At 64.5% G+C, this 56,535-nt stretch carries 55 protein-coding genes (2 of these 55 running past the window's edge); 13 read left to right on the top strand and 42 right to left on the bottom strand.

Annotation, left to right across the window (positions count from 1 at the left end):
* Positions 1-24: the end of a sulfite exporter TauE/SafE family protein gene (locus BP26_RS0100740; RefSeq protein WP_029918667.1), read on the top strand. Its footprint begins 744 nt before the window's first position; 24 of the gene's 768 nt are visible here — the last part of the coding sequence; its start codon lies off the left edge, out of view; the stop codon is at positions 22-24.
* On the opposite strand, the gene epmA is transcribed toward BP26_RS0100740, so the two are convergent.
* A complete protein-coding gene (epmA, locus tag BP26_RS0100735; protein WP_084182666.1) occupies positions 21-980 on the bottom strand; it encodes an EF-P lysine aminoacylase EpmA in 960 nt (319 codons plus the stop codon). The genes BP26_RS0100740 and epmA overlap by 4 nt on opposite strands.
* A 105-nt stretch (positions 981-1,085) precedes the next feature.
* Between epmA and BP26_RS30255 the strand changes: the two genes are divergently transcribed.
* The 6 genes from BP26_RS30255 (at position 1,086) to BP26_RS0100705 (ending at position 8,978) form a co-directional block, all read left to right on the top strand.
* Complete coding sequence (locus BP26_RS30255) at positions 1,086-1,556, top strand: hypothetical protein (protein WP_211254804.1); 471 nt, start codon at positions 1,086-1,088, stop codon at positions 1,554-1,556.
* A 95-nt stretch (positions 1,557-1,651) separates the two neighbouring features.
* Entirely contained in the window at positions 1,652-2,056 is a 405-nt protein-coding gene (dksA, locus tag BP26_RS0100725; protein ID WP_029918664.1) for an RNA polymerase-binding protein DksA, read from the top strand.
* 334 nt (positions 2,057-2,390) lie between these two features.
* Entirely contained in the window at positions 2,391-5,564 is a 3,174-nt protein-coding gene (locus tag BP26_RS0100720) for an efflux RND transporter permease subunit (protein WP_029918663.1), read from the top strand.
* Between the two features lie 19 nt (positions 5,565-5,583).
* The gene (locus BP26_RS0100715) at positions 5,584-6,789 is read left to right on the top strand and encodes an efflux RND transporter periplasmic adaptor subunit (protein ID WP_051747951.1); all 1,206 of its coding nucleotides are present in this window, start codon (positions 5,584-5,586) and stop codon (positions 6,787-6,789) included.
* Positions 6,786-8,273: an efflux transporter outer membrane subunit gene (locus BP26_RS0100710; RefSeq protein WP_029918661.1), complete on the top strand. Its 1,488-nt coding sequence runs from the start codon at positions 6,786-6,788 to the stop codon at positions 8,271-8,273. The genes BP26_RS0100715 and BP26_RS0100710 overlap by 4 nt, the downstream gene beginning before the upstream one ends.
* 27 nt (positions 8,274-8,300) lie before the next feature.
* Complete coding sequence (locus BP26_RS0100705) at positions 8,301-8,978, top strand: GntR family transcriptional regulator (protein ID WP_051747950.1); 678 nt, start codon at positions 8,301-8,303, stop codon at positions 8,976-8,978.
* Between the two features lie 26 nt (positions 8,979-9,004).
* Here BP26_RS0100705 and BP26_RS27205 read toward each other — a convergent pair whose 3' ends face one another.
* From BP26_RS27205 to BP26_RS0100535, 32 genes are all read right to left on the bottom strand, one after another.
* Positions 9,005-10,078, bottom strand: coding sequence for a 2OG-Fe(II) oxygenase (locus tag BP26_RS27205; protein ID WP_051747949.1), 1,074 nt, complete (start codon positions 10,076-10,078; stop codon positions 9,005-9,007).
* Between the two features lie 296 nt (positions 10,079-10,374).
* Positions 10,375-10,797: a nickel-responsive transcriptional regulator NikR gene (gene nikR, locus BP26_RS0100695; protein ID WP_029918658.1), complete on the bottom strand. Its 423-nt coding sequence runs from the start codon at positions 10,795-10,797 to the stop codon at positions 10,375-10,377.
* Between the two features lie 62 nt (positions 10,798-10,859).
* Positions 10,860-13,013, bottom strand: coding sequence for a TonB-dependent receptor (locus tag BP26_RS0100690; RefSeq protein ID WP_029918657.1), 2,154 nt, complete (start codon positions 13,011-13,013; stop codon positions 10,860-10,862).
* Positions 13,014-13,290: 277 nt separating this feature from the next.
* On the bottom strand, positions 13,291-14,454 hold the full coding sequence (locus BP26_RS0100685; RefSeq protein WP_051747946.1) for a HoxN/HupN/NixA family nickel/cobalt transporter: 1,164 nt from the start codon (positions 14,452-14,454) through the stop codon (positions 13,291-13,293).
* Complete coding sequence (locus tag BP26_RS0100680; RefSeq protein WP_051747945.1) at positions 14,454-14,861, bottom strand: hypothetical protein; 408 nt, start codon at positions 14,859-14,861, stop codon at positions 14,454-14,456. The genes BP26_RS0100685 and BP26_RS0100680 overlap by 1 nt, the downstream gene beginning before the upstream one ends.
* Before the next feature lie 96 nt (positions 14,862-14,957).
* The gene (locus BP26_RS0100675) at positions 14,958-15,515 is read right to left on the bottom strand and encodes a cupin domain-containing protein (protein WP_029918654.1); all 558 of its coding nucleotides are present in this window, start codon (positions 15,513-15,515) and stop codon (positions 14,958-14,960) included.
* 43 nt (positions 15,516-15,558) lie between these two features.
* A complete protein-coding gene (locus tag BP26_RS0100670; RefSeq protein ID WP_084182664.1) occupies positions 15,559-16,137 on the bottom strand; it encodes a cupin domain-containing protein in 579 nt (192 codons plus the stop codon).
* A gap of 85 nt (positions 16,138-16,222) precedes the next feature.
* On the bottom strand, positions 16,223-17,224 hold the full coding sequence (locus tag BP26_RS0100665) for a Bug family tripartite tricarboxylate transporter substrate binding protein (RefSeq protein ID WP_084182663.1): 1,002 nt from the start codon (positions 17,222-17,224) through the stop codon (positions 16,223-16,225).
* Positions 17,225-17,299: 75 nt separating this feature from the next.
* Complete coding sequence (locus BP26_RS0100660) at positions 17,300-17,803, bottom strand: tripartite tricarboxylate transporter TctB family protein (RefSeq protein WP_029918651.1); 504 nt, start codon at positions 17,801-17,803, stop codon at positions 17,300-17,302.
* Between the two features lie 13 nt (positions 17,804-17,816).
* Entirely contained in the window at positions 17,817-19,361 is a 1,545-nt protein-coding gene (locus tag BP26_RS0100655; RefSeq protein ID WP_029918650.1) for a tripartite tricarboxylate transporter permease, read from the bottom strand.
* A gap of 535 nt (positions 19,362-19,896) precedes the next feature.
* Positions 19,897-20,415 carry a chromate transporter gene (locus BP26_RS0100645; protein WP_029918648.1) on the bottom strand — a complete coding sequence of 173 codons (519 nt, stop codon included), beginning with the start codon at positions 20,413-20,415 and terminating at the stop codon, positions 19,897-19,899.
* A gap of 6 nt (positions 20,416-20,421) precedes the next feature.
* Positions 20,422-21,024, bottom strand: a complete 603-nt coding sequence (locus BP26_RS0100640) for a chromate transporter (RefSeq protein WP_084182662.1) — start codon at positions 21,022-21,024, stop codon at positions 20,422-20,424.
* A 158-nt stretch (positions 21,025-21,182) separates the two neighbouring features.
* Positions 21,183-21,722, bottom strand: a complete 540-nt coding sequence (locus tag BP26_RS0100635; protein WP_029918646.1) for a DUF4142 domain-containing protein — start codon at positions 21,720-21,722, stop codon at positions 21,183-21,185.
* A gap of 240 nt (positions 21,723-21,962) precedes the next feature.
* Complete coding sequence (locus BP26_RS0100630) at positions 21,963-23,006, bottom strand: CobW family GTP-binding protein (RefSeq protein ID WP_029918645.1); 1,044 nt, start codon at positions 23,004-23,006, stop codon at positions 21,963-21,965.
* Positions 23,007-23,031: 25 nt separating this feature from the next.
* On the bottom strand, positions 23,032-24,093 hold the full coding sequence (locus tag BP26_RS0100625; RefSeq protein ID WP_051748078.1) for a zinc-dependent alcohol dehydrogenase: 1,062 nt from the start codon (positions 24,091-24,093) through the stop codon (positions 23,032-23,034).
* A gap of 89 nt (positions 24,094-24,182) precedes the next feature.
* Positions 24,183-25,046: an HpcH/HpaI aldolase family protein gene (locus BP26_RS0100620; RefSeq protein ID WP_029918643.1), complete on the bottom strand. Its 864-nt coding sequence runs from the start codon at positions 25,044-25,046 to the stop codon at positions 24,183-24,185.
* Between the two features lie 35 nt (positions 25,047-25,081).
* Positions 25,082-25,630 carry a chromate transporter gene (locus BP26_RS0100615; protein ID WP_029918642.1) on the bottom strand — a complete coding sequence of 183 codons (549 nt, stop codon included), beginning with the start codon at positions 25,628-25,630 and terminating at the stop codon, positions 25,082-25,084.
* Positions 25,620-26,243, bottom strand: a complete 624-nt coding sequence (locus BP26_RS0100610; protein ID WP_051747941.1) for a chromate transporter — start codon at positions 26,241-26,243, stop codon at positions 25,620-25,622. Before BP26_RS0100610 ends, BP26_RS0100615 begins: the two co-directional genes overlap by 11 nt.
* Before the next feature lie 113 nt (positions 26,244-26,356).
* Positions 26,357-27,484, bottom strand: a complete 1,128-nt coding sequence (locus BP26_RS0100605) for a cupin domain-containing protein (RefSeq protein ID WP_029918640.1) — start codon at positions 27,482-27,484, stop codon at positions 26,357-26,359.
* Between the two features lie 19 nt (positions 27,485-27,503).
* A complete protein-coding gene (locus tag BP26_RS0100600) occupies positions 27,504-29,264 on the bottom strand; it encodes an ethanolamine ammonia-lyase reactivating factor EutA (RefSeq protein WP_029918639.1) in 1,761 nt (586 codons plus the stop codon).
* A gap of 379 nt (positions 29,265-29,643) precedes the next feature.
* The gene (locus BP26_RS0100595) at positions 29,644-30,672 is read right to left on the bottom strand and encodes an amidohydrolase family protein (RefSeq protein WP_029918638.1); all 1,029 of its coding nucleotides are present in this window, start codon (positions 30,670-30,672) and stop codon (positions 29,644-29,646) included.
* Positions 30,669-31,550, bottom strand: coding sequence for an alpha/beta fold hydrolase (locus tag BP26_RS0100590; RefSeq protein ID WP_029918637.1), 882 nt, complete (start codon positions 31,548-31,550; stop codon positions 30,669-30,671). Before BP26_RS0100590 ends, BP26_RS0100595 begins: the two co-directional genes overlap by 4 nt.
* A 10-nt stretch (positions 31,551-31,560) precedes the next feature.
* A complete protein-coding gene (locus tag BP26_RS0100585) occupies positions 31,561-32,403 on the bottom strand; it encodes a 3-methyl-2-oxobutanoate hydroxymethyltransferase (RefSeq protein WP_029918636.1) in 843 nt (280 codons plus the stop codon).
* Positions 32,404-32,431: 28 nt separating this feature from the next.
* Positions 32,432-33,379, bottom strand: coding sequence for a substrate-binding domain-containing protein (locus BP26_RS0100580; RefSeq protein WP_036515748.1), 948 nt, complete (start codon positions 33,377-33,379; stop codon positions 32,432-32,434).
* A 47-nt stretch (positions 33,380-33,426) separates the two neighbouring features.
* Positions 33,427-33,675 (bottom strand): hypothetical protein, encoded by a 249-nt coding sequence (locus BP26_RS0100575; RefSeq protein ID WP_211254786.1) that lies wholly within the window; start codon positions 33,673-33,675, stop codon positions 33,427-33,429.
* Positions 33,676-33,818: 143 nt separating this feature from the next.
* Complete coding sequence (locus tag BP26_RS0100570; protein WP_029918633.1) at positions 33,819-35,105, bottom strand: aromatic ring-hydroxylating dioxygenase subunit alpha; 1,287 nt, start codon at positions 35,103-35,105, stop codon at positions 33,819-33,821.
* A 15-nt stretch (positions 35,106-35,120) separates the two neighbouring features.
* Positions 35,121-36,113: an ABC transporter substrate-binding protein gene (locus BP26_RS0100565; RefSeq protein ID WP_029918632.1), complete on the bottom strand. Its 993-nt coding sequence runs from the start codon at positions 36,111-36,113 to the stop codon at positions 35,121-35,123.
* 16 nt (positions 36,114-36,129) lie between these two features.
* Complete coding sequence (locus tag BP26_RS0100560; RefSeq protein WP_051747939.1) at positions 36,130-37,398, bottom strand: NAD(P)/FAD-dependent oxidoreductase; 1,269 nt, start codon at positions 37,396-37,398, stop codon at positions 36,130-36,132.
* Between the two features lie 49 nt (positions 37,399-37,447).
* Positions 37,448-37,804, bottom strand: coding sequence for a non-heme iron oxygenase ferredoxin subunit (locus BP26_RS0100555; RefSeq protein WP_211254785.1), 357 nt, complete (start codon positions 37,802-37,804; stop codon positions 37,448-37,450).
* Positions 37,805-37,892: 88 nt separating this feature from the next.
* A complete protein-coding gene (locus BP26_RS26300) occupies positions 37,893-39,356 on the bottom strand; it encodes a sigma-54 interaction domain-containing protein (RefSeq protein WP_051747937.1) in 1,464 nt (487 codons plus the stop codon).
* A gap of 585 nt (positions 39,357-39,941) precedes the next feature.
* A complete protein-coding gene (locus BP26_RS0100540) occupies positions 39,942-40,739 on the bottom strand; it encodes an IclR family transcriptional regulator (protein ID WP_029918628.1) in 798 nt (265 codons plus the stop codon).
* A 298-nt stretch (positions 40,740-41,037) separates the two neighbouring features.
* Complete coding sequence (locus BP26_RS0100535; protein WP_169740617.1) at positions 41,038-42,606, bottom strand: OprO/OprP family phosphate-selective porin; 1,569 nt, start codon at positions 42,604-42,606, stop codon at positions 41,038-41,040.
* A gap of 151 nt (positions 42,607-42,757) precedes the next feature.
* Between BP26_RS0100535 and BP26_RS0100530 the strand changes: the two genes are divergently transcribed.
* On the top strand, positions 42,758-43,246 hold the full coding sequence (locus BP26_RS0100530; RefSeq protein WP_051747936.1) for a helix-turn-helix domain-containing protein: 489 nt from the start codon (positions 42,758-42,760) through the stop codon (positions 43,244-43,246).
* 128 nt (positions 43,247-43,374) lie between these two features.
* Here BP26_RS0100530 and pcaC read toward each other — a convergent pair whose 3' ends face one another.
* Genes pcaC through pcaH form a run of 5 tightly spaced genes read right to left on the bottom strand, consistent with a single transcriptional unit; the run spans position 43,375 to position 47,258 of the window.
* Entirely contained in the window at positions 43,375-43,779 is a 405-nt protein-coding gene (pcaC, locus tag BP26_RS0100525; protein ID WP_029918625.1) for a 4-carboxymuconolactone decarboxylase, read from the bottom strand.
* Between the two features lie 19 nt (positions 43,780-43,798).
* Positions 43,799-44,596 (bottom strand): 3-oxoadipate enol-lactonase, encoded by a 798-nt coding sequence (gene pcaD / locus BP26_RS0100520; protein ID WP_029918624.1) that lies wholly within the window; start codon positions 44,594-44,596, stop codon positions 43,799-43,801.
* Positions 44,597-44,601: 5 nt separating this feature from the next.
* Complete coding sequence (locus BP26_RS0100515) at positions 44,602-45,942, bottom strand: 3-carboxy-cis,cis-muconate cycloisomerase (RefSeq protein ID WP_029918623.1); 1,341 nt, start codon at positions 45,940-45,942, stop codon at positions 44,602-44,604.
* Positions 45,943-45,988: 46 nt separating this feature from the next.
* Positions 45,989-46,552: a protocatechuate 3,4-dioxygenase subunit alpha gene (gene pcaG / locus BP26_RS0100510; RefSeq protein ID WP_029918622.1), complete on the bottom strand. Its 564-nt coding sequence runs from the start codon at positions 46,550-46,552 to the stop codon at positions 45,989-45,991.
* A 1-nt stretch (position 46,553) separates the two neighbouring features.
* A complete protein-coding gene (gene pcaH, locus BP26_RS0100505; protein ID WP_245611661.1) occupies positions 46,554-47,258 on the bottom strand; it encodes a protocatechuate 3,4-dioxygenase subunit beta in 705 nt (234 codons plus the stop codon).
* 162 nt (positions 47,259-47,420) lie between these two features.
* Between pcaH and BP26_RS29120 the strand changes: the two genes are divergently transcribed.
* Positions 47,421-47,765, top strand: coding sequence for a hypothetical protein (locus BP26_RS29120; RefSeq protein WP_157572289.1), 345 nt, complete (start codon positions 47,421-47,423; stop codon positions 47,763-47,765).
* Positions 47,766-47,781: 16 nt separating this feature from the next.
* Here the strand turns inward: BP26_RS29120 and BP26_RS0100500 are convergent, their stop codons facing one another.
* The gene (locus tag BP26_RS0100500; RefSeq protein ID WP_157572288.1) at positions 47,782-49,290 is read right to left on the bottom strand and encodes a porin; all 1,509 of its coding nucleotides are present in this window, start codon (positions 49,288-49,290) and stop codon (positions 47,782-47,784) included.
* Between the two features lie 909 nt (positions 49,291-50,199).
* Here BP26_RS0100500 and BP26_RS0100495 point away from each other — a divergent pair.
* Together BP26_RS0100495 and BP26_RS29115 are read left to right on the top strand one after the other, a co-directional pair.
* Complete coding sequence (locus BP26_RS0100495) at positions 50,200-51,798, top strand: amidase (RefSeq protein ID WP_036515744.1); 1,599 nt, start codon at positions 50,200-50,202, stop codon at positions 51,796-51,798.
* Between the two features lie 53 nt (positions 51,799-51,851).
* Positions 51,852-51,992 (top strand): hypothetical protein, encoded by a 141-nt coding sequence (locus tag BP26_RS29115; protein WP_157572287.1) that lies wholly within the window; start codon positions 51,852-51,854, stop codon positions 51,990-51,992.
* A gap of 616 nt (positions 51,993-52,608) precedes the next feature.
* Here the strand turns inward: BP26_RS29115 and BP26_RS29110 are convergent.
* The gene (locus BP26_RS29110; RefSeq protein ID WP_051747934.1) at positions 52,609-53,205 is read right to left on the bottom strand and encodes a TetR/AcrR family transcriptional regulator; all 597 of its coding nucleotides are present in this window, start codon (positions 53,203-53,205) and stop codon (positions 52,609-52,611) included.
* Between the two features lie 100 nt (positions 53,206-53,305).
* Between BP26_RS29110 and BP26_RS0100475 the strand changes: the two genes are divergently transcribed.
* Positions 53,306-54,463 (top strand): epoxide hydrolase family protein, encoded by a 1,158-nt coding sequence (locus BP26_RS0100475; RefSeq protein WP_029918615.1) that lies wholly within the window; start codon positions 53,306-53,308, stop codon positions 54,461-54,463.
* Positions 54,464-54,528: 65 nt separating this feature from the next.
* Entirely contained in the window at positions 54,529-54,732 is a 204-nt protein-coding gene (locus BP26_RS30985; protein WP_084182659.1) for a helix-turn-helix domain-containing protein, read from the top strand.
* 90 nt (positions 54,733-54,822) lie between these two features.
* On the opposite strand, the gene BP26_RS0100470 is transcribed toward BP26_RS30985, so the two are convergent.
* Positions 54,823-55,239 (bottom strand): hypothetical protein, encoded by a 417-nt coding sequence (locus BP26_RS0100470; RefSeq protein ID WP_029918614.1) that lies wholly within the window; start codon positions 55,237-55,239, stop codon positions 54,823-54,825.
* Between the two features lie 81 nt (positions 55,240-55,320).
* Positions 55,321-56,535, bottom strand: the final stretch of a protein-coding gene (locus tag BP26_RS0100465; protein ID WP_029918613.1) for an efflux RND transporter permease subunit. 1,842 nt of this gene lie beyond the right edge of the window; 1,215 of the gene's 3,057 nt are visible here — the last part of the coding sequence; its start codon lies off the right edge, out of view — the gene reads right to left on this strand; its stop codon occupies positions 55,321-55,323.

The following is a 56,535-nucleotide window of genomic DNA, read 5'->3' as shown; positions in this document are numbered from 1 at the left end:
TACGACATTTTCAGCCGAGGCTAGGCGCGGCCATCATCGAAAGCCAGCACTGCAGCAAGCTCCTGAAGGCCCAGCATCAGCATCAGCAGGCGGTCCAGCCCCAGGGCCACGCCGGCGCAGGGCGGCATGCCGGCCTCCAGCGCGGCGATGAGGCGGGCATCGTAGGGCGGCGCCTCACGGCCTTGTTCACTGCGCCGCTGGCGATCCTGTTCGAAGCGTCGCCGCTGTTCGGCGGCATCGGTCAGTTCATGGAAGCCGTTGGCCAGCTCGACCCCCTTCCAGAACAGCTCGAAGCGTTCCGCCACCGGCGGGTCATCGGCCCGCACCCGGGCCAGTGCCGCCTGGGAAGCCGGAAAGTCATAGAGGAAGACTGGCGCCTCGAGCCCGAGCCGCGGTCCCACCTCGGCCGACATGAGCAGATCCAGGAAGACGTCGCGGCTGGTTTCGGCCGCAAGGTCGGCCGACAGGTTCAAGCGTTGGATACAGGTTTGCCGCAGTTGCTCGAATCCGGCCTCGAAAGGGTCGAGGGCGGCGTGGCGCAGGAATGCTTCGCGATAGCTCAGCCGCTCCCACGGCAAACCTTCCAGCAGGCCGGCCGCGTGCAACAAGGACTCCACCTCGTCCATCAGGCGCAGATGGTCCCAGCCCGGCCGGTACCACTCCAGCATGCTGAATTCGGGATTGTGGTGACGCCCGGCCTCTTCGCGCCGGAACACGCGGGCGATCTGGTAGATCGGTCCGCTGCCCGCGGCGAGCAGGCGCTTCATGGCGAACTCCGGGGAGGTCTGCAGCCAGCGTTCCGCACCCCGGTTTTCGCGCGCGACGAAGCTGTCGATATTGGGATCGACGGTAGCCGCGGCGGACAGGATCGGGGTCTCCACCTCGAGTACTCCACGCGCCTCGAAGTAGCCGCGGATTGCCCCATAAAGTCGCGCCCGTGCACGCAAAACCGCCATATCCGCGCGAGGCTTCCAATCCATGTGTTTTTTCATTGACGTTGTGATAGGTGGGTGCTATAACGCCCCAACTTTATTGCTTTTGCGATAAACGACAACCTTAGCAAGTACATAAAGACGGAGACACCGGTGGCCATCAAAAAGGGCGCGAGCAAGGCGAAGCCGAAGAAGAAGCCTGTTGTTGCCAAAGCGGCGAAGAAGTCCGTTGCCAAGAAGGCGGCGAGCGCAGTCAAGAAGGTCCTCAAGAAGGCGAAGAGCGTGGTGAAGAAGGCCGCCAAGCCGGTCGCCAAGAAAGCCGCCGCGAAGAAGCCCGCCAAAAAGGTCGTCGCCAAGAAGGTGGCCGCAAAGAAGCCGGTTGCGAAAAAGGTCGTCGCCAAGAAGGCGGCACCCAAGCCGGTCGCCAAGAAAGTCGTCGCCAAGCCGGTCCAAAAAAAAAAGCCGAAGCGCCTAGCCCCGCGCCCGTCGCCAGCCCCCGCCCCGAAGCCGGCACCAGCGCCGGAACCGGTAGCAGCTCCGGCCCCGGTCATCGCACCGCCGGCCTCAACGGAAACACCGGAAGCCACGCCGGACCCGGTGCAGACCACGATTCCGAGCTTGTAAGAAAACCCGTCCCCCGACCGGCTCCCGCCAAGCATACCCACGCGGTCAAGCCGGTCGCGGTTCGCAGGGCCCACCCGTACAAGCCGGGTGAGGAATTGAGCGAAGACGACGTGCGCGCCATGTCGGATTCGGAGTACATGAACGACGCGCAGCTCGACTTCTTCCGCAACCTGCTGATGAAGATGCGCAACGAGGTTCTGGCGCGCGAGCTGGACGTGAAAGAGCGCCTGCACCAGCGCGAGATTTTCGCTGATCCCGCCGACCGCGCCACCGCCGAGGAAGAACACTGGCTCGACCTGCGCCTGCGCGAGCGCGAGTCCTACTTGTTACGCAAGATCGACGAGTCGCTGCGCCGCATCCGCGACAAGGAATACGGCTACTGCACCAAGACCGGCGAGCCCATCGGCATCCCCCGGCTCCTGGCCCGTCCGACCGCCACGGTCTGCGTCGACGTGAAAGGGCAGGACGAGAAGGTGGAGACGCATTTCCGCGATCGTTGAGTTCAGGCCTTTGCTACGGACAAACCCCGGCCCTGCCGGGGTTTTGTTTTGGACCGCGCCGCTTGCAGTCAGGGCTCCAGACGCCCGGAAAAGCGGCTTCAGCCCCTAAAAGTGGATAACTTTTCCTTTTTTGCCGTCTTTTCCCTGCCAGCGATCATCCTGGCAACAACCGACAATTTACCCTCCTTAACAGACAAGTCGTCTAATTTGGATTATCGATAATCTATAATGCCGCGCCTCCGGCACCCGAATCGCATGGTGCCTGCCCTGCCGGCCGCAGCGCCGGCCGCCCATGGCGGTTACAGCCGTCGCGGACTCAAATCTGGAGCACCGGATGTGGATTGTTAGAATCGCGCTGCAACGTCCGTACACCTTTATCGTGCTGGCCCTGCTGATTGTCCTTCTGGGCATCTTCACGATCCTGCGCACTGCCACCGATATCTTCCCCAACATCAGGATTCCGGTGGTCGCGGCAGTATGGAGCTACACCGGCCTGCCGCCGGATGAGATGTCCAGCCGCATCATCCTGTTCTCCGAGCGCACCGCGCAGACCGTCGTCAACGACGTCGAGCACACCGAGTCGCAGTCGCTCAACGGCATCGCGGTAGTGAAGTACTTCTTCCAGCCGACGGTCAACGAGGAGCTGTCCTACGCCCAGATCACCGGCGTCTCGCAGACCCAGTTGCGCTTCTCGCCGCCGGGTACCAATCCGCCGTTCATCCTGGCCTACAACGCTTCCAGCGTCCCGATCATCCAGCTGGCCCTGTCCAGCACCAAGCTGTCGGAATCGCAGCTGTTCGACCTGGGCAACACCGTGGTCCGCACCGCACTGTCGACGGTGCAGGGCGCTTCATTGCCGTTCCCCTACGGCGGCAAGCAGCGCCAGGTGCAGGTGGATCTGGATCCCAAGGCGCTGCGCGCCAGGGGTCTGTCCGGCACCGACGTCACCGCGGCCATCGGCGCGCAGAACCTGGTGCTGCCGGCCGGCACCGAGAAGATCGGCGGCCTCGAATACTTCGTCAAGCTCAATGCCAGCCCGACCAAGATCGAAGAGCTGAACGACGTGCCGATCCGTACCCGTGACGGTGGCGTGGTCTATGTGCGCGACGTCGCGCATGTGCGCGACGGCTATCCGCCGCAAACCAACATCGTCCGCCTCGAAGGCAAGCGCGCGGTGCTGATGAGCGTGCTCAAGACCGGCACCACCTCGACCCTGGATATCATCAACAGCATCAACCAGAAGCTGCCGCAGATCCGCGCCCAGCTGCCGCCGGAGCTGACCATCCAGGCCCTCGGCGACCAGTCGATCTTTGTGCGTGGCGCCATTTCCGGCGTGATCCGCGAAGCGGTGATCGCTGCGGCCCTGACCGGCCTGATGATCCTGCTGTTCCTGGGCAGCTGGCGCAGCACCCTGATCATCACCATCTCCATCCCGCTGTCGATCCTGGCCTCCATCATCTGCCTGTCGGCGCTGGGCGAGACCATCAACATCATGACCCTGGGCGGCCTGGCACTGGCGGTGGGTATCCTGGTCGACGACGCCACGGTGACCATCGAGAACATCAACTGGCATCTTGAACACGGCAAGGACGTGGAAACGGCGATCCTCGATGGCGCCGCGCAGATCGCCCTGCCCGCCCTGGTTTCGACCCTTGCCATCTGTATCGTGTTCATCCCGATGTTCCTGCTGGCCGGCATCGCCAAATTCCTGTTCGTACCGCTGGCCGAGGCGGTGGTATTCGCCATGCTGGCCTCGTACATCCTGTCGCGCACCCTGGTGCCGACCCTGTCGAAGTACTGGCTCAAGGCCCACGATCCGCAGGCACACGCCAAGGCGCGCGGTGTGCTGGCATGCTTCCAGGCCGGTTTCGAACGCCGCTTCGAGTCGTTGCGCGAGGGTTACCATGGCCTGCTGGAGCGGGCCCTGCATAGCGGCCTGCCCTTCGCCGCCGTGTTCCTGCTGGTGATGGCGTCGACCGCCGTCCTGGCCTTCCCCCTGGGCAAATACATGCCGGGGCTGGGACAGGACTTCTTCCCCACCGTCGACGCCGGCCAGATCAAGATGCACCTGCGGGCCCGCACCGGCACCCGCATCGAGGAAACCGCCTCACTGTGCGACGCTGTGGAAGCCACGATCCGGCAGATCATCCCGGCCGAGGAAGTGGCCAACATCGTCGACAACATCGGCCTGCCCTATAGCGGCATCAACCTCGCCTACAGCACGTCGGCGCCGGTCGGCCCCGGTGACGCCGACATTTTCATCACCCTGAAGGAAGGCCATCATCCCACCGCAGGCTACGTGGGCGACCTGCGCGCCAAGCTGGCCGCGGCGTTCCCGTCGACCTCGTTTGCCTTCCTGCCCGCCGACATCGTCAGCCAGATCCTCAATTTCGGACTGCCGAGCCCACTGGACATCCAGGTCAGCGGCTTCAACGTCAACGCCAACCGCGACTACGCCAATGCCCTGCTGAACAAGTTGCGCACCATTCCGGGCGCGGTGGACCTGCGCATCCAGCAGGCCTTCGACTATCCGCAGATCAACGTCGACGTCGACCGCAGCAAGGCGCAGCTGCTCGGGCTGACCCAGCAGAACGTGGCCAGCAACATCCTGGTGTCGCTGTCCGGCAGCTTCCAGACCTCGCCCTCGTTCTGGATCGATCCGAAAAGCGGCACCCAGTACAACGTCGCCACCCAGACGCCCCAGGCCCAGCTGGACTCGCTCAACGATCTGGCCACCACTCCCCTGACCACCGGCAATGCCACCGGCACCGGTACGCCGCAGTTGCTGGCCAACGTGGCCAACTTCCACCGCAGTGTCGGCCCCGCCGTGGTGAGCCACTACAACGCCACGCCGGTGCTGGACATCTACGGCACGGCGCAGAACATCGATTTGGGCTTCATTTCGGGCCAGGTCAACAAGATCGTGGCGGATTCGAAGAAGGACCTGCCCAAGGGCTCGCAGGTGGTGGTGCGCGGCCAGGTGGAGACCATGAATCAGTCCTTCAACGGCCTGCTGTGGGGCCTGCTCGGCGCGGTGGTGCTGGTGTACCTGCTGATCGTGGTCAACTTCCAGTCCTGGCTCGACCCCATCATCATCATCACCGCCCTGCCCGCGGCGCTGGCCGGCATCGTCTGGATGCTGTTCCTGACCCACACCACGGTCAGCGTGCCGGCACTCACGGGCGCCATCATGTGCATGGGCGTCGCCACCGCCAACAGCGTGCTGATCGTCAGCTTCGCCCGCGAGCGCATGAATGCCGGCGATGACGCTTTCCAGGCCGCTTCGCAGGCCGGTTTCACCCGCTTCCGCCCGGTGTTGATGACGGCGCTGGCGATGATCATCGGCATGATCCCGATGGCTCTCGGCCTGGGCGACGGCGGCGAGCAGAACGCCCCCCTCGGCCGCGCCGTGATCGGCGGCCTGATCTTCGCCACGGTCGCCACGCTGTTCTTCGTCCCCACCGTGTTCTCCATCATTCACGGCCGCAACCCGTCGCGCGCGCACTAACAAATACCGGAAACCTCCAATGTCCGAGCATTCGCCCTACATTTCCAAGAACGGCTCGCCGAGCAAGGTCGGCCGTTACGCGCTGATCGCCCTGATCATTGCCGTGCTGCTCGGCATCTGGGGCGTCTTCAGCCGGGTTCACTCGCGCGCTGCACTGGGCAAGGAAACCGCCGCAGCGTCGGTGCCCACAGTGGTCACGGTGAAGCCCAGCCGCAGCCCGGTGGGTGAAGACCTGGTATTGCCGGGCAGCGTACAGTCCTTCAACGAAGCTGCGATCTATGCGCGCACCAGCGGCTACCTCAAGACCTGGTACACCGATATCGGCGCCCCGGTAAAAAAAGGCCAGCTGCTGGCCGAGATCGATTCGCCGGAAGTGGATCAGCAGCTCAGTCAGGCACAGGCCGATCTCGCCACGGCGCGGGCCAATTACGAACTGTCGCAGTCCACCAACGAACGCTGGAAGGGCCTGCTGGCAACCGACTCGGTGTCCAAGCAGGATGCCGACGAGAAGGCCGGCGATGCGGCGGCGAAGAAGGCCGCATTGGACTCCTCCGCCGCCAACCTCGCCCGCCTGCGCGACCTGGAGTCCTTCAAGCGGGTGGTAGCGCCCTTTGATGGCACGGTGACGGCGCGCAACACCGACATTGGCGCGCTGATCAATGCCGGCCAGGCCAGCGGCGCACAGCTGTTCCGCGTCGCCGACACGCACAAGCTGCGCATTTATGTACAGGTGCCACAACCCTACGCCGCCGTCACCACGCCTGGCCTCGCCGCCGAGCTGCGTTTCGCCGAGCATCCCGGCAAAGGCTACCCGGCGCCGATCGTGCGCACCGCCAACGCCATCGATCCGGCCACCCGCACCCTGCAGGTCGAGCTCCAGGTCGATAACGACAAGGGCGAACTGTTCCCCGGCGCCTACGCCGAAGTGCACTTCAAGCTGCCGGCCGATGCGAAAGTCCTCCGTCTTCCGGCCAACACCGTGCTGTTCCGCACCGCCGGCCTGCAGGTCGCCGCCGTGGACGCCAACGGTAACGTTGCCTTGAAAAACGTGACGCAAGGCCGCGATTTCGGCAGCACCATCGAGATCATCAACGGCATCGATGCGAACGACAGCGTGATCCTCAATCCGCCGGATTCGCTCGCCGACGGCACCCAGGTACGCATCGCGGCGCCGCCGGAAGCACCTGCCGCCGGCCAGCAGCAGGACAAGGGCAAGCCGTCGTGAAGACCCAGGCATCCATCGCGGTCCTGGCCCTGGTGCTGGGCGGCTCGCTGGCCGCCTGCTCCTTCGCTCCGACCTACAAGACACCCGATACCGGCACGGCCCCCGCCAGTTACAAGGAGTCCGGCGACTGGAAGCAGGCGCAGCCGTCGGACGCGCAGTCGCGCGGCGCCTGGTGGACGCAGTTCAACGACCCGCAGCTGAATGCCTTGGAAGACCGGGTCAGCAGTGCCAACCAGGACCTCAAGGCCGCCGTTGCGCGGCTGCAGCAGGCCCGCGCCCAGGCCGGCATCGCCCGCGCCGACCTGTTCCCGACTCTCACCCTCGGCCCGTCGTTGACGCGTTCACGCACCTCGGTCAACGGCCCGCATTTTGCGCCAGGTGCCGAACCGACCGGGAATGACTTCCTGCTCGAAGCCGATCTGTCGTACGAACTCGATGTCTGGGGCCGTGTGCGCAACGCGCTGAGCGCCGCCAAGGCCGGCGCCCAGGCCAGTGCGGGGGATCTGGTCACGCTGGACCTGAGCACCCACGCCGAACTTGCGACGGATTACTTCTCGCTGCGCGGCGCCGACAACCAGCAGATGCTGCTGGACCAGACGGTGGTCGACTACACCAAGGCGCTGGCGCTGGAGCAGAACCTCTATAACGGCGGCGCCGCCGCGCTCAGCGATTTGGTGCAGGCCCAGGCCCAGCTCGAAACCGCCAAGACCCAGGCCGCCGATGTGCGCCTGCAGCGGGCACAACTGGAGCATGCCATCGCCGTGCTGATCGGCGAGCCCGCCTCCAGCTTCCATATCGACCCCACGCCCTTGCAAGCAGACCTGGGACCGCCGGCCATCGACCCCGGCCTGCCCTCCGCATTGCTGGAGCGGCGGCCCGACGTCGCCGCGGCGGAGCGCCGCGTCGCCGCCGCCAACGCCAATATCGGCGTGGCCCGTGCCGCCTACTTCCCGGTGTTCAGCCTGAACGCCTCGGCCGGATACGACAGCACGCACTCTTCCAACTGGATCCAGGCGCCGAGCAACATCTGGTCGATCGGTCCGTCAGCCGTGCTGACGCTGTTCGATGCCGGCCGCCACGCCTCCCAGTCCGCGGAAGCCCATGCGGCCTACGACGAGCAGGTCGCCGACTACCGCGGCAGCGTGCTGAACGCTTACCGCGAGGTGGAAGACAACATCGCCGCCTTGCACCACCTGGAACAGGAGAGCGCGAGTCAGGCCGCCGCGGTCACGGCGACACAAAAGGCGCTGCAGCAGGCGATCTACCGCTACAAGGGCGGAATCGTTACCTACCTGGAAGTGGTGACCACGGAAAACGCCGCCCTGCAGGCACAACTGTCCGCCGCCAACATCCAGGCTCGACGCCTCAACGCCGCCGTGCTGCTGGTGAAGGCGCTCGGCGGCGGCTGGCAGAGTCCCTTGTCGGCCGACGCGACTGTTCCGGCTGATACCGCGGCGCCCGCAACGCCCGCCGCGGCGAACTGAAGCGGCGCGCGGACGCCGGCGAAGCACATGGGCATCCATCGGACCTGCATGCGGGATCACATCCGCAACGCCATCGTCTCGCGCATCCTCGACGGTAGCACTCCGGCTGGCACGCGCCTGAAGGAGATGACGCTGGCGCGCGAGTTCAACGTCAGTCAGGCGCCGGTGCGCGAGGCCTTGCGCGAACTCGAAGCCGTGGGCCTGCTCGAATCGGAGCGCTATCGCGGCACCCGTGTGCGCAATATCGACATGGACGAATTGCGCGAGGCCTACGAACTGCGCGCAGCCATCGAGGAATCGGCCGCGCGGCTGGCCGTACCGTGCGCCAAGGCGGACCTGGACAAGCTCGAAGGCGACCTCAAGCTGATCCATCGGGCCCACCGCGAACACGACAGCGATGCCTTCATGGACGGCGCAGTGAATTTCCACCGCCATATCGTGCAGATGTCCGGCAACAAGCTTTACCTGCGCGCCTGGGAAAACATGGCCTGGGACATCCGCGCGCGCATCGCCGTGCAGCGCATCGGCCTGATCGGCGTATTCGCCGAGGAACGCAGGGCGATCATCGCCGCGCTGCGCAGCGGCGACGGCGAGAAAGCCGGGCAACTGCTGCGCCAGATCCTCGGGGAATTGCTCACACGACTGGCCAGCATGCAGCAGGCCGCGTGGGTCGACACGGGCGACTTGGCTCAGGCAGGCGCCTGAACTCCAAAGGTTCCGGAGATGGCCCCCTACATCGAGCCGGTAAAAGTGCGGTCATGTATCCACTGCGAAAAAACCCATTTTTCGCCTTTGGTCACTTCAAGCCCGCAATGCAAGGTGAGTTTGTCGGGCAAACCGCCATGATCCACATTCGAAAAATAGATGCCATCGCCCGCCTTGGCCTTCAGTCGCAATCCGACCTTCGGGAAATCGAGCTCTCCGCCTTCATAGTCGCCGTTCAGATACAACAAGAAGGTCGCAATCCGTTCACCTCCGTAGCCGCCGGCTCCCCCGATGTGATCGTAGTGTGCTTTCAATTGCTGGCCGACTGCGTAGTGGAGAATTTGCGGCGGCTCCATGGCGAATGTCGGCATCTTGAGCAGGCTCGCGATGCGTTGACGTAGCGCCGCCACGATGACATCGGCGCTCACGATGTCAAAAAAATAATCGCTATTGGTTCGCTCCGCGGTGAAATGGCTGCCTATACCGTTGTACATCATTGCGGGCCGCACCTTGCCCAGCGCCAGACCGATCAACCACCCACAGATCTGCAACGAAGCAAAGGACTGCGCCCGACGAATCCGCGGTGATTCGCACAATGGCTGGCGCGTCAGTGCGGGATCGATCCAGGCCTGGAGGTTCACCTCATCCCGCAGTGCGCGCCAATTGATTGACTGACGTGCAACTTCGGTGTTCCGCGCATCCGATGTCTCATCGGCGAGCAGAAGCAACTGGTCTTGTGCGCGCAACGAGCCCGCTTCCGCCCCTTGAACGAGAAAGTCCAGGGCCGCAGACCAGTCCTGCGGCATCCAGGCTCCGGCAGCGGCCAGGGTGGCCATTTGCGCCGCCGCTTCACCATGGTTGCGTTCAACGGCAGCCGCCAGCAGCCCGATTGCCTCCCCAGGATCGTGCGGAGCGTTCTGGCCGATCAGCAGACGCTTGGCCAGCAAGCACATTGCAGCCGCATCACCATTGCGCGCCATGCGCCGCAACGCAGTAATTGCTGCTTCAAATTGACCCTGTTCGTCCAGTTCGCGGACTTGCAGCAGCGATGCGGCATCGACGTCAGTGACGACAGCCTTGGTGTTCGTGGCAAGATGCATGACATAAAGGAAAATTCAAAGCACCATTGATCATGCCACGGCATTCTCTCGAGACTTCCCGATTTACGATACTTAACAGTATCGTTACGTTTATTAACGGTCGACGATTGATCCTAGAGAGCGGGTAATCGCAATTCCGGCATGCATGATCGACCGGGTAACGCGTGTTTCCCGCACTTTTCATTGCCAGTTCCGAATTGCGACCACGTGGATAGCCCCGAACGCGCTTCAGGGAGCCGGAGCGCCATTCAGATCCAGGGCTACGACCAAGCACCCGCAATATTCGTCAGTCAGTCTCATGAATGCCGAAGCTCGTATGGACCGGCCGGTACAACATGGACCTTCCCGTTGCGCACGCCCCGCTCCGCGATCAGCGCCTGTGCCTGCGCCGTCACTTCGGCACCGGCACCGCGCAGCAGCGTGACTTCCAGGCACTGGCTGTCGTCCAGGTGCACATGCAGGGTGGAAACGGTCAGGCCGTGGTGCTGATGCTGCTGGTGGGCCAGCCTTCGTCCCAGTTCGCGCTCATGATGGTCGTAGACGTAGACCACGCTCGCCACGCAGTACGGCATCTGCGCCTGTTCCATCGATTCCTCCGCCAGCTTCCCACGAACCAGGTCGCGCACCGCTTCGGAGCGGTTGTCATAGCCGTGGCGCTTGATCCAGGCGGTGAACTGGTCGGCGAGCTTGTCTTCAAGGGAGATGGTAAAGCGTTGCATGTCACGCACACTCCGGATTCATGGCTGGGCAATTTTCAACACGTTGCGGGCGAGCCCGCACCTCAGTAGTACCAAGCAACGTAGACGCGGACATTGGTCGGCTCGATGGGATGGAAATGGATGGAGTTCACGCCCTGCGCCGGATCCTGATTCGGCGCACCCGGCGGCGTCAGCCGCGAGGCGAAGTAGTAGTCGATGTCGTGATCCTTGCTGTTCAACGCATTGATCACCTGAATGCCGATCTTGATCTGCCGGTTGAAGCTGTAACCGCCGGTGAGATTCACCACCTTGGTGGCATGCGAGGAGACGCTGTTGTCCTCGATCAGGGGCCGTGGACCGAAGTAGCGGAAGCGCGCCGCCGCGAACCAGCCCAGCGGGCTTTCGTAGGTGCCCCCGAAGGCGAAGACACTGGTCGCCGCCTCGGGAATACGGAAGCCGACACTGCCGACATCCAGCACCTGCGGCACGCGGAAGCGCGAATGCGAATAGGCGTAGTCGGCGTCGATCACCAGGTGCTCCTGCGGCTTCCAATAAACCGCGCTCTCGGTACCGTAGCGGCGGGTGGCGTCGCCGGGCGAGGTGTCGCCGCCGTCGCCGTTGAAGGTCAGCTCGGAGTCGATATCGAGGATGAAGAAGCTCTGGCTGAATTGCACATGCGGAATGATGGTGGTGCGCAGCCCCAGGTCGGCACCGCGCGTGGCGACCAGGGCGCTTACCTTGTCGACGTGGGTGGTGGCGTCGCCGGGCGTCGCGCCCGGGTGACTGTCCGCATAGCGCGGGTCGAAGACCTCGGTTTCCGTGGTGCCGCGACCGTCGTTGCTGTGGAAGCCCTTGCCCAGGTTGAGGAAGAACTCGGTCTTGTGGAACGGACCGGCAACGAAGGTTAGTTTCGGTTCGGTGATGCCGGCCGATGCATGGCCGGAATTGGCCGGATCATTGACCAAGGCGCCGGAACTGGAATCCGCCGCGTCATCCGCCGTCACGCCGAAATCGTAATGGTCGTAGCGCAAGCCGGCGGTGGCGCGCAGCCAATGGGTCAGTTCGATGGACGTCTCGGCGAACACCGCCTGGCTCCACTCGCGCACATGGTCCTGGCTGACCGTACCGAAGCGCGTCCGCTCCTCGGTATCGTAGAGGCCGACCGTGCCGATATCGTCGTAACGGGTCTGCACACCCGCCTCGCTGAGGGTGCGGAAACCGAACAGGGCATACGGCTGCTTGTAGGCGATCTTGCCGCCATAGACGTTGCGCGCGTCGAATTGCTCGAACTGGTCGCCTCGCACAGGATCCAGCAGGTAGTAGCTGAAGTCCGAGAACAGATCGAGCTTGTAGCGCAGCGCATAAGCCGAGCCGGTCAACTCACCTGTCCCGAACCTCCGGTTAAAGCCGCCGGAGAAGCTGTAGCGGTGGGTCTTGCCGCCGTCCGAGCAGCCCCCGTCGAAACAGCCCAGGCGGTCGACCAAGCCTTCGTCCACCGCGCGCTGCGGAATCTGGTCGGTGGAATCGAACCTGGCGCTGTAGCCCATGGCGGTGAGATGGAAACTGCCGCTATCGCTCTGCTTGGAATAGCGCAGCGTCACGCTGCCATTGAAGAAATTGTCGTTCTTGATGTAGGCGCCGTCGTAGTGCTCGCCTTCCACGCCATAGAGGACGTTGCCGCCGAACAGCTGGTAGGAACCGGCCTCGAGGCCGCGCCCATAGCCGTACTCGCCGCCGGTAAATTGCACCAGGTTCTGCTCGAAACTGTCGCGCAGGTGGATATCCGCCGCGCCGGCGGCGGAGAAGTCGCCCCACTGCGGATAGTACGGCCCCTTGCGGTAGTCGATGGATTGCACCAGCTCCGGCACCAGGAAGTTGTTGTCGGAATAGCCCTGGCCGTGCGCATGGGTCGGCATGTTCACCGGCATGTCGTCGATCCAGGTGGCGAAGTCGGTGCCGTGATCGAGATTGAAGCCGCGCAGGAAGTACTGGTTGGCTTTGCCCTCGCCGCTGTGCTGGGTGATGATCAGCCCAGGCACCACCTCCAGCAGCTCACCGGGGCGCGACAGCGGCCGATTCTCGAACTGCCCGGCGTAGACCGTGCCCACTGTCGCCGAATCGACCTGGTCGCTGAGACGGTCGGCCGTCACCGTAACTTGGTCCAGCTGGGTCGCCGTACCGCCGGCAAGGGCCACCGGCGCCGCCAGCAAGGCACCTCCCGCCAGCAGACCCCGCACTCCCCTGCCTGGCCAAATCCCTCGCGAACACGGGCCCTTCCCATGTCCGCATGGCACCGCGCCCACAACCGCTCTTGGTCGTGGACGGGTTTCACTATCGTTCCACTGCCTCATCCCGAGAATCCAATATCTTCAAAACGTCTCGTGGGAGGTATTACGATTCAATAATTCGTAATACTGGAATGTAAAAAATTGAGCGGCAGCAGGGCGCAATACAGCCATCCCTTGTTTCAACTCGGCACGACATCGAAGCAGGGCTGTTTCCAGCCCGGTTCTGTCAGTGGAAATGCTTGTGCGAATGGCTGGCGCCGTACCCGTGCTCATGCGGATGCACATGCAGGGCCGGATCGCCGCCATAACGCTTTTCTACGCGTCCGAATTTCCACAGGGCCACGGAAACACCCCAGGCCAGCAGGAACAGGCCGACGATGGCGTAACCCAGTTCGCCGAAATCCAGGCCGCCGATGAAATCGAACACCGGCCCCTTCAGATCCAGCATGCCGATGAAGACCTGCAACAGCTCCACCGTGCCGATCAGCAGCGCCACCGCGATGGACAGGCTGGTGGTGGTGAGGTTGTAGAAGATCTTGCGCAGGGGATTGACGAAGGCCCAGTTGTAGGCCTTGACCATCAGCACGCCGTCGGTGGTGTCCATCAGGGACATGCCGGCGGCGAACAGTACCGGCAGCGACAGGGCCGCCGGCACCGGCAGGTTGCCGACCGAGGCGCCGGCGGTCATGCCGAGCAGGCCGACTTCGCTGGCGGTGTCGAAGCCCAGGCCGAACAGCAGGCCCAGCGGGTACATCTGCCAGCTGTGGTTGATGACCTTCTGCAGCCTGCCGCCGAACAGGCGATTGATCAGGCCGCGCTGGGACAGCAGCTCTTCCAGATGGGCATGGCTGTGCTTGCCGGTCTTGGCCTTCTGCCAGACCTTGAGGATGTCGAGCAGCAGCAGCAGGTTGAGGATGCCGATGATCCATAGGAAGGTGCCGGATACGCCGGCGCCGATGACGCCGCCGAGATTGCGCAGCTCCGGCAGGTCGCGCTTGACCGCGGCAGCGGCGAAGACGATGGCCGCCGACAGCAGCAGCACGATGGTCGAATGGCCCAGCGAGAAATAGAAGCCGACGCCGAGGGGGTTGCGCCCCTTCTGCATCAGGTAGCGCACCGTATCGTCCACCGCCGCGATATGGTCGGCGTCGAAGGCGTGACGCAGGCCGAACATGTAGGCCGCCAGGCCCAGGCCGACCAGGGCCGGGAATTGGGCGGAATAGTGCAGGAACACGCCCACACCCAGGAGGTGCAGGAAAGCCACGACACCGTAGAGCCGGATCAGCTCGCGCCATTCGTCGCGGCTGAAGCTCAGCCGCCGCACCGGCGCGGCCGGGGCGACATAGTCGAAGGAAGCCGGCAGGCCTCGGGTGGCGGGGCGCGCGCTCATCAGTGGTGATGACCGCCGTCGTGATCGTGCTCCGCATACCGGGCGTCATACCCTGCCATCAGGGCGGCGACCGAGGTGCGCAGCGGATCTTCGCGCAAGTCGAGCTGCCCGGCGAGGAAGCCGGCGACACGTGCCAGCACAATGGCCTGCGAGGCCAGCACGCGGTAGCGGTCGGACTCGGCCACACGGCGCCCGTCCTTGATGCAGGCGTTCAGGATGTCGCCGAACAGCCCGTCCATGTAGCCGTGCACGGCCGCATCCGGCACCGGGCTCTCCTGGTTGTCCAGGCGGTTACGCGAGCCGCCGCGGTGATCCACCATATCGTGCAGCGCCGAATGCGCCGCATGCAGGAAAGCCGCGTAAAGGCGCTCGGCCTCGGTATCCTCTTCTTCAAGATCGCCGCACATGATCTGCTCCGTTGCTTGTCATGGTGTTGCTTGCAGCCATTCTCAAAACGCTGCCGCTCCATCCGCCCCGGCAGGACCGGATGGAGCGGACGGCGATCAGTAGTCGCAGTTCTCGAGCTGCTCGAACCAGTCGAAGCCCATGGCCTTGACGATGCGGCTGTTCATCACCACGATGCGCGCCTCACCGGGGCCAGTGCTGAAATGCTGGTGCGCGCAGTACGGCGGGATGTAGACGAAATCGCCCACGGTCCACTCGAACTTCTTCGGCTCCTTCTCCCATTCGAATTCGATGGTGTCGGCGCAGTCGAATTTGACGTCCCAATGCAGGTCGTAGCCGCTGCCTTCCACCACGTAGAACACTTCCTCGGAAAGGTGGCGATGCTTGCCACTCTTCTTGCCGGAGGGGATGAAGTGCATGTAGATGTCGAGGCACATCTCCTTGGTGTTCATCTGCTCGTGGATGATGTGCTTGAGCAGGCCATCCGGCGAGCGCTCCAGCGGCATCTGCGACGACTTCACCACGTTCATGTAGCCGTCATATTCCTTGCGGAAGGCTTCCGACTGCTTCACCGCCTCGCTGTAGAAATTCACATACTCGACCTCGGCGTGGGCGCGATCGCGCTCCTTCGGGTCGATGATCCGCTCGATTCCCATAAATCCTCTCTCTTCTATCGATTTCAGCTGTAAGGGTTGTGCTTCACAGTTCCGGCGGCGGAGCGTAGTTCTCCTGGCCCGGGGAGGCTTCCGTCGGCGGGTAGCTCACCACCTTCTGGAAGATCATGTGCATGAACAGGAACAGCGGCTTGGCCTTCATGATCAGCACGATGCACTCGCCGTCCTTGTCATCGCTGAAGTGCTGGTGGACGCAGCCGTTCTCGACGATCAGCGCGTCACCGGCATCCCAGTCGTGGCGCTTGGTGTCGTGCACGTCGTGGCCCTTGCCCTTGAGGACGTAGAACACGGCGCTGTTCATGTGGCCGTGCTTCTGGCCGTAGCCGCCCGGGGCGTAGACGTCGATATGGCACTCGATCGATTGCGCCACCTTGACCGCCTGCGGATTGATGATCTTCTTGCCGAAGTTCTGCGGGCCGCCTTTCCACTTCCAGTCCTTGGTGTGGTACACGCGCGGCTGGTTGAACAGCTCTTCCTTCAGCTGGCCGTAGGTGCCCTCCAGGGCGCGCACGAAGACGCGCTTCTTGGTCCAGCGCTCCCACTCGGCCGGCGCGGCCGTCTCGCCGTGCGCGACGGGTGTATCGATCTGCTCTCCATTAGCCATTGCTGGCCTCCTTTGCTAGTTGCAATTCAACGATGGGATGCACGCGCGATACGGGGCGTAGCGGCGCACGATGGGGCTCCTGCATCTACTGACCAGCCCTGACGGCCTGGGTCAGCAGCTGGAGATTCTGGGGCGTCTGCTGCAATGCGTCGGCGATCACCTGCTGCACGTGTTCGCCGGTGGCCGGTGCGATCGGCGCGTCCATCTTCTTGGCGTCGGCCAGCAGCTGCGGATCGGCCATTGCCTTGGTGAAGACACTGCGCAGCAGCGCCAGGCGATCGGCCGGAATGCCCGGGGGACCGGCGGTCAGGCGCGCCACGTCGGATTCGGCGGCGATCATCTTCAGCAGCTGCCGCGCGTTGTCGTCCTTGGCGAACTGGTCCGCCTGCGGAATCTTGCTGCCGGCGGCGCCGCCGGCCTCCATGATGTAGACGCCGTTGCCGTCGTCGACGAACTGGGTGTAGGACGACTGCGAGCCGATGGTGCCCTGGGTCTCGCCGCGCAGCATGCTCATGGTGCCTTCGCTGCCGTTGTAGCCGGGGATCAGCTGCACGTTGAGGTGCAGGGCCGAGATGGCGAGACGGGTGTCGATATAACCGGCGGAGCCGACGCCGGCGGCGAACAGCTTGATCGGCGGCTTGCTGCTGTCCAGCAGCTCCTGCACCGTCTTCACGCCGGAACTCTTGCTCACCACCAGGACGCGGGTATCCGAGGCCGCCTTGCCGATCCAGCTCATCTTGGCCAGGTCGAAGCGCACGCCGGACTCCTTCAGCAGCTGCAGGTAGATCAGGCCGGTGTTGAAGGTGCCAATGGTCAGGCCGTCCGGCTTGGCCGCGTAGATGGTGTTGGCGCCGACCACATGACCCGCACCCGGAATATTGCGGATGATGATCTTGGAGTCGGGCATGTACTTGTTCATATAGCGCGCCACCAGGCGGCCATAGGTGTCGTAGCCGCCGCCCGGCGCGGTCGACACGACGTAGGTGATGGTCTTGCCCTTGTAGAACTCTTCCGCGGAATCCGCGGCCTGGGCCAGCGGCACGCTGGCGAACAGGAAGGCCGCGATGGTCATGGCGATTCTGGACATGTTGCTTCCTCTTGAAGGCGATACGTCGGGAAATCAGGGGTGCGGCCGAAACGAATGCGGGATATGAGGCACCTGCTAGCTGCCGCTGGTCCCTTCCAGCCAGTCCTTGATCAGCGGCGTCACCAGGCCCTCGAACAACGGCACGCCCAACGCGATCTGGAACAGGCCGTAGAGCAGGGCCAGGACCGATGCCGCCAGGATCAGGCTCAGCCACCAGGATTCGCGCGAGCGGAACTTGAGATAGCCGAACAGCATCAGCGGCGCGGCGATGACGAAGCCGAAGGCGACCACCGCGCCGACAAAGGACCACACCCACAGGTAGATCGGCACATCCTTGCGCAGATCGATCTGCTCCTCGTAGGCGCCGCGGCTGGCGCGCAGTTCGACGATCACCTGCAGCAGGCTCAGGGCCGCGCCGATGCCGCCGATGATCAACGGCATCGAGGCCGCCTCGGCCGGGTAATTCACCTGCGCCACGATGACGGCGGCGGAGAAGATCACCAGGAAGGTCAGTGACAGGGCGACCGTGCTGGTGAAGCGGACACGTCCCTGGGGGACGGGCTGGGGCTGGGAACTCATTCGATTCACCCGGTCAGATGGAGCCGCCCGTCGGCGTCGGGTGCGCGGCAGCAACGGCACCCGGCTTGCGGCGGTAGGTCTTTCTGAGATTGAAGAACAGCGTGACGGCGATGATCGACATCATCACCAGCGAGGTCGGCTGCACCAGGAAGGTGAGGCCGTGCAGCGCGAACGCCTTGTGGAAGGACAGTTCCGCGGTCGGCCCCAGCACCAGGCCGATGATGAAGCAGGGGCGCGGCCAGTGGTTGCGTCGCATGACGTAACCGATGGCGCCCATGCCGGCGAACACCAGCAGACTTTCCCAGTGATCCTTGGCCAGGTAAGTGCCGAGCAGGGCAAATACCAGCACCACCGGCACCAGCACATTGGCGCGGATGTGGGCGATGGAACTCATGTGCTTGCCTACCACCAGCAGCAGCACCGTGCATAACAGGTTGGAGATGGCGATGGCCCAGATCAGCGACCACACCAGCGGCAGGTCGTGCACGATCATCAGCGGGCCCGGCTTGATGCCGAGCATGATCAGCGCGCCCAGCATGATTGCCATGCCCGAGCCGGCGGGCACGCCGAAGAACAGCGTCGGCAGCAGGCCGCCGCCTTCCTTTGCGTTCATGCCGGTGGACGGCGCGATCACGCCCTCGATGGCGCCCTTGCCGAAGCGCTCGGGATCCTTCGACCGCGACACGGCGAAGGCGTAGCACATCCAGCCGGCCGCTTCGCCGCCGAGGCCCGGAATCATGCCGATGAAGGTGCCCATCACCGCGGTGGTAATGGTCAGGCCCCAGTGGCGGAAGTTTTCCTTCACGCCGTCCCACACCTCGGCGAAGGTGTACTTGGTGACTTCGGGGTTGATCTCCGGCACGCCCGCTTCGCGCTTACTCTTGCCGCGGCCCAGCTGCATCATTTCCGGCAAGGCATACAGGGCAAGCACGCCGCTGATGACGTCGAAGCCGTCCCACAGGAACAATTGGTTGAAGGTGTAGCGCTGCACGCCGGTCTGCGGATCCAGGCCGATCATGCCGATGAGCCAGCCGAAGCAGCCGACGATGAGACCCTGCACCAGCATCTTGCCGGCCAGCGCCGAGATCAGGGTGATGCCGATGATGGCCAGCCAGAAGAATTCGATCGGGCTGAACGACAGCACGAACGGCTCCACCACCGGCAGGATCAGCGCCAGGCAGACCACGCCGATCATGCCGCCGATGCCGGCCGCACTGAGCGCCGCACCGAGCGCGCGCCCGGCCTGGCCGTTGCGCACCAGTGGATAGCCGTCGGCGAGCAGCGGCGCCTCGGGCCCATTGGTCGGCACGCCGAAGAGGATGCTGGGGACGATGCCGCCGGTATGCACGATGGCATGCATCGACAGCAGGAACACCGCGCCGGGCAGCGGATCCATGCCGTAGACAAAAGGAATCAGCAATACGATGCCGAGCTTGCCGCCGAGGCCCGGCACGCAGCCGAAGAAGATGCCGAGCGGAATCGCCAGCAGCATCAGGCCGAGCAGCTTGGGGGTGAAGAGAAGACCGAGCAACGAGGAAAAGATGACGTGCAAATCCACTTCAGAGGCTCCCACCGGATAGTCGGAAATCGGCTGCGGCGCGGGTCATCGTTCCATCGATGGGGCTGGCAGCATCGCGGGGCTTCGAGGCCCGCGGCATTGCGGCCACGGAACGATATTGCCCGGACATGACCGGGGCGATCCGCCGCCGGAATAGGTACGTCTGCGTTTCCATGCTCCTCCACATTTTCAACGTGTGCTCCTCACGTTCATTTTTATTGTTCTTTTATACGGAACGTGTTTCCTGTATAGTGAACCGACTGTAGCGATGTTGATCGGACACGTCAAGCACGAATTTCTTGCTGCGAATGCACATTGGCACGGGCCTTGGCGCACCCCGCCAAAAGCCGGCATCCGGCCTTCACCGAACCGTCGCGGGGCTGTCATTTTCCGGGACGCCGCCCAGCGGATCGGGAGGGGCGAAGCCCCATGGATGCGCGACGGCATTGATGGGAAATCACCGCTGAGAACGTAGGGCAGCCTGACAATACGCCCCCGCGACATCATGCAGTTGACGTCGCCAGCGCGTTCCGCCCTACCCCGCGACCACGTAGGCCGCGCCGATCAGGGCCAGCAGCAGCAACGGGCTCACCCTGGCGCTCATCAGGGCCACAGCGCAGACCAGCGACGTCGCCGCCGCGACCAAGGGATGGTCGGCGCTGCGCAGCAGGGTCACCACGCTGGCCAGGGTCAATCCGACCGCCAGCGGCGCCAGTCCCTTGGTGATGGCTTGCTTCCAGCGCGATTCCGGCAGACGCCCCCAGACGGTGGTCACCAGGTAGACCAGCAGTCCCGAGGGCAGGAACATCGCCACCGACGCGACCAGAGCGCCCATCCAACCCGCCACGCGCCAGCCGATCAGGGTCACCAGCTGCATACCCGGCCCCGGCGCCGACCGTGCGATGGCGTAGAAATCCAGGAATTCCCGCGGCGTCACCCAGTTGTGGGCGGTGACCTGGCGCTGCATCTCGGCGATCACCGCGCTGCCGCCGCCGATGGAGATCAAAGACAAGGTTGCGAAAACGCGGGCGAGATCGGCCAGGTTGCGCAGCATGCGCCGCTATCTCCCCGCCCGGTGATAGGCCAGCAGGATGCTGAGCGGGCCGACCGACGCGATCGCATCCAGGATCGGCCAGCGCAGCCAGCCCACCATGGCAATCACCGCCAGAGCCAGCAGCCATTCGATCCAGCCGCCGAAGCTGCGGCGCGCCGAGCTGAGCCCCATCTGCAAGGTCAAGCCCACCGCGGCCGCGGAAACCCCCGCCAGCAGGTGCTGCACCAGCGGGCTCTTGCCCACATAGGAATAGGCCAGCCCCGCCAGCACGATGATCAGCATGGGCGGCAGCACGATGCCGGCACAGGCCGACAGCGCCCCCGCCGCGCCGCGCAGCTTGGTACCGCAAAAAATGGAGAGATTGACCGTGGTGGCGCCAGGCATGACCTGGCACATGGCGTAACCGGTGAGGAATTCGTCCTGCGCCAGCCAGCGCCGCCGCTCCACCAGTTCGCGCCGGATCCAGGCCGCGTTGCCGCCGCCGAAGCTCGACATGCCGATCCTGGCGAAGGATAGCGCCAGGGCCAGCAGGCCTGGAGGTTCCGCCCGGGCCTGGTCCGGCGTCATGGCCAAGCTGCGCTCGGACGGCTGCAAATCAATTCCTTGCATTCCGACCCGCCTGGAGCGGGCCCTGGCCTGTTGTTCATCGGGCAGCGGACTGAGCCCAGGCGAAGCAGCTCCCACACCACGCACCCGTACCAGCCAGTTCCCCTGCGCCGAAGCCCGGGCGGTGGCTGGCCGCCCGGTCTGGAGAAACCCGAAGCAGCCTAGTAGCCGGAAGACGGGCCGAGTCCACCACCCACCAGCACGTCGACACGCTCCGCGTTGTCGAGGTGATCGCGGATCACCGGCAGCGAAGCCTTGGCGTATTCCGAGATGCCCGCATCGGCGGACTTCGCCGCCGCGGTGAAGTTGCGGAAGGCATTGCGCTGGCTGTCGACCATGGTATCCATGAAGATACGGTCGAACTGGTCGTGGGCCACATCGGTCAAGGCGTGGATCTTGGCCAGGTCGGCATTCGACAGCGGCGCCGGGAAGCCAACCTTGTTCTGCTGGGCGACCACCTGCAGCAGCTTGTCGTTCTGCAGGCCATCCACCACCACGCGCTGGGCATAGGACTTGACGTCGTCCGACTTGGCACGCCGCATCGCCAGCTGCGCCATCGCTTCTTCCAGCGCGCGGTCGCTCGCCGTTTGCGCCGCGAAGGTCGCGGGGTCAGTCATCAGCGAAAAGCGGGTGGCGCCGCTGTGGGTTTGTTCGCAACCGGCCAGCATCAGCACCATAGCCGCCAGGATCACTTTCTTCACTTTATAGGTCTCCCCAGATTCTTCTATTGTTTAACCGCAATCCACGATCGCTCGTGTCGTCTGCAACAGCAACACGGCAGGTTCGAGCAAGTAACGTACCACGGGTACCAGGCTCCATTTTCCATACGCAGGGCACTGTTGATCGTGCAACCCTGCAACATCGTGCAAGCAATTTTTCAACCTTGCAATAAGCCCTCGCAACGGCTTACAGCAAGCTTCCATTGCGCCGGCAGCGCGCATTCAAGCCGCCTCGCAAGCCGCCAGCCCGCTCTGCAAGGCCTCCACATCGAGGTTCCTGCCGATGAACACCAGCCTGCTATGACGCGCCTCCTCCGGACGCCACTCGCGCTGGAAATCCCCTTCCAGCAGCATGTGCACGCTCTGGAAAACCAGGCGGCGGCTTTCACCCTTCACTTCGAAGATGCCCTTCGCGCGCAGAATGTCGCGCCCGCTGGCGGCCACCAGGGCATTGAGCCAATCCGACAGCTTCGCGCCGTCGAACGGCACCTCCGCACTCAGCGACACGCTCGAAATGCCGTCGTCGTGTACGTGATCATGATGGGCGTCGCCATCATGGCCCTGTTCGTGATCATGGTCATGGTCGCACTGCTCGTCGTGCACATGCCCCGCCCCGCCGTGGGCAGGCCCGAGAAAATCCGGCTCCAGCGACAGGATGTGCTGGAGGTCGAAGCCGCGGCGTTCCAGCAAGCGGTCCAGTGCCACCTCAGCCCGCTGCGCGCGATGGATCGGCGCCAGCGGATTCAGCTTCCGCAGCCGCGCCTCGATCGTCCGCAGTTCGTCCTCCGCGACCAGTTCCGTCTTGTTCAGGACGATCTGGTCGGCGAAGGCGATCTGCTCCACTGCCTCCGCGCTGTCCGCGAGGCGCAGACCAATGTGCTTCGCGTCGACCACGGTGGTGACCGAGTCGACGAAGGTCCTGGCCTGCAGGAAATGGTCGACGAAGAAGGTCTGCACCACCGGTCCGGGATCGGCGATGCCGGTGGTCTCGATGATGATGCCGTCGAAACTGCCGCCCGTCTCGAGCAACCGATGCAGGGTGCGGACCAGGTCGCCGCGCACTGTGCAGCAGATGCAGCCGTTGCTCATCTCGAACAGCTCTTCCTCGGTGCCGACGATCAGTTCGTTGTCGATACCGATCTCGCCGAACTCGTTGACGATCACCGCATAGCGCCGGCCATGGTCGCCCGAGAGGATGCGGTTGAGCAGCGTGGTCTTGCCGGCACCGAGGTAGCCGGTCAGGACCATGACGGGAATCCGCTCCATTACGAAGCGGTTCCCTGCGGGCGCCCTACTTCCACGGCAGCAGCGACACGTGGATCACATCCTTGGCACCTTCGTTGCCGACCGACTTGATCGCGTACTCGGCTTCGTTGAGCCCGAAGGTATGCGTCGTCACCAGCTCCAGCGGGAAGCGGTGCGAGGCCAGCTGCTGCAGCGCCAACTCGCAGGAGCGGTAGCTGTGGCCGCGAGCACACTTGATGGTGATGTACTTCACCGTGATCTTGCCGATGGGGAAGTTGGGGAAGTCGGTCATCTCGCCCTGGATCAGCAGCGTGCCGCCCTTGCGCTTGAGGGCCTCGACGCCCAGCATCACCGGGATGGTGCCGGCACCGGCCGTGCAGTCCAGCGACACGTCCACGCCTTCGCCGGCGGTGATGTCCATGATGCGCGCCAGCGGATCTTCCTTCTGCACATCGATAACGTAGTCGGCGCCGAGCACCTTGGCGATCTCCAGGCGCTTGGCGTCCTTGGTGGTGCCGGTGACGATGATCAGGTCCGCGCCGGCCTGCTTGCAAGCCACGATCTGCGACAGGCCCTGCTGGCCCGGGCCCTGGATCAGCACCTTCGAGGCGTAGCCGACCTGCGAGTCGAACAGCGCCCACTCGATGCCGTTGGACAGCGGCGTGACGATGCCCGCCAGTTCCGGCGTGACGCCGGCCGGCACCTTGTGCACCACCGCGTTCCACGGCAGGTAGGTGTACTGGGCGAAACCGCCCCACAGGTGGTAAGGATTGTCCGAGGTGGTGTAGCCGTAGCGGCGGCCATTCGGGTTGGAGCGCCAGTCGGTGGCGCTGCAATGGCGGTACTCGCCCTTGTGGCACCACTCGCACTTGAAGCAGGGCACGTAGTGCTCGACGAACACCAGGTCGCCTTCCTTCACGCCCTTGCGCTCGCAGAACTTGCGCCCGGCCTTGGCGATGTAGCCGATGTTCTCGTGGCCCATGATCACCGGGCCGCCAGTGGCCAGCGGCTGCTTGAACATCTTGACGTCGGTGCCGCAGATGCCGGCCACCTCCATCTTCATCAGCGCGCTTTCCTCGTCGATCTCCGGCATCGGGAACTCACGCATCTCGAGCTTGCTCGGGCCGATCTTCACGGAAGCCAATACTTTTTCCACGGACAACTCCTTCAAATGGGTTGGGGACGCGGGCGCGGCGATCAGCCGCGGCCGGCGAAGCCGCGCGCGGCGCGGAGGTTGGCGAAGCTGCGCGGCGCGGCGCACATCAGGTAGCGGTAGCCCTCGGCGATGACGCGCTCGGCGTTTTCCGGCGTCACGTGCGGATGACCGACGATGACCCCCCGCTGCTTGCAGATCGCCACGATCTCGGCCATCGCCTCGAGCACCACCTTGTGCTCGGTCTGGCGCGGATAGCCCAGTTCCTGGCTGAGGTCGCCCTCGCCGATCAGGATCGCGCCGATGCCCGGCACGTTGTCGAGGATGTCCGGCAGGTTGCGGATGCCCATGGTGTCTTCGATCTGCAGCACCACCAGGATCTCGCCGTTCGGCGCCAGCGGCCAGACGTCGGCCCGCTCGTAATATTCCTGCTGCGACACGCCCCAGTAGCGCGTCGCCTGCATCGGCCCGTCGCCGCGGATGCCGGCCGGCTCGTACAGCGGCTTGTCGGACAGCCGCTGGTAGCGGCAGGACGCGACGGCGTTGTACGCCTCTTCGACCGTGCTGATATGCGGCCAGACGATGCCGTAGCAACCCAGGTCCAGCGCCTGCTTGGCCAGGAACTGGTTCATCTCGGCGCCGTTGGCGGGAATGCGCGCGGTCGGGGTCACCGCCGGCGCCAGCGAGTTCGCGCCCGCGATCTGCTTGCGGTTGAGCAGGTATTGCAGGCTGTCGCGCAACGCCTTGATGTCCCAGCCGCGATGCTCGCCCTCGAACACCACGCCGTCGTACTGCGACTGCTGCAACTCCACCGCGTACTCGATCTCGCAGGGCGCGAACAACGTGAACGAGTGCTGGCCGGACTCCAGCGCGCGGATGATGCCGTTGAGGCGTTCAGGCTTGGACATTCAGATTCCTTCGTTGAGAGATGCCCTGGCCGCCCTCAGGCCGCCAGGGGATGAAACAGGGTGAATATGACCAGGTAGACGGCCGCGACCGCGCCGACCGTGCCGTAGGTGCTGATCTTGGTAGCGCTCTGCAGCACGCAGACCACCGCGGTGGTGGTCAACGCCAATATCCCGGCATGGGCCGAACTCAGCACGATCACCGCGCCGGCGAAGATGAGGCCCACCGCCACCGGTGCCAGGCCGCGCTCGATCGCCTTGCGCACCGCCGACTTCTCGTTGCGCTGCCACCAGGCGCTGGCCAGATACATGATGATCGACGACGGCAGGAACACCGCGATGGTGGCCACGACCGCACCGGGAAAGCCGGACACCTGCCAGCCGATCAAGGCTACGATCAGCGTGCTCGGTCCCGGCGCCGCGCGCGAGATGGCGAACATGTCGGCGAACTGCTGATCGGTGAGCCAACCATGCACCGCTACCACCTGGTGCTGGATCTCCGGAATGGTGGCCTGGCCACCGCCGAAGGACAGCACCGACACCGGCGAGAACACCAGCATCAGCAGCAGCAGTCGGCTAAGGTTCATGGCGCAGCTTCCTCTTCTCGTGCGCATATGCCAGCGCGATGCTGAGCGGCACCGCTACCACCACCACCGGCACCATCGGCCAGTGCAGCACGCCGACGACGACGAACACCGTGACCGCGATCAGCGGCGTCAGCAGGTCCCGCGGCAGGCGCCGCGCCACGCGCACACCCATGGTCAGCGTGGCGCCGACACCGGCGGCGGCCAGCCCCAGCAGGACGAAATGCACCGCCCCCAGGTGACCGTAGCTCCGATAGAAAAAGCCCAGCAGCATGATCATGCAGAACGCCGGCACGATCATGCCCAGCACCGCCACCGCGGCTCCGATGGCGCCGCGCAACTGCAAGCCGACATAGAGCGCGATATTGACCGGGTTGGCCCCCGGCAGCACCTGCGCCACCGTCAGGCCCGACAAAAACGACTTGTTGTCGAGCCAACCGAGCCGATCCACCACCTCGCGGTGCACCCAGGCCTGCACGCTGCCGCCGAAGGTCATCAGGCCGAGGCGCACAAACGTGCGCAGCAACAGAAGCAGCCCGACCCTGGGCGGCTGCGCCGGCTCCGCCAGTGGCGGCACCACGGCAAATGTCTCCACCACTTCATTGCTGTCAGGCATCACCCGCTCCTCCTCTCAGGTACCGACGATGCACGCGAAACCGGCGGCTCGCGTCCGGCAATGTCTCCAGCGTGGAGGCTTTGCCCGGACGCGGCACGCTCTATGGCTTCCGCTCAGGCCGCGGCGTGGCGCGGCGGCGGCAGGTCGGCCAGCTCGGCCTTGTAGGCCTCTTCCATGCGCGGCGTCATGTTGTGCTTGGCCAGCGCCTCGGTGAACAACTGGCGCACGAGCGGCTTCTCGTCTGCATAGTCAATCTGGTCGCCGCCGATGCGCTGGCTGATCCAGGCCTTCGGCACGCCCTGCGCATTGCGGATCGAAACCACTTCGTGCTTGAACGCCAGGTAGCGGCCCGGCGTGGTGCCGGTGTTGAAATGCTGGTGGAACCAGAGGTTCGGCGGCACGATCATGCTGCCTTCCTGCCACTCGTAGCGCTTCGGCTCCTCGCCTTCCGGCCACATCAGGGTGTAGCCCTCGCCGCTCATTACGATGACGTGCGCGCCGGGACCATGGCAATGCGCCTTCTTGTACGTCGCCACCGGGAACTGCGAGATATGGCTGTTCATCGAGCCCTTGGCCATGTTGAAGCGGATATGGCCACCGCCGGCGCCGCGCTCCTTGGCGCTGATCAGCGGCAGGTTGATCGCGTCGGCGACGAAGTTGGTATCCAGCAGCAGGCCTTTCTGCTCGCCCTTGTTGGCGAAGTAGTCGGGCTCGCCCGAGAAGCGCTTCTTGAAGTCGTATTCGGTGTTGAAGACGAAATCGACATCGTCGTACAGGTTCAGCACGGAAGGGCCGTTGGTGACGGCAACGTAGCGCGCCGGCGCGCTGCCCTGGCCGTTGAAGTGCTGGTGCCAGCAGTTGATCGGGATGGCGAACAGCGAACCTTTGTTCCACTCGAAGGTGATGCGGCTGCCGGCATCGTTCCACACCGTGGTCGAACCGCGGCCGTCCAGCACGTAGATCATCTCCTCGAACAGCTGGCGCTGCGGCGCCAGCTTGCCGCCGGCGGGAATTTCGCAGACGTAGCAGTCGTTGGAAGTGCGCGAGGCTTCGTGGTTGATGTACACGCCGTTGCCACCGCGGCGCGCCCATGGCTTCAGTTCGACCGTGTGCAGGTTCTTGATGTAGTGGGCGCTGATGATCTCCAGCCCTTCATTGCGCACCCAGTTCGTGTACGGAGATTCCTTTTCCGTGGCGAACTTCTTTGCCATTTCGTCCGAAACGATCGCGTCCTTCGTCATCTGAATATCCTCATTGCTCTTAGCGCGGACCCGGTTGCGGTCCGTGATCATGGTGATGGTGATGCGGGCGGCCATCGCCGTGATCATGGTCGTGATCGTGGCTGTGGCCGTGATGGTGGGTGTGTTCGTGCGGATCGTGCGCAAGCGGCGCGGCCGGCGGGATCTTCTGGGTCTGCAGCGAGACATCGTCGAACACCAGCGACTTGATCGTCACCGGCACGGTATGCGAAGGCAGGCGGATGCGGCCCAGGTCGATGTAGTCGAAATCCAGCAGCACCACCCCGTCGATCACCAGGATCTCGGACTGGACGTGGAAGTCCTCGCGCAGCACGCCGCCCAGCGTCTGCGCCAGATCGCCGTCGAGGATCAGGTACAGCGGCTGCTTGCGCGCGACGCTCAACGGCAGGCCGTCGACGATGCCCTGGGCGAACGCCGCCACCCGCTCGTAGGAAGGCTCGCCACGCCACTGGAAGGCCAGGGCGAATTCGCGCTCCTCCGCCGACAGGTCGAACAGCGCCAGATGCTGCTGGATCGCCGCGGCCACCGCCGCCGGGTCGATCGCCTGCGGCAACTCGCAAGCGGGCTTCACCACCTGCAGGTTGCGCCGCGGCAGCAGGGCCGCGTTATTGGAGATGTAGATGGTATTGCCGGTAAGCTGCACCGAGTACTCGGAGGCACCCAGTGCCGTGGCGCGGATGCATTCCTTGGCCGGCAGCAGCGGCCAGGGCAGCGCCCCGGCTTCGAGCTTGCGTCGCAGGGCATGGCCCAGGCGCCGGCCGAGGTCGCCGAAATCGCGCGCTTCCCGGCCGTAGAGATATTCGGCGACGCCGCCGGAGAACATGACGCCGTCGATGCCCGACAGGTCGGCCAAGCGTCCGGTCAGGTACAGCTCGCCGATCGGGGCCGGGAGTTCGCCCGCACCTACCGCGCTCAGCACCGCGTCCGCCATCGACTCGGCCAGCACATCGAGATCCGCCGGGTCGATCATATCGCCCAGCGACCAGGAAAACCCCGCCATCGCCGCAAGGCGCTTGCCGGCGGGATCGAGACGGGTGATGCGCCCCGCATCGTCGACCACCTGCAAGCGGCCACCGACATGGAAAGCAGCAGTGGATACGACCCGCCCGCGTTCGATCACGGCGAGCTTGGTGGTGCCGCCGCCGATGTCGATGTTGAGCAGCCGCCGGCCCTCGTCGGCCGAAACGCGCGAAGCGCCGGAGCCGAAGGCGGCCAGCATGGCTTCCATGTGATGGCCGGCGGTGGCGCAGACGAAGTCGCCCCCCCGCTCCGCCACGATGCCCGCGATGGCCTCGGCGTTTTCACGCCGCAACGCCTCGCCGGTGAGGATCACGGCGCCGGTGTCGATCTGCTCCGGCCCCATGCCGGCGAGGTGGTAGGCCTGGTCGATGATTCCGCCGAGGGCGCGCTGGTCGATGCGCTCCTCGCTTTCGTACGGCGTCAGGGCCACCGGCGACTGGAACAGGGTTTCGCGCGACACCACGAAGTAATGGCTGGACAGGTCCTCGCCCAGGCGGCGCAGGTTGACCCGCGAGAAGATCACCTGGGTGCCGGAAGAGCCGATGTCGATGCCGACGCTGGTCAGCGAAACATGGTCCTGCATCCAGATCGGGTTTTCCTCGAGCGGACCGAGGGTATCGAAATCGTCGTGATCGTGGTCGTACTCGCCGCCTGGTTCATGGGCATGCATCAGGTCGCGCCCGAGTGCGTGATCCTGCAGCGCATGGGCGCCGCCTTCGGCCGGCTTCTTCTCACCGACCATGGCAGGAACCACCGCAGGATTGGACCTGCCGCGATGTAAGTTTCCCGTAAGACAACGCAGACGACTCCTCCCTACTGACTGGGCATCGCACGCTCGGCCTGGGCCGCGCCGCGTTTGACTGAATGCACCGTCCCGGTTTCATTTTTTAATGTTCCTTTATATGGAACACATTTCCTATATACAGAACACACCTTAACAAGCCGCCGATGGAGTGTCAATCGAACCATCCGGCTTACAGCATCCATGCATCGCCACGATCGTACTGGCCATTCCCGTTCCGCCAATGCTGTTCCGCCATGGGGAAAATTGCGGCCCCGCCCGGTCCGCGGAACGGCTCGCATTTCCCGCAAACCGGTCTGCCGCACCGGCATTTCGAACGCTAGGCCGCGGCACGCTTCGTCAGCAGCGCATCCAGCCTGGGATAGACCCGGCGCGCATTGGCCTCGAAGATCTTGTGGCGGCTTTCGGCGCTGAGTCCGGTCACCTGGTCGATGTAGCGCTTGGTGTCGTCGAAGGCATATCCGGTCTCCGGATCGATGCCCGGCACCGCACCCAGCATTTCCGAGGCGAACAGGATGTTGTCAATCGGCACCACGCTGGTCAGCAGCTCGATGCCCGGCCGGTGATAGACGCAGGTATCGAAATACACATTGTTCATCACATGCTCGAGCAGGTTCTTCTTCTTGATGCTCAGGCTCAGGCCGCGGTAGCGCCCCCAGTGGTAGGGCACCGCGCCGCCACCATGCGGAATCACCAGGCGCAGCGTCGGGAAGTCCCGAAACAGGTCGCCCTGGATGAACTGCATGAAGGCCGCGGTATCGGCATTGATGTAGTGCGCGCCGGTGTGGTGGAAGTTGGGATTGCAGCAGGACGAAACGTGGATCATTGCCGGCACGTCCAGCTCGCACAGCTTCTCGTAGACCGGATACCAGTAGCGGTCGGTCAGCGGCGGATCGGTCCAGTAGCCGCCCGTCGGATCGGGATTGAGGTTCACGCCGACGAAGCCGAGTTCGTTCACCACCCGCTCGAGTTCGGGCAGGCAGTTCTTCGGCGACACGCCGGGGAACTGCGGCAACTGGCCGACGCCGGCGAAATTGTCCGGCAGCAAGGTGCAGATGCGGTGGATCAGGTCATTCGACACCGTCGCCCACTGCTTGCTCACCGCCTCGGTGCCGACGTGGTGCGCCATGCCCGCGGCACGCGGCGACAGCACGGTCAGCGTGCTGCCGCGCTCGGCCTGCAGCTTGAGCTGCGGCTGCACGCTGTTGACCAGCATCTCGTCGCTGATGCCCAGGTCGGTCGAAGCCGGCTTGCGCGCCGGATCGGCCAGGCCGGCCAGCTGCTTGTCGCGGAACTGGTGCAGCACCGCCGGCTCGGTGGTGTAGTGGCAATGCGCGTCGATGATCATGGTGCGGCTGCTTCCTGATTCGATGAGAGGCTCGCCGCGGCGAGGAATTGCAGCAGCCGGGCGCTGGTGCGCTCCTCGGTCTGCTCGGCCACGGCGACATCCCAGTACTCCGCGCGCGGCAGGCACTCTTCGAGGTAGCGGGCGGCGGACGTGGCGTGCGAAGCGTCGTGCCCGGGCAGGATCAGCGCGGGGATATCCAGGCTCAGCAGATCTTCCGGCTCCGCACCCGGCGCGGTATCGCGGTCGAACAGGCGGCGCTGCATGCCGACCACCGTGAGCTTGTAGCGCTCCACGTCCAGTGCGGCATAGGCCTTGGCGAAGGCGGGATCGCTACGCAGCACCGAAGCCCAGGGACCGCCGCGCGGATCGGCGCCGAAGGGCTTGCCGCTCTCGGCCACCAGCGCCACCACCTTCTCCAGCCCGTGCTGTTGCACGAACGCCAGGTGCTCGGCGAAACGCTGATGGCTGCTCAAGCGGTAACGGGCGCCGCCTACCGGCCAGTACAGCACCATGCTCTGCACCCGCTGCGGATGCGCCACACCGAAGGCCAGCACCGGTGAGCAGCCCATGCAGCCACCCATCAGATGTGCACGCTCGATGCCGAGGTGATCCAGCAGCCCCCTGCCCTGGGCGACGAAATGGTCCCAGCCGATATGCTCGACGCGGCCGCCCGACTGCCCGGTTTCGCGCCGGTCGAAGATGATGCAGGTATGGCTGCGGCTGAGGTGATCGAGCGGCTTGGTCCGCGCATAGGCGCCGAGCATCGACCAGGTCTCCAGCGTGGCGTTGAAGCCGCCGGGCGAGAACATCAGCAATGGGGGACCGGAGCCGAGGACTTCGTAGCGGGTCTGGATACCGTCGATGGACACGATAGGCATGGCGTACTCCTCAGGGCGCCGGCTTGACCGGCGGAGCGCCCTTGATCTGGCGCGCGGCACGCACATCCGCCGCATAGGTGCCGATCGCATCGAGCGCGATGCGGGCGACATTGGCATAGCTCTCGACCTGCGAATCGATCGAACTCGCCGCATAGCCGATGGCGGCATGGGCCATGCGCACCCGTCCGTCCAGCCAGGGCCCGCCGCCGAATCCGCCGAGCACCGGGATGCGCACCGCCTGGGCCACCGCAGGCCCGGCCACCGGCCCGGAATTGGTGAAATCCAGCAGCGAAGCGCCGGCCGCTTCCAGCCGCTTCGCCTCCTCGATCAGCCGCGCCGTCATCTCCGGCGGCACTTGCGCGCCGGGCGCCGAGGCCGCGGCGTAGGGAATGCCGTACTGCAATGCCGTCTGCGGCGTGATGCCGAACTGTGCGAACACCGGGATGCCTGCCCGCACCAGCGCCAGCACCGCCTCGGGAAAATCGGTGGCGCCGTCGAGCTTGATCATGTCGGCCCCCGCTTCCTTGACCAGCCGGATCGCGGCGCGCACCGCGGAGTCGGTGCCTTCCTGCAGCGGGCCATAGGGGAAGTCGCAGCTCAGCAGGGCGCGCTTCACACCGCGCCGCACCGCCTTGCACACCACCAGCATCTCCTCCATGGTGATTTCCAGCGGGTTGGCATGGCCCCACAGGTTGACGCCCACCGTGTCGCCGACCGAAACGATGTCCACCCCGGCGCGATCCACGATCTGCGCCATCTGGTAGTCCCAGGCCACCACGCCGACGATCTTGCGGCCGTCGGCCTTCATCTGCTGCAGCGCGGGGATGGTCACCGCGTTACTGTCCGGCTTCATGTTGTATCTCCTTGTAGTGCCGCCAGCCTCAGCCGGTCAACGCGGCGGTGCCCGGTACGAATAGTTCTTCCACCGCGCAGGGACCGGAAATGATGTGCTGCTCGACGGCGTAGCCGATCAGCGCCTCCAGCATCGGCCGGTTGGCCTCGACGCCGTAAGGCAGTGGATCCTTGCCGGTGATCTCGAACACGCGCTGGTACATGCGATCCGGCTTGGTCGGCGCGGCGATGCTGCCAGCGCGCAACTGCTCCAGGTAAGGCTGTTTGGCCGCGACGAAGGCGTCGAACAGGCGCGCCGGCAGTTCCGGATGGGCCCGCAGCACTTCGTCCTTCACCACCAGCAGATGGTTGATCGGGTAGTGGCCGCTCTGCTCCAGCAGGCGGAAGCCACGTTCGGCGGCATCGGGAATCAATGGCGCCACGTCCGCATGCTCCACCTGCACGCCGATGCAGGCCGCGATCTCGCCGGCCGTCAGCAGCCGCTCCAGGGTCTTGCCTTTTTCAATGGAGACCACGTTGGCCGGTGGCTGGAATTCCGCCACATGCTCGTCGCCCGACAGCACCCAGGTGATCTTGTCGAGATCGACGCCGTGCTCATGCCGCAGGACGCTGCGCGCCCACACTCCGGTGGTCACCGTGTAGCCGCGGTTGACGCCGACCTTCTTCCCTTCCAGATCCTTGGGATTGCGGATGCCCAGCTTGGTGTTGTGCAGGATGGCGCCGTGATGGAAGCCCCGCACCAGGAAGATCGGCAGCGCCGTGAAGGCCTTGTGATGGGCCCGCGCGCAGAGATAAGTCGTGATGGCCATCTCGCTGACCTCGAACTCCAGCCCGCGCACCATCCGCCGGAAGGCCTGGATGATGGCCGGCACTTCCTCGAACTCCAGCGTGTAGCCCTGCGGCTTCACCTCACCGTCCTTCAGCGCCCGGGTATGTCCCAGGGTCTGCAGGGCGGCTTTCAGCTTGTGTTCTGTCATCATGAAATTCCTTCTAGAGATACGGACGCCTCGTGGCCTCCGGCCCCTCAGCAGCAGTCGTCGTCGAAGCCGTCGGGCGCCGCCAGCGAACGCATCAGCCAGTCGCAGGGCAGATCCTCCTCGGTGATCTCGAGCGCCGGCTTGAACACCTTGAAGCGATGGCGCACTCCCGCCGCGGTCCAGAACACCACCACCGTCTCCAGCGGCGGACAGCCCGGCAGGGCGCAGGCGATCTCCGATACCAGCACCACCACCCCCGGCCCCAGCCGGAAACGCCGGCGCGTCTGTTCGCTCAAGCGATCCAGGGCCTGCAGCTGCTCCGGACTTTTCCTTGGGGCTCCCAGCATCGATGTACCTCAGCCGTTGCCCATGTTCATAGCCGTCGGCCGAGGCAAATGGACGGGGCCCGCGCGTGCGGAGCGAACCCCGTCCATGGCCCTCAGACCGAGGTCTGGGCCTTGCCGGGCCGCACCGTCAGCGCATCCCTGGCGGCGTCCTTGAACAGCTGATCCGGCGCCAGGATCACCGCGGCGGAACGCACGCGGTGATGCGCCGGATCCACGCCCGGGGGCACCTCTCCCTTTTCCGCCAGCGCCTTCGCCGCCTTCATCAGGCGCATGCGCGCCATGACGATGCCGTTGTCGGTGGAACTCAGGTTCTCCCGCGTGCGGTCGCAGATCGGGCCCATGCTTTCCTGCAGCGAGGCGTCCTGCATGCCGATGCCATCGATGCCGCTGTAGGCATGACCGGCTTTCTGCGAGTCACGGTCCATCAGGTAGTTGTTGCTCTTGTTGGCGAGCGGGATGTAGGTGCCCGGAATGGTGGCGACGTGGATGCCCTTGCCGGCGACCATCGCGTCGCGCTCGGTCTTGCTCAGCGCGCGCACCGGGTGGTAGTCGAAGCTCCAGGCCCAGCAGCTCTCGTCGTCGATCGGGATCCAGAAGTGGCCGTGCACCGGGTGGTCGCCGCGCGGCGGCACCATGGTGAAGCAGGGCATCACCCAGGGCGTAATGCGCCAGTAGAACTTGCCATCCTCGGCATTGCGGCGCGCACCGATCAGCAGGCCGCCGTCGGACGGCACCACCTCGAACACCGGCTTGGTGTCGTTGAGGTTGTACTGGTTGCCCTTGGCGCCCTTGAACAGCGGATCGCTGTTGAGGTTGCCGCGGTGCAGCCAGGAGACGTGGCTGGAATCGATGCCGCCCTCCATGGCCTGCAGCCAGTTGCATTCCTGCAGGCGCTTGGAGGTGTAAGTCTGCTCCGGCGGCACCAGGGAGAACTCGAACTCCGGCAGCGGCGGCTGCTTGTCGCGCGGGCCCATATAGGTCCATAGCACGCCGCCCTGCTTCACCAGCGGATAGCCGGTGAGCTTGATGCGCGAGCAGAAACCGTTCTCGGAAGGCTCGGACGGCACATCGACGCACTGGCCGGTGACGTCGTACTTCCAGCCGTGGTACGGGCAGCGGATGCCGTTTTCCTCGTTGCGGCCGAACCACAGCGAGACGCCGCGATGGGCGCAGAACTCGCTGATCAGGCCGTAACGGCCTTCGGTATCGCGGAAGGCCAGCAGGCTTTCCGACAGCAGCTTCACCCGCACCGGCGGGCAGTCGTTTTCCGGAAGCTCCTCCGCCAGCAGGGCCGGAATCCAGTAGCTGCGGAACATCGCGCCCATGGGGGTGGTCGGGCCGGTTTGCGTCAGCAGGTCATTCTGTTCTTTTCTAAGCATTTACTGCTCCAATCGTCAGATCTTGTGGCTTTCAAGCGTGGAAGGATGAAACAGCTCCTCCACCTGCAACCGGCGCTTGGACAGGCCCTGCGCGTGGTGGTGGTGGAGGAAGTTGTCGAGAACCTTGCGGTTCGGCGCATAGCCGTAGGACCAGAAATCCGGCCCCATCAGCGTGCGCGCGGCGCGCAACTGCTCCTCGACGAAAGGCAAGGTCACCTTGGTGGCCGAGGTATCGACCAGGCGCGACAGGGCGATGCTCTTGGCTTCGCCGAACGCCTTGGCCACCGCCATCGGCAGCCAGGGATGCTGCTCCGCCAGTTCGCGGCGCACGCCGAGGACATGCATGATCGGGAAGATGCCGGTGCGGCGGAAATAATCGGCGGCGGTGCGCGAAGGATCCGGGAACAACCAGCCGACCTGTGGATTGCCCTGCTCGAAGCAGGACGGCGCACGCGGCCCGATGATGCCGTCGATCTCGCCGCGCTCCAGCATCTGCGACAGCGTCACGTCTTCCGGCGCCGTCTCGATGCGGATGTCCGGCGGCAGCTGCAACGGGATCTTCTCCGGCCGCCCCGGCGTTTCCATGCCGCCACGAACCCAGGCGATGTCCGACGGATTGACGCCGTATTCGTCCTGCAACAGCGCGCGCGCCCAGACACAGGCGGTCAGCTGGTATTCCGGTGTGCCGATGCGGCGCCCCTTCAGGTCCGCCGGGCTGTTGATGCCGCGGTCGGTGCGGATGCAGATCGCCGTGTGGCGGAAGGCGCGCGAGGGAAACACCGGCACGCCGACGTAGGGATTGGTGCCGGCGGCGGTCTTCACCGAAAAGCTGCTCAGCGACAGCTCGCTGACGTCGAAGGCGACATCGCGGAAAGCGCGGAAGAACATCTCCTCCGGCGACAACAGCATATAGACCGGATCGGTGCCGTCGATCTGCACGTCGCCGTCCACCAGTGGACGGGTCCGGTCGTAGTTGCCCATCGCGATGGACAGTTTTAGTTTCGACAAAATACGGCTCCTCGGCTCAGGCGGCTTTGGCCGACCGTTTCAGATTGTTGAAAAGGGTGGCGAGGCTCACCGCGGGGTCGGCCAGTTCGGCGGCGCCGACCTGCCCGCCGAGGGCGATGATCTCCTTGCCGAAGCGCACATCGCGGGCGCTGTTGATGCCGATGGCCGCAACCAGCCTGCCTTCGCGCAGATGGAAGAACACCACCGGGCCGCCGCCCAGGGTACCGCGCTGCACCACCTCGTCGCCGGCCTGCGGCACGCCCGCGATCTGCAGGTTCAGGTCGAACTGGTCGCTCCAGAACCATGGAATTTCCGCGTAAGGCTTGCGGGCGCCGAGGATGTTGCGCGCCACGGCGATGGCCTGGTTCTGCGCGTTCTGCCAGGACTCCAGGCGGATGTGCCGGCCGAGCAGGGGATTGAAATGGCTGCTGACGTCGCCGGCGGCGTAGATCTTCGGATCGCTGCTGCGCCCGTATTCGTCGACGACGATGCCGTTGTCGATCTCCAGTCCGGCCGCCTGTGCCAGTTCCACATTGGGAATGACGCCGATACCGACCACCACCGCGTCCGCAGTCAGCACCTCGCCGTTGTCAAGTTCCACCAGCGCGCGGCCATTGTCGTCGCCGATGCGCCGCACGCTGGCGCCGGTGCGCAGGGCAACACCCTTCTGCCGGTGCAGATCGGCGTAGAACGCGCCGAGCAGCGGCGGCACGCCGCGCGCCATCGGCAGCGGCGCCAGTTCCAGCACGCTGACCTTGCATGCACGCAGCAGTGCGGCGGCCGCCACTTCCATGCCGATGAAGCCGGCCCCGATCACCACGATGTGCGCGCCCGGCAGCATGCGCTGCTGCAACCGGCGGCTGTCCTCGATGGTACGCAGATAACTGACCAGCGGATGGGCTGAACCTTCCAGCGTCAGCGGACGCGGCCGCGTGCCGGTGGTCAGGATCAGGTTCTCATAGGCGATGCGCGAGCCATCGTCCACTTCGACCATGCTCTGCGCGCGGTCGATGCGCAGCGCCTTCCTGCCGTGCAACAAGGTGATGCCGGATTCGGCGTACCAGTCGGCCGGCCGCACCCAGGCGATCTTCGCCAGGCTGGCATCGCCGAGGAACTCCTTCGACAACGCCGGCCGTTCGTACGGCGGATGCGCTTCATCGCCGATGATGGCGATCGGACCGCCGTGTCCGCCCTGGCGCAAGGCCTCCGCGGCGCGGCCGCCGGCCTGGCCGGAGCCGATGATGACGACAGCGCCCACGGAGCCCTGCCCTTCCGGCGCACTCATACGGACACGCCGGAAACCACCGGCGTCGCTTCAGGCAAGGACATTCCCCTCACGCCGCGACTCCGCGATGCTCGGACGGATCGATGCAGAGCTGGCCGTCGACGACATGGACAGTCCAGGTGCGCAGCGCCTCGGTGCAGGGCGCCGCGGTGGCATGACCAGTACGGATGTCGAAACGCCCCTGGTGGAACGGGCATTCGATCTCGCAACCCATGACGAAGCCTTCGGCCAGCGAGCCGGGGCCGTGCGTGCACAGATCCTGCGTGGCGTAATACCGTCCATCGAGATTGAACACCGCGTACGCTACGTTATCCAGCACAACCTGGACCGGCATATCGGGTTCGACGGCGGCAGCGGCGCACAGGGCGACCAGCTGCGCCTCTTGAATCTGGGAATCGGCCGACACTTCTTTCCTCCTTCAATGACTCGGCACTTCGCCTCGGGCGGGCGGAAGTTTTATGGGAACGTCCGTCGCGGGCTGGCGCCCGCGACGTTCATGGATGACTTTCGATCTCGGCCCGGCCGGGAACGTTGCTGATGCGCCGCATGCGTCGCCACAGCGTGGTCACGCTGATGCCGAGTTCGGCGGCGGTCTTGCCGCGGTGACCGCTGTTGCGATGCAGAGCGTCGAGGATGGAAGCCTCCTCGGCATGCGCCACCCGGTCGCACAGGTAGCTGCCCACCGCCGCAGGCTCCACCGCGCGCTGCAGCGGCCGGTAGCCTTCGTCGGCGCGTGCGAAGTGATGCGGAAACAGGATGTCGCCTTCCGCCAGGCTGACCGCGCGCTCCAGCACATTGCGCAGTTCGCGGATATTGCCGGGCCAGGACTGTTCGACCAGCCGGTTCATCGCATCCGGATGGATCCTGCGGGTGCTGCGGCCATCGGCCCGGTCCAGGCTGTCGATCATGCTGGCGGCGATCGCGGGAATGTCCTCGCGACGATCGCGCAGCGGCGGCAGGTGGATGTCGATGACGTTGAGGCGGTAGTACAAATCCTCACGGAAATGGCCTTCCTGCATGTGCCGGTGCAGGTCGCGGTTCGAGGTGACGATGATGCGCACATCGGTCGGGATCGGTTTGACCGAGCCGATGCGGCACACCTCGCGCTCCTGGATCACGCGCAGCAGCTTGGCCTGGATGTCGACGTTGATCTCGGTGATCTCGTCGAGCAGCAGCGTGCCGCCGTTGGCCTGCTCGAACACGCCGGGACGGCCGCCCTTGCGGGCGCCGGTAAAGGTGCCGTCCATGTAGCCAAACAGCATGCTGTCGACCAGGCTGTCCGGCAGCGCCGAACAATTGATGGCGACGAAGGGGCCGGTGCGGCGTGCCGAAGCGTTGTGGATCGCCTGGGCGAACAGCTCCTTGCCGGTGCCGCTTTCACCGTTGAGGAATACCGGCGCGTTGCGGCGCGCGGCAGCCTTGCCACGCTCGATGGCCTTGCCGATGGCCGGACCGTCGCCGATGATGTCGTCCCAGCAGTACTTGGCGGAGAGGCTGCTGAAGCCGCGGCTGCTGCCCGCGTGCTTGTCGCCCGAGGCTACCGGCTGGTCGAAGCCGAGGCCGAATTCCGCCACCGTGCCGAGACGCACCGTGCGCGCCGCCATTTTCGATTCGGCGCTCTGCGTGATTTCCAGGATCCGCTCCCCGACCGGAAACGCCACGCGGATGGTGCCGGTGGTTTGGTCCTCTTCCCACTCGGGGCGACCGCTGCGGGACACCGCGCGTGCGATCGCGCTCACATGGCCTTCGCGCGTGGGAAATACGGTGCCATTGCGATCGACGCGGCGTACACAGCGCCCGCTGCCGTCGGCAATGACCACGTCGCCGGAACACAGGCGGGCCAGGAGCGGCAGGATCGCCAGCATGTCGTCGCCCAAGGTTCCACCTTCCCTCATGACGTCTTCCAGAATGCCGTCACCGAATGAATGCAGCGGACGCACCCCCCTGTTGAGCGTCATCAGAGGAACTCCGCGCCTTGCCGAATTCCCTCGAGGTTCCTGCGCGTAACGCTGCCGGGAACCTGCCTCCAGATCCACTCAACCGTACTCATTTTGCGGACGCTCATGATTCGCACCTAATCATTGCTGCAGCCTTGCGTACCGGCATTTCTGCCTCTTTCGGAGTGGAAACTTACGTTCTTTTATATGGAACGGTTTTCCTTTATGTTGAACGTACTTTTAACAGCGCTTCCGGGCGATGTCAATTGCGAACGGCCGCGCGCCGCAGCCGACGCCGCTTGAGGCTTGATTTGCGTGGAACTTGATTGCCGCCCGGAGTGCACCGGCACACCGTCATCGCGCACCGATCCGGAAAATTTCCGCAGCGGTTTTCCGATGACGGCTTATGCTCGCGGTCGGAGAAGAGCGTGTGAAGACACGCAGGCAGCAGGCCGCAGAGGCCAGCCTCGGACAGCGCGGTGGGTGGGGTGCAAGGAAGACTGTCGCCTTGAAGCGAAGTCGCGACTTCGCCGCCTCAGCGGCTGGAAGAATCCGGGATTATTGCCAGTGGCCGTGCCGCGAAAACGAAACGACCGCGCGCGCCGCTCAGAAAATCCTGGAACGGTCGCCGAGACGCAGGGAGATGGCCTTGGCCGCTTCGTTGACGTTGCCGGCGAGCGCCAGCAGCCGGCTCTTGGTCAGGCGCTGCGTCGGACCGGTCACGCCCACCGCGGCGACCGAGTTGCCGCTGTCGTCGCGGATCGGGGCGGCGATGCTGCGCACGCCGATCTCGTATTCCTCGTCATCGGTGGCGTAGCCCCGCGTGCGGATCTTGGCCAGTTCCTCCTGCAAGGTCGCCGCATCGACCATGGTCCGCGGCGTGCGCTGCTCCAGCCCGGCGCTGATGATCCGCTCGATCGCGGCCGCCGGCTGGAAGGCGATCATCGCCTTGCCCTCGGCCGTGCAATGCACCGGCTTGCGCAGGCCGATGCCGGAACTGATGCGGTTGACCTTCTGGCTTTCGAGGAAATTGACGCAGACCACGCCGCCGTGATCGAGGATCGACAGGTCGACGGTTTCGCCGGTCTGCTCACGCAAGGTCATCAGCCAGGGTTTGGCCTCGAACGAGATATCGATCTTGCGGCGCACCAGCGAACCCAGCTCGAACACCGCCAGGCCCAGGCGGTATTTGCCGGTTTCCTTGTTCTGCTCGAGCATGCCGGCCTCGACCAGCGTCGAGGCCAGCCGATGCACCGTGCTCTTGGCCAGGCCCAGGCGCTCCGCCAGGGCGCTGATTCCCATCTCGCTGCGCTCATCGGAGAACGTCTTCATCAACAGGATCGCGTTGGCAACAGACGACAGCCGGGTACTGCCGTCGTCGGAATTTTTCGCCTGGCCTGCCATTCGACAAGATCTCTCTGAATAGGGGGAATCGCTTGATCAGCTATGGAATCTGCCATGCAAGAGGGCTGCCGCGCAAGCGCCGGGCCTGAGGCCGCCGCGACGGGTCGGCATCCGGGATGGATCGCGACGGGGGCGACAAGCACCCGGATTCAATACTGGGCGGCAATGCCTTGCGCACTGCGCCGCTTACAATTTACCAACCTTCCCGCCATGTTCCACGGAACAGCTGATGAGAAAGCCAAAGCCGCAACGAACCCGGAAACCGCTGGGACAGCCTCCGGGCGCGTCGCGGAATCCGCTAGAAACCGAACTGCGTGCGCAGCGCCACTTCGTTCCAGCTGCCGCCGGTTTCCGGGTACGGCGCGGTGAGGCTGCCGCGATCGAGGAAGCCGTGGATGTAGTTGAGCATGAATTTGACGTTGTTGTTGGCGTACCAGTTCATACCCAGAGTCAGACTTTGCTGCACCCCCCCGGCAACGGCATCGGGCGAGTTGGCGATGCCTTCGATGAACTTGTCGTTCATATTGACCCAGCTGTAGCGGGCCGCCACTTCCAGGGCGCCGAAGTTGCCCCACGACAGTGAAATGGGGTTGGCCGGAGACAGGTTGGCGAAGCCAGCGGCGGATGGCACGTAGTTGTGGCGCTCCCCGGTCAACGACCACGTGACCTCGCCATAAGCGCCCTGGAAACTGACATCAGCCAGGCCCTGGCGTTGCACGTCGTAATGGTAGTACTCGCCAAGGGCCAGGAACGGACCATAGGCGGCGGCGAATTCCGCACTGTAGGTGCCACCGCTGCGTACCGGGTTCTTGGCAGAGCCGAAGCTGACACTGATGATATTGGTCGGATCAACGCGCAACTCGGCCTCATCGCTCAAGGACAGGCTGTTGAAAGTCGAGCCCGACTTAAAGGTCGGCTGCACCACGCGCTGGAACCCGGCGCCCAGATGGAACAGGTTGGCTCCGGACCGCCAGAAGTTGTAGGTGTAGCGTCCCGTGATCCCGACCTGCTCCTGGTTCGCCGCCGCGGTGTGGTTGTCGCCCGCCTTGGGGCCGGTCAGCATGATCACACCGAAGAAGCGGTCGGTGTAGTCGCGCAGACCGAACACCGCCCTGCCCTCGCCACTGGCGTAGCCGGTCGCCAGGCGATCCGGTGTCGGATGCTCGAGGAAGATACCGCTCGAACTGCCCAGCGCCTCATCGAGGAAGATCGGCGGTGTCTCGTAACCCATTTCGATACTGGTGCGGGTGGAGAACGGACGAAAGCCGGTATAGCTGACCAGCGCCTTCTTGAAGCCCGCGGTCGGGCCGCCGGAAGCGGCGATGGTTTCATCCGAGTTGCCGAAGTCGTAGGCCAACTCGGCGTGCCAGTCTTCCTGGAAAGTCGCATTGAAGCCGATCTGCATGCGGCGGGCATTGAAGCCGCTCTGGATCTTCTGTGGCACCGACGCGCTGGACGATGGATGGAAGTCGTTCAGGCCGAAGTCGAACTGCATCAGCGACAGTAACTCGATCTGGTTGCGCCCATCCGCGCTGCGCCAGCCCGGCCGGTTCCTCGGCGACATGGTGATGGTCGGCCCCGGCGAAGTTGCCGGCCGCAGGTCGGCGGTGGCGATCGCCTGCACCTGCGCATTGGCGGTATCCGCAGCAGCTTGTGCCTTGTCGGCGCGGGCCTGGCTCTCCTTCTCCGCGTCGACCAGGTGGTCCAGCATCTCCTGCTGCTTCTTCAGCATCTCCTGCTGCTGCTGGATCTGCTGTTGCAGTTCCCTGATCTGGTTCTTCACCGGATCAGTGGTTTCGGCAAATGCCGGGCGGGCCGCAAGCAGTGCACCTGCGCTCAGCACTCCAATGGAAATACGTCTCAGCATGAAACTCTCCTCCCCTGTGATTTCTTTTGTTTTGGCGCCGGGGTGACCGGACACGCCATACCTGACAGGCATTAACGCACCGAGTGTGCCACCCACCAAAATTTTGCAATCAAGTTGATATACTGCAATTCCTCAGACTGGAACAGCGCCCATGGCCGCCCGGACCGATGACAGCCGCGAGACCATACTGCGCGCACGCAACCTGCTGAAGCGCGCACACACCGCGGCGGATCTGCGCGCGGCCCAGGCGGTCCTGTTCGTCAGCGACTACGGCCTGTCGCTGCAGCAGACCGCCGCCATGCTCGGCTGCTCGCCCCCCACCGTCGGCCGCCTGCGCCGATGGCTCGGCTCCAGCTCCCAGAATGGCCAGTCCATGCATGAACAATGGGGCGGCCGGCGCAGGCAAAACCTGAGCCCGGAAGAAGAAAAGCGCTTCCTCGGCAGATTCCTGGAGCAGGCCCGAGGGGGGGAGGCCATCACGGTGAAGGCGATCCGGCAGGCCTATGAAGCCAGGCTCGGCCGCATCGTACCCGACTCCACCATCTACCGCCTGCTGCAACGCCATGGCTGGTACAAGGTGACGCGCGGCGCCTATCGCGATGCCGCCAGCCGCAGTGCAGCAGGATCAAAATCATCTTGATTGCAGTAATTGGATCTGCGGAAGACTGGATTCAGCGGTTTCCCGTGATGCTTTCGCGTTGCGCAATGTTCACGGTTGAAAAAGCAGGGGGCTGGATTTTCAGTTCTGCAATGCCGCCCGGCGCAGGCTCAGGAAGCCGCGCCGTCCGTCGCCGCACGATCGGCCTCGGCCCACAACTGGCCGGCCAGATGAAACGCCGCATTCGCCGCCGGCACGCCGCAATAGATGGCCGCCTGCAGCAACACTTCCTTGATCTCGTCGCGCGTCACGCCGTTGTTCTTCGCGGCCAGCAGATGCAACCTCAACTCCTGCTCGCGATTCAAGGCCACCAGCATGGCGATGGTCAGCAGGGAGCGCGTGTGCCGCGGCAGGCCCGGACGCGTCCAGATCTCGCCCCAGGCGTAACGGGTGATCAGTTCCTGGAATTCGCGGTTGAAGTCGTTCAGGCCCTGCTGGGCGCGATCGACATGGGCATCGCCCAGCACTGCCCGGCGCACTTCCATGCCGGCCTTGCGCCGCTCGTCTTCATCCATTGCGCGCTCCCTTGAAACCTCAGTAACGCAGGAAATCCAGCACCGCCGCATTGAACTGCGACGGCGATTCGATATTGCACAAATGCGCACCAGGCAGGTCGATCTGGCGGCCATCGGGCACGCCGCCGGCGATGGAGCGCAGGTCCGCCGGCGGCGTCACCGGATCGTCGATGCCGGCAATGGCCAGCGTCGGCGCCTTGATGCGCCCCAGGTCGGCGCGGAAGTCGGCATCGATGAGCACACCGCAACAGGCCGCGTAGCCTTCAGGAGAAGTCGCCAGCAACTGTTGCCGCACTTCGTTCACCGCGGCGGGCTCGCGCTCACGGAACGCCGGCGTGAACCAGCGCAGCACCGACCCATCGGCGATTTCCTGCAGGCCGTGCGCATGAACCTGCCCGATGCGCGCCATCCAGCCCTCCGCGGTGCCGATCTTCGCCGCCGTGCTGCACAACACCAGCCGTTCGATCCGCTGCGGCGCATTGAGTGCCAGCCACTGCCCGACCAGGCCGCCCATGGAAAGCCCGCAGAAGTGCGCGCGTTCGGCGCCGGCGTGATCCAGCACCGCCAGCGCATCGCCGGCCAGATCCTCAATGGTGTACGGACCGGCCGGCGTGGACGAACGTCCATGTCCGCGACGGTCGTAGCGCAGCACGCGGAACTGCGCGGCGAGCGCCGCCACCTGCGGGCGCCACATGTCGCTGCTGGCGCCGAGCGAATTGCACAACAGCAGCCAGGGCGCCTGCGAGCGCCCGCTGTCCGGGCTGTCGACGCTGTAGTACAGGCTGCCTTCGCCCGCGGGTATGGAGACGAATGGCATGGAATTCAGATCGAATACAGTTTGAGAACGGCGTCGATGAAGCTGTGGCTGCTGCCCAGGTAGGCTTGCGGCTGCAACAGCTGCTCCAGCTGCGCCGCCGTCAGCAGGGCGGAAACGCGTGTATCGGCAGCCAGCGCCGCAAGCAGCGGCTGCTTCTGCTCCACGGCCCGGCGACATGCCGCCTCCACCAGGCGGTGCGCCTCGCCCCGGCCCAGCCGCGACGCCAGCGCCATGGTCACCGCCTCCGCCATCAGCAAGCCCTGGGTGGCATCGAGGTTCTCGCGCATGCGCAGCGGATGCACCTCGAGATCCTTCAGCACCGTCGTCATGTGCGCCAGCGCACCGGATGCCAGCAATACGATCTCCGGCAGCGTGTCCCATTCGGCATGCCAGCCGCCGGCGCCACGCTCGTGCTCCTGCACCATCGCCGACAGCATGGTCGAGACCAGGCCGGGCACCCGCGTCGCCGCCGCTACCGTCACGGTGCACCCGACCGGATTGCGCTTGTGCGGCATGGTGGAGGAACCGCCCTTGCCTGGCGCACCCGGCTCCAGCGCCTCGCCCAGCTCGGTCTGCATCATCAGCGCGACATCGCGCGCGATCTTGCCGATGCTGCCGGTGAGCAAGCCCAGCGTCGTCGCCACCTCGCACAGGCGATCGCGCTGCGCATGCCAGGGCAGCGCCGGCAGCGCCAGTTGCAGTTCTTCCGCCAGGGCAGCAGCCACCGCGGGACCGGATTCCCCCAGCGAAGCCAGGGTGCCCGCCGCGCCACCGAATTGCAGCACCAGGCCGCTTTCACGGATGGCCGAAATCCGGCCCTGGTGGCGGATCAAGGCATCGAGCCAACCCGCCGCCTTCAAACCGAAAGTGACCGGCAGGGCCTGTTGCAGCAACGTGCGGCCCGCCATCACGGTGCCGCGGTGCGCATCCGCCAGGACAGCGGCGCAGCCGGCCAGGGCCATCAGCTGGTCTCCGATGCGCCGCAGGCCCTCGCGCAGCTGCAGCACCAGTCCGCTATCGATCACGTCCTGACTGGTCGCGCCCCAATGTACGTAGCCAGCGGCTTCCCTGCTGTGCACCGCCACCCGCGCGGTCAGCGCCGCAACCAGGGGGATGGCCAGATTGCCGCCGCCGACCGCCGCCGCGCCCAGGGCATCGAGGTCGAAGTCCTCCGCCACGCAGGCCCGCCCGATCAGTTCCGCCGCTTCGGCCGGAATGACGCCGCAGCGCGCCTCGGCACGCGCCAGCGCCGCTTCGAAGTCGAGCATGCGCTGCACCCGCATGCGCGGCGCGAACACCTCGCGCATCGCCTCGGTGGTGAACAGGTCTTGCAGCAGCGCGTCCATTCAGCGGGCCGCCCGCCCTTGAACCATCATCGTTGTGGCAGGCACGTCAGACGGCGAAGAACACGGTTTCATGCTCGCCCTGCATGTGGATATCCCAGCGATAGTGACCCTCGCCGTCGGATTGCGCCATCAGGGTGTCGCGGCGCGACGCCGGCACCAGCGCCAGCACCGCATCCTCGGCATTGGCCGGCTCGCCGCCGAAATAGATGCGCGTCAGGGCGCGCTTGAGGATGCCGCGCATCAGCACCGAGACTACGATATGCGGCGCCTGCAAGCAGCCGCCCGGCCCCGCCACGCGGCCCGGCTTGATGGTGCTGAACTGGAAGCCACCATCCGCTCCCGTGGGAATGCGTCCGAAGCCGACGAAGTCCGCATCGAGCGGCGCCGCGCCCTGGTCCTCCGGGTGACGGTAGCGTCCGGCCGCGTTGGCCTGCCACACCTCGATCAGGGCATCCGGCACCGCGGCGCCGTTGCCGTCGAACACGCGGCCGCTGATGCGGATGCGCGTGCCCGCCGCCTGCAGCCCCGCCACTTCGTTGCGATACAACGGCGACAGGCCGATACGGAAGTAAGGCCCCACGGTCTGGGAAGTCGTAGCCTGGAAACTCATCTCACTTCTCCCACGGCGTCTGGTGCCGGCCGCGCAGCACGATGTCGAAGCGGTAGGCCAGGGCGAACTCGGACTTGCTGTTTTCCCAATCCAGCGACGACACCAGGCGGTTGCGCGCCTTCTCGTCGGCGATGCAATTGAAGATCGGATCGAACGGCAGCAGCGGATCGCCCGGAAAATACATCTGCGTCACCAGCCGCTGCGCGAAGGCCTCGCCGAACAGCGAGAAGTGGATGTGCGCCGGCCGCCAGGCGTTGTAATGGTTGCGCCAGGGATACTCCCCCGGCCGTATGGTGGTGAAACGGTAGCGGCCTTCCGCATCGGTGACGACCTGGCCGAGCCCGGTAAAGTTTGGATCGAGCGGCGCATCGTGCAGATCGCCTTCATGCAGATAGCGTCCGGCCGCATTACACTGCCAGATCTCCAGCAAGGTGTTCGACAAGGCCTTGCCGTTCTCGTCGAGGACGCGCCCCGTCACGATGATGCGCTCGCCGATGGATTCTCCGGCGTGCCCCGCCGTCAGGTCCGCCGCGTGCTTGCCGATGGTCGTTGCCGAGAACACCGGCCCCGTCACTTCAGACAACGTTGCCGGAATCTCGATCAGAGGCTGCAAGGGCCCGCGCTTCACGGTCGAGCCGTAGGCCGGATGCACGTATTCCGGCTGCGTATGCCACCAGGGCTTGCGGTACCCCTTCAGATCAGACATGCCACTCCTCATCAAAGATCGCTTCAAACGCGGCATGGTCGGACCGCGTTCATCGAAGTCTGTAATTTCAAGCCGGGCCGGCCCGGAAGCCTTGCATGGTCTCTGCACAGCGGTTCCATGCGCAGACCAGGTCCGGCATCCGGCGCGGCGCCGGCAATGCGCATGCCTGCCATGCTGCATGGAGCCCGCGGGAGACCGCCCGATGCGCTGCTGCCGCTGTCTACGCAAGAAGCAGACCGCCCGGTATCGGTCAATGGAATCAAATCAGTAGCTCACAGAAGAAAGGCAGATCCAACGCGGCAGAACAAGGAAAATTCACTGCTGTCGTCGGCGTCGATTTGCTCCGGCACATCCCGCCTGTATTGCACATCTGCAACATCTTCATTTCAAAACCGCACGGCCGTTCAAACGGTCACGGACATTCCCGGTCTCGCTGTTTTTCCATATCCGGAAGAAGACTGCGCGATCGAGCGGAGTCTTCTTCCGGGCGGCAAGATATCGCTATGACAGGCTTCGCCTTGAACTACCTGGCGAATGACACCAGCAGACCCAGGGCGACCTGCTGGATGTGCTCGCCCACACCGAAGGTATCGGTGGAAGACGGCAGGTTGCTGTAGGCAGCGGAAGGACCGTTGTCGAGCACGCTGTACAAGCCGTAGACGGAAACCATGCGGCGGTACAGGTAGTACGTCAGGCCGGCGTTGTATTGGCTGCCGTTGAGACCCGCGGTACTGCAGAAGGCACCGCCGGTGAGTTCGCAACTGCCGTTTTCCGCATGTGTATACGTGGCGATGACCCGGATGCGATCGTTGATCTGGCGTTCGGCGCCCACGGTGTACGAAATCCGCTCGTAGCGCTGGAAGCGCCCGTCCAGACCGCCGAAGTCGTGGTATTGCAGCCGCCCCACCTCACCCCAGACCGCGGTGTCGCTGGTGTGATAAACCATGGTGAGGCGATTGCCCTCATCCCTGGATTGCACCGTAGGCGCGCCCTTGGGCAGGCCGCTGCCGATATTCGACAAAGGGCCGGAAGGATCGCCGCCGAATGCATCCATGTGCACTTCCTGCGCGAAGGCGACCGAGAATCCGCCGTGGATGTAACGCGCGCCCACCGACCAGAATTCATTGTTGGTCAGCTGGTTCTTACCCGAATCCGGGGAATACTGCCCCAGGAAGTGGAAGCCGTAGATCGACGGCGTGTAGTAATAAATGCTGTTCACACGCCGCTGGTTGAAGCTGCTGGCCGAACCGGAGCCATAAGGCGCCTTGGCGGCCAGATTGTTGGTCGAGACGAAGTTGCCCGAGGCCACCTGGTTGAATCCGATCGCCTCGTCGGCGCCCAGATTCTTGTACACCGTATCCAGGTCGCCCAGCTTGATCGTGCCGTAACGTTTGCTGCTGAGGCCGACAAAGGTGTCGCGTTCCGACCCGAACAGGCTGCCGCCGCCGCCGATGTTGACCGTGGTTTCGGCCTGGTAGATCGCCTTGAGATCGTTGAACAGCAGGAGCGATCCACGCAAACCGATACGCGAATTCGACGAGGTCAGTTCCTGGTGATCTTCCAGGTTCAGCCCGGTCGGGGCCGGCGCGAGGGTGGCCAGCGCCTGGGAGGCCGCGGCGGTCGCTCCGCTGCCGCTGATGAAATCGAGTTCGGGGTAGAGCTTGCCGTAAATCACCAGCGGGCCATGGGACGGATTGTAGCGTCCCTGCCCCTCCGAACCGGCGCGCGCCTTGTCATCCACCAGCTCGCGACCGAAATAATCCGCCAGGTCTTCTCGTGGCGCGAACAGCTTGCCGACCTGTCCGGTGAGGGCGCCACTGCCGCCGAACAGGGGCGTTCCAGCACCGCCGCCGGCCGAAGTTGCAGGAACGGCTGCGGCAGGATCCGAAACAGCTGCCGTGCCCCCGGCATTGCTGGCGACGACTTGGGGCTCCGCGGCGGCGTTGCCGCCATCGTCGGAAAAAGCGGCACCCTGCATAAAGAACAGGAGCGAGAAGCTCGCCGGCACCAACAGACCCTTGCATATGCGCAAGGCTCGCCTGCAAGAAACCCCTTTCCCGTCAACGGAACTCTTCTCCACTTAATCTCTCCTCCAACATCGGTATTTATGGATTGCCACGCCGTACATCGATCGAGTGCAGGCCTTTGCCGGCTGCGGCGAAGCCGCTACCGCCACATCGCGTCTTGCATCTCTTTTCCTTTTAAAATCAGTCTTTTGGTCTGTTTCCCCTTAGCAGCAGCGCATCCATCCGGGCACCGATGGAGCAATGACGGGCTTCATGCCGGACTCGAATCGCGGCACACGCAGATGTTCCTATATATGGAATTATCTTCCTATATACGGAACCAAACGTATCAAGGGGTGTTTTTGGCGGTCAACGCAATATGTTCCGATATGCGGAATTAAGTTCCGATTTCATGGTTCGTGGGACAACCGTGGGAAAAAAGGGGGAATATCGACGCGCCGTTTCTGCCGGGAGTGAACCCGGAGCGGCCGCTCACACGGTTCGGCCATGGGAAGCAGCCTTCAGGCATCGCGAACGGCAGGGCGGTCATGCCCGTCCCCCGCACCCGACGGACGAGACAGCTGCGGCCTCGGGCAAAAAAAGCCCCATTCGATGGGGCTGGCGGGATTCAGGAACGCGAAAGGCTTTTGCTTACTTCTTCCCCGGCAAATTCTTGGCCGGCAGCAGCAACCAGCCTGATCCAGCCATTGGCCTGGAGCGGGTGCGGGTAGTGGATGGCGCCGTCCTCCGCGACAGCAGTGCTTCCGGGAGCATAAAACCCGCCCCCAAGGGTAGGGCCTGTCGCGGCCCCCGCGTCTGATTCAGCAAGGAGCCCCGGGAGGGGCCGGTGCGTTTTCCAGCTTGCTTGCGCATCCGCCAGTCCCGCCCGGATGCCCCTGTCGCCGCCGCAACCACCTGCTGGAGAGCCCTGAACCATGCGCTTGCGCCCCTTCGCCCTGCTGTTCATTTCCTGCTGCCTTCTGATGGGCGCGCCGCAAGCGCATGCCCTGGCCGTCGAGGAAGCCAGCATCGCCGACCTGCAAGGCGCCTACCGCGAAGGCCGGCTCAGCGCACACCAGGTGGTTGCCGCCTACCTGGCACGCATCGCGGCCTACGACAAGAAAGGGCCGTACATCAATTCGCTGATCACGGTGAATCCCAAGGCGCTGCAGGAGGCGGACGCCATCGACGCCAGCTATAAGGCCACCGGCAAGTTCATCGGCCCGCTGCACGGCATCCCGGTGGCGCTCAAGGACAACCTCGACGCCGTCGGCATGCCCATGACCAACGGCTTCCAGGGCTGGAAGAACTACTACCCGCCGAGCGATGCGCCGCTGGTGGCGAAGATCAAGGCGGCGGGCGGCATCATCATCGCCAAGGCCTCGTTGTCGGAATTCGCCAAGGGCGGCGGCGACAACATCAACTCGGTGCTGGCCGGCTTCGCCCGCAATCCCTATCACACCGCTTACGCCACCGGCGGCTCCTCCGGCGGTCCCGCTGCCGCGCTCGCCTCCAGCTTCGCCGTGATCGGCATCGGCACCGATACCGGCGGCTCGGTGCGCATGCCCTCGGCGCACAACGCCCTGGCCGGCCTGCGGCCGACGGTAGGCCTGGTCTCGCGCACCGGCGTGGTTCCCCTCGACGGCGTGCGCGACACCGCCGGACCGATGGCGCGCTCGGTCACCGACATGGCGATCCTGCTCGACGTCATCGTCGGGCAGGATCCGGAAGATGCCGCCACCGCGCGCAGCCAGGGCCACATCCCCAAGAGCTACCTGCCCTACCTGAAGAAGGACGGCCTCAAGGGTGTGCGCCTCGGCGTGCTGCGCCAGGTGTTCACGCCGCAGGTGACCGACCCGCTGATCATCGCCAACTTCGACAGGACCATCGCCGAACTCAAGGCCGCCGGCGCCGACATCATCGATCCCCTGGTGGTGCCCGAGCTCGACACCATCCCGCGTCCGCCGCAGACCAACGCCGAGTTCAAGACCGACCTGACCAAGTGGATCGCCAAACATCCCGGCGTACCCTACCCCTCGATCAAGGCCATCGCCGATTCGAAGCTGGTGCATCCCCTGCACCAGCAGAGCTTCGACCAGGCCGTGGACTCCCTGCCGGCCGACCAGGACCCGGCCACCATCGAAGGACGCAAGAACGAGCAGCGCTATCGCGAAGCCTTCATGAAGGCCATGGACGCCGCCAAGGTCGAGGCCCTGGTGTTCCCCACCTGGGCGCAACTGCCTGCCATCAACGGCGACCGCAACACCCAGATCACCGACGACCCGCAGCCGGCCCCCAACGCCGGACCGACCCACCTCGGCAGCAGCCTGACCTTCGTCGGCAGCATGCTGCAATGGCCCGCCCTTTCAGTGCCTAACGGCTACCTCGGCGAAGGCCTGCCCGTAGGCCTGCAAATCCTCGGCCGCGCCTGGGACGAGGGCAAGATCATCCAGTACGCCTACGCCTACGAACAGGCCACGCACTACCGCCGGCCGCCGCCGACCGTGCCGCCATTGGCACCCGGGCAGCAGTAATCCAGAGCGGGTGTCATTTTCTCATGTCGACGTGCGTGCTGAGGAATTCGCTCATGACGTGGCGATACATTAAGGCTTCTCTGGGGATTGCGATCCGCCTCTGCTTGCTGATCGCCGATGCGAATGCCACCCGCTTCTCCGTGGGTGGGCGCAAGTCGGGGGCAAAAAAGTCTGCCACCGTCTTCATCATGTGACGCATGAGGGTATCGACGAACTTCGTCCGGGATTCCTCTCCGTCGCAGTTGTTGCTCAACGACCTCAGCTATTTCTACTGGAATCGGAACACGAAACTCCCGCCTCTCGCAGGCAAGAACGAGCAGCATAGGATTCATGGGCGCTGCTCAGCAGTCGCCTCGGCGTTGGTCGGCAGGACTCTGCGGCTGCTGGTCATCGATCGCCTGTTTCCGTTGCTGCGCTCCTCGCAACGGGAACCACTTCGCCGGTCCATGCCAATATTCTGGCCGGAATATCGACCCGATCATCCCGACGAGACCAGGGACAAGTCCCGCTCCGAGCAGTGGCAAGGCAACGAATAGGGCCGCTTGTTCGAAGGACGTCATCGATTTCTAGGCAGACGCTTGGAGGTCGCTGGTCCTTGCGGCTCACCGTATACCGTTGTTGTTCTTGTTACGAGGCACAGCGGGCCGTCGCTTCCGGCCGGCGTGAGGTAAACATCGTTGTTCACACCGGAGACGAGGACCAACGTCGCATCGGCAACTGTGGCCCGGTAGGGGCGCAGCGTCAGTACCAGGGGAACCATCAGGGCGGCAGTCGCCGACGAAGCCAGCACGCCAATTGTCCGATTGCTGCCTACTCCGTCAACAGTGGCAGCAGGATGTCATCGACGAGCGCGCCTCGCTCGTGCGCCCCGGTCTCGCCCGGCCGCAGGAGCGCGCCAAGGAAGAGGTGCGAGACCATGAGATCGAACGCGGCGGGCACGCGTTTCGCGTGGATGTGCTCACCGCGTGCGCGTGCGTGCTCGACGAGTGTCGCGCCGGACCGTTCACTGGCCGCATCGATCTGCTGGTGAACGAGCTCCCGTAGCACAGGGTCGTCGCGGATACCCTCGACCAGACCGAGAAACGATGGGCCTCCGCTGCCGGCGATCGATGTCGCGATGGCCTCTGCGTTGGCGAGAAGATCGCCGCGGATACTGCCAGTATCAGGCGGAGCAGCGACGTCGCCTTCGGCTCGACGGCGAAGCGCATGGGCCACGAGTTCGGGCTTGCCGGCCCATCGACGATATATCGTTGTCTTCGAGGCACGGGCGCGGGCGGCGATTGAGTCCATGCTGATTCGTTCGTAGCCGACTTCGGCGATCAGTTCCACGACGGCGTCCATGATCGCGCGTTCGCGCGATTCGCCTCGAACGCCGTGCAGTGACCTTGAACTGTTGCTCATCTCCATTTGACCCTCATCACCTGCATGATTCTGATATGTACGATACCGTTTCGTACATGTTAGCATGAACAGGACAGAAGCAAAGCACGAAAGAGAGCCAAGCCGAATGAGCACCGCAATCGAAGCCAAGACCATTGCTGTTCCCGAGGAACAACTGCAGGACCTGCGTAACCGCCTTGCGCGCATTCGCTGGCCGGATGGCGCCACTGTGGACGACATTAGCCAGGGACCCGTGCCCGCCAAGCTCCGCGCACTCGCAGACTATTGGGCAAACGGCTACGACTGGCGTCGAGTCGAGTCCGAACTCAACGGCTGGGGCATCCATCGGACAACGATCGACCGACTTCCCATCGATTTCCTGCACATTCGCTCGCCCGAGCCCGACGCGCTCCCACTCGTGCTTACCCACGGCTGGCCAGGCTCGGTGCTGGAGTTCCGGAAGGTGATCGGCCCGCTCAGCGACCCGGCTTTCTACGGTGCCGACCCTCGCAGCGCCTTCCACCTGGTGATCCCCGTCCTTCCCGGATTCGGGTTCTCCGCCAAGCCATCCGAGGTCGGCTGGAATATCCCTCGTATCGCCCGTGCGTGGGTCGAGCTGATGCAACGCCTCGGCTACGAGCGGTGGGGTGCTCAGGGAGGTGATCTCGGCTGCGCCGTCACCGACGAGATTGCAAAGCTGCAACCCGCCGGCTTCATCGGTTCTCACCTGAACTTCGCGATGTTCCCGCCGACCCCTGACGAAATCGAGAACGCGACTCCCGCCGAGCGGGAAGCACTCCGCGACGCGAAGCACTTCTGGGACGAACTCTCCGGTTACGCGAAGGAGCAGCAAACTCGGCCGCAGACAATCGGCTACTCCCTCGCGGACTCACCGATCGGTTTGGCCGCTTGGATCTACGCCATGTTCCAGGACACGTGCGGCACCCCTGGCGATGCCGAGGCTTCGTTCACCTATGACGAGATGCTCGACGACATCATGCTCTACTGGCTACCGAACTCCGGCGCCAGTGCAGCCCGTCTCTACTGGGAGATGGTTCAGTCGGACTGGTCATCACCCGCTCGCATAGACGATCCAATCCGCACCCCGGTCGGCTTCACCATGCCCCCCAAGGAGGCCGTCCGGAAGTCCCGGCGTCAGCTCGAACGCCGCTACGCCAACATCGTCTACTTCAACGAACCGAGCGAAGGCGGACACTTCTTCGCCCTCGAACAGCCGGACATCCTTGTCGCCGACATCCGCGCAACCTTCACCCAATTACGCTGAGACGACCTCTTGGCATAACGCCACGCACGCGGCTTTGCACGACATCGCGCAACGATTCGCGCTGGATGAGCGACGCTATCTTGCGGACGTGCCGATGGGACGCTTCGGGGACCCGTCGTGATCTTGCACTGCATTACCTGGCCCAGGCTCACCTGTCCCTGACCGAGATCGGGAACTTGCCAGGGTACGCCGAGCTCAGCAACTTCAGCCATGCTTTCAAACGCTGGACCGCATGCTCGCCCAGAACTTACCGCAGGCACTTAGCCTGATTTCATAAAGAACAATCGATGCACTGCAGTCATGGGTTGTGGCTAAAGAGGGAAATCTGCGGCTGTAGATACTGGATACAGGTCACGCACTTAGCGCATCGAATTCGCTCCAACTAGGAAGCTGAGGTTGGGCCAAGCGGCTTGGTTCCCGGCAGCCGTGCCGACGACCGGGTTGGCAGGAGCATCTGCGGGGACGCGTTCCCAGTGCCCTTTCAGAACCTGCTCGACAAATGGGTCCTGGGGGGAATCCTCCGCCGTGCGGCCTTTAGCGGGGGCCGGCGCGTTGCGGGATACGGCATCGCCTCTCTGCGTCACCATCACTTTGGCAACAAAAAGGTCGGCGGCCGCGGGGGCGCTGGCAAGAGCCGTTCCGGGGATGGCGGCGGCCATAGCCGCTGCGGCGAGGAGCATGGCGCTGGGAGTCAGCGCCTTGAGTGCCGCCGCGGGAGCACCCCCAGCTGTGGCTGCGGAACGGACGATCGAAGTGGGATGCCTGGTGAAGTCCATGGGATTGCTCCTGAAGAAAACGTACCGCATTAATGCTGTCACTGACTATTGGTCCATCGCGGTGGGCAGTCGCACTCCAATTCATCTTGGAGCAGGTTCAACGCGATACCAGATGGAATACATCGCCGGCAGGAACACCAGAATCAACACCGTTCCACCCGCAGTACCACCGATTAGTGTCACGGCCATCGAGCCCCAAAATACCGACGTGGTGAGCGGGATGAATGCCAGTACGGCCGCAAATGCCGTGAGAATCACGGGCCGGGCGCGTTGTACTGTCGCCTCCACAACGGCCTGATAAATATCAAGACCGGCCTCTTGATTGGCATGAATCTGACCGATCAGAATCAGCGTGTTGCGCATCAGGATTCCCGACAGGCCGATCAATCCGAGAATCGCATTGAATCCGAAGGGCTGATGAAACATCAGGAGCGCGGGGACCGCTCCGATCAGGCCCAGAGGCGCAGTCAGGATCACCATCGTCATTGCCGAAAAAGACCGGACCTGCAAAATGATGACCAGCAATGTCAACCCGAGCATGATCGGAAACACCGGCGCCAAAGCACGATTGGCTTTTCCGGATTCCTCGATGTCGCCCCCCATTTCGATACGATATCCATCCGGCAGACGCGCGATCAGTGGCTCCAGCGCCTTCTGCACTTCCAATGAAACCTGCGGTGGCTGCAAGGACTCGTCGATGTCTCCGCGCACCACAATCGTGGGTGTGCGGTCGCGCCGCCGCAGGATCGGGTCCTCCGGCTCGACCTCGATATGGCCAAGCTGGGAAACCGGAATCAGGCGGCCGTCTTTGCTCGTCAGCGTGAGTTGGCCGAGCTTGGCGGGATCGAGTCGCTCTGGTCCGGCGCTACGCGCGACCACGTCCACGGTGCGAATATCCTCACGGACTTGCGTCACGGGGGCGCCGGTGAGCAGAAACTGCAACTGTTCGGCCACGTCATTCGACGACAGTCCGATCAGGCGCAAGCGGTTCTGATCCAGGGCAAAGTGAACGGCCGGCGCACGGTCGCCCCAGTCCTGATTGACCTGGCGCATGTGAGGATTGGAGCGCATCGTCTCCTGCACTTCACCTGCAATCGCACGAAGCTGATTCGCGTCCGGCCCCATCACCCGGAATGCGACCGGAAACGGCGATGGCGGTCCGAAGATCAGCTGGGTTACGCGCACGCGTGCTTCCGGTGCCAGCCGGTCTTCAATGCGCGCACGCAGACGCCCTTTGAGCCGCTCGCGCGCTTGGGCATCCGGCGTGAGCACGATGAGCTTGGCGAACGAAGGGTC

The sequence above is a fragment of the Nevskia soli DSM 19509 genome, from assembly GCF_000711955.1.
In the GTDB taxonomy this organism is placed as follows: Bacteria; Pseudomonadota; Gammaproteobacteria; order Nevskiales; family Nevskiaceae; genus Nevskia; species Nevskia soli.
Note: the sequence above shows the minus strand (reverse complement) of the source record. Positions and strands in the feature narration are given on the sequence as shown.

What these genes read in the sequence shown, in the direction of transcription:
- BP26_RS0100665 (WP_084182663.1), bottom strand. Translation starts at nt 17,224, where the DNA reads ATGTCCAGAATCGCCATGACCATCGCGGCCTTCCTGTTCGCCAGCGTG.
- BP26_RS0100590 (WP_029918637.1), bottom strand. Translation starts at nt 31,550, where the DNA reads ATGCCTATCGTGTCCATCGACGGTATCCAGACCCGCTACGAAGTCCTC.
- BP26_RS0100660 (WP_029918651.1), bottom strand. Translation starts at nt 17,803, where the DNA reads ATGAGTTCCCAGCCCCAGCCCGTCCCCCAGGGACGTGTCCGCTTCACC.
- BP26_RS0100645 (WP_029918648.1), bottom strand. Translation starts at nt 20,415, where the DNA reads ATGCTGCGCAACCTGGCCGATCTCGCCCGCGTTTTCGCAACCTTGTCT.
- BP26_RS0100625 (WP_051748078.1), bottom strand. Translation starts at nt 24,093, where the DNA reads ATGCGTGAGTTCCCGATGCCGGAGATCGACGAGGAAAGCGCGCTGATG.
- BP26_RS30985 (WP_084182659.1), top strand. Translation starts at nt 54,529, where the DNA reads ATGAGCGACGCTATCTTGCGGACGTGCCGATGGGACGCTTCGGGGACC.
- BP26_RS0100515 (WP_029918623.1), bottom strand. Translation starts at nt 45,942, where the DNA reads ATGGACGCGCTGCTGCAAGACCTGTTCACCACCGAGGCGATGCGCGAG.
- BP26_RS29120 (WP_157572289.1), top strand. Translation starts at nt 47,421, where the DNA reads ATGCCTGCCATGCTGCATGGAGCCCGCGGGAGACCGCCCGATGCGCTG.
- BP26_RS0100560 (WP_051747939.1), bottom strand. Translation starts at nt 37,398, where the DNA reads ATGAGTGCGCCGGAAGGGCAGGGCTCCGTGGGCGCTGTCGTCATCATC.
- BP26_RS0100615 (WP_029918642.1), bottom strand. Translation starts at nt 25,630, where the DNA reads ATGAACCTTAGCCGACTGCTGCTGCTGATGCTGGTGTTCTCGCCGGTG.
- BP26_RS0100570 (WP_029918633.1), bottom strand. Translation starts at nt 35,105, where the DNA reads ATGCTTAGAAAAGAACAGAATGACCTGCTGACGCAAACCGGCCCGACC.
- BP26_RS0100630 (WP_029918645.1), bottom strand. Translation starts at nt 23,006, where the DNA reads ATGGAGCGGATTCCCGTCATGGTCCTGACCGGCTACCTCGGTGCCGGC.
- BP26_RS0100535 (WP_169740617.1), bottom strand. Translation starts at nt 42,606, where the DNA reads ATGCTGAGACGTATTTCCATTGGAGTGCTGAGCGCAGGTGCACTGCTT.
- BP26_RS0100475 (WP_029918615.1), top strand. Translation starts at nt 53,306, where the DNA reads ATGAGCACCGCAATCGAAGCCAAGACCATTGCTGTTCCCGAGGAACAA.
- BP26_RS0100685 (WP_051747946.1), bottom strand. Translation starts at nt 14,454, where the DNA reads ATGAGCGCGCGCCCCGCCACCCGAGGCCTGCCGGCTTCCTTCGACTAT.
- pcaG (WP_029918622.1), bottom strand. Translation starts at nt 46,552, where the DNA reads ATGAGTTTCCAGGCTACGACTTCCCAGACCGTGGGGCCTTACTTCCGT.
- BP26_RS0100670 (WP_084182664.1), bottom strand. Translation starts at nt 16,137, where the DNA reads ATGGCTAATGGAGAGCAGATCGATACACCCGTCGCGCACGGCGAGACG.
- BP26_RS0100595 (WP_029918638.1), bottom strand. Translation starts at nt 30,672, where the DNA reads ATGATCATCGACGCGCATTGCCACTACACCACCGAGCCGGCGGTGCTG.
- BP26_RS0100715 (WP_051747951.1), top strand. Translation starts at nt 5,584, where the DNA reads ATGTCCGAGCATTCGCCCTACATTTCCAAGAACGGCTCGCCGAGCAAG.
- BP26_RS0100585 (WP_029918636.1), bottom strand. Translation starts at nt 32,403, where the DNA reads ATGAAGCCGGACAGTAACGCGGTGACCATCCCCGCGCTGCAGCAGATG.
- BP26_RS0100705 (WP_051747950.1), top strand. Translation starts at nt 8,301, where the DNA reads ATGGGCATCCATCGGACCTGCATGCGGGATCACATCCGCAACGCCATC.
- BP26_RS0100675 (WP_029918654.1), bottom strand. Translation starts at nt 15,515, where the DNA reads ATGGGAATCGAGCGGATCATCGACCCGAAGGAGCGCGATCGCGCCCAC.
- BP26_RS0100720 (WP_029918663.1), top strand. Translation starts at nt 2,391, where the DNA reads ATGTGGATTGTTAGAATCGCGCTGCAACGTCCGTACACCTTTATCGTG.
- BP26_RS0100495 (WP_036515744.1), top strand. Translation starts at nt 50,200, where the DNA reads ATGCGCTTGCGCCCCTTCGCCCTGCTGTTCATTTCCTGCTGCCTTCTG.
- BP26_RS29110 (WP_051747934.1), bottom strand. Translation starts at nt 53,205, where the DNA reads ATGGAGATGAGCAACAGTTCAAGGTCACTGCACGGCGTTCGAGGCGAA.
- nikR (WP_029918658.1), bottom strand. Translation starts at nt 10,797, where the DNA reads ATGCAACGCTTTACCATCTCCCTTGAAGACAAGCTCGCCGACCAGTTC.
- BP26_RS0100580 (WP_036515748.1), bottom strand. Translation starts at nt 33,379, where the DNA reads ATGACAGAACACAAGCTGAAAGCCGCCCTGCAGACCCTGGGACATACC.
- pcaD (WP_029918624.1), bottom strand. Translation starts at nt 44,596, where the DNA reads ATGCCATTCGTCTCCATACCCGCGGGCGAAGGCAGCCTGTACTACAGC.
- BP26_RS0100605 (WP_029918640.1), bottom strand. Translation starts at nt 27,484, where the DNA reads ATGACGAAGGACGCGATCGTTTCGGACGAAATGGCAAAGAAGTTCGCC.
- BP26_RS0100640 (WP_084182662.1), bottom strand. Translation starts at nt 21,024, where the DNA reads ATGCAAGGAATTGATTTGCAGCCGTCCGAGCGCAGCTTGGCCATGACG.
- BP26_RS0100680 (WP_051747945.1), bottom strand. Translation starts at nt 14,861, where the DNA reads ATGTGCGGCGATCTTGAAGAAGAGGATACCGAGGCCGAGCGCCTTTAC.
- BP26_RS26300 (WP_051747937.1), bottom strand. Translation starts at nt 39,356, where the DNA reads ATGACGCTCAACAGGGGGGTGCGTCCGCTGCATTCATTCGGTGACGGC.
- BP26_RS27205 (WP_051747949.1), bottom strand. Translation starts at nt 10,078, where the DNA reads ATGCATCTTGCCACGAACACCAAGGCTGTCGTCACTGACGTCGATGCC.
- BP26_RS0100540 (WP_029918628.1), bottom strand. Translation starts at nt 40,739, where the DNA reads ATGGCAGGCCAGGCGAAAAATTCCGACGACGGCAGTACCCGGCTGTCG.
- BP26_RS0100600 (WP_029918639.1), bottom strand. Translation starts at nt 29,264, where the DNA reads ATGGTCGGTGAGAAGAAGCCGGCCGAAGGCGGCGCCCATGCGCTGCAG.
- epmA (WP_084182666.1), bottom strand. Translation starts at nt 980, where the DNA reads ATGGATTGGAAGCCTCGCGCGGATATGGCGGTTTTGCGTGCACGGGCG.
- BP26_RS0100470 (WP_029918614.1), bottom strand. Translation starts at nt 55,239, where the DNA reads ATGGACTTCACCAGGCATCCCACTTCGATCGTCCGTTCCGCAGCCACA.
- BP26_RS0100530 (WP_051747936.1), top strand. Translation starts at nt 42,758, where the DNA reads ATGGCCGCCCGGACCGATGACAGCCGCGAGACCATACTGCGCGCACGC.
- BP26_RS0100610 (WP_051747941.1), bottom strand. Translation starts at nt 26,243, where the DNA reads ATGCCTGACAGCAATGAAGTGGTGGAGACATTTGCCGTGGTGCCGCCA.
- BP26_RS0100620 (WP_029918643.1), bottom strand. Translation starts at nt 25,046, where the DNA reads ATGTCCAAGCCTGAACGCCTCAACGGCATCATCCGCGCGCTGGAGTCC.
- pcaC (WP_029918625.1), bottom strand. Translation starts at nt 43,779, where the DNA reads ATGGATGAAGACGAGCGGCGCAAGGCCGGCATGGAAGTGCGCCGGGCA.
- pcaH (WP_245611661.1), bottom strand. Translation starts at nt 47,258, where the DNA reads ATGTCTGATCTGAAGGGGTACCGCAAGCCCTGGTGGCATACGCAGCCG.
- BP26_RS29115 (WP_157572287.1), top strand. Translation starts at nt 51,852, where the DNA reads ATGACGTGGCGATACATTAAGGCTTCTCTGGGGATTGCGATCCGCCTC.